The organism is Candidatus Schmidhempelia bombi str. Bimp, from assembly GCF_000471645.3.
Taxonomy (GTDB): domain Bacteria; phylum Pseudomonadota; class Gammaproteobacteria; order Enterobacterales; family Orbaceae; genus Utexia; species Utexia bombi.
Genome location: NZ_AWGA01000033.1, coordinates 1 through 44,861 on the forward strand (window position 1 = coordinate 1; position 44,861 = coordinate 44,861).

Consider the following 44,861-nt stretch of genomic DNA (forward strand, 5'->3'; position numbering starts at 1 on the left):
TACACTGCCTTTAATAGTGTCGGCTTTTTCCTGATTGACTATCCCTGACACAGCCTGCCAATAATGGGGATAGGTAATTTGATTACCACTTTCTTGTGTTTTTTGTTGGTAACAGTACCAATCAAGCTGGTGCATATATAAACTGTATAAGGTTATCGACGGGGGCGCTTGAGTTGAAATGCCTATCTTGGGCATAGCTAAATAGTGCCGAACTAAAGTAAAACCCGTTGAAAAATATGCTACTTTTTGCTGGGCTTGATAGGGGATTTCGAGTTTAATATTGTCGTTGTATACCATCTTTGGATAAACGTCGTTAACGCGATAAGCAATTACTTCGCCATGTGCTATACAGCGCAGTTTATCGTCACATTTTATTTTACTTAGTACCTGTTCATCAACATGGATACCACCATGCCATATGCCATTGCTACCAAAAGGATAAAAACCGCTGTTTGCGTCTGATAGGGCTTTATAATAGGCGTCTTGACTAAGTGGTTGTTCGCCTATTGGAAATGTGAAATCGTCTATTTTTTTGATGGTCATGGTTATTTCTTTCCTTATTCCGAAAAGCCTTTTGAGTGAAACCATATCGTTTTTTTTATAGGATGTCGAATTCTTTATTACATTATTAGTGTTGTGTTTAATAAAATTTAATCTTTATATTTTATATTGTTTTGCTCGCTAAAATAGATTAAATAAATTTTTGTTTAAATTTCTGTCACTTAATATTGTTTTTAATACCTTAATTTTATTTATAGCGCGGCTTATATAAAGGTAAAATAAGGTTAATTATTTTTTATGATTATGTGGGGATATCTTGAGATAAGTTATATAACCTATTTAAATTGGTCTAAAATTTCTTATTTTTGCTAGAAATGCTTTAATTACGTTAATTGAAGGATAGTTTTTTTATCTTTCACGATTTTTTAGACATCATAGATACCATTTGTTTAAAAATTTAAGAAAAAGATTTATTGCCCTAATTAAAGTGTAATAGCCCTTAATTTGCTTTTTATAAAAAGAAAAATATAATTAATTTATATTGTTACTTTCGGTATAAGTTATGTCTAGTTCTCCACCCTTATCACCTACCATATATAAATTTATTCCTTGGATTGCAGCTACCGCTTTTTTCATGCAGTCATTAGATACTTCAATTTTAAATACAGCGCTTCCAGCGATTGCGCAGGATCTCAATGAATCGCCACTTAATATGCAGTCCGCGATTATTAGTTATGTGTTAACTTTGGCGCTATTTATTCCTGTTAGTGGTGTATTGGCCGATAAATTAGGTACGCGTAATGTATTTGTATTGGCGGTATTTTTATTTTTACTTGGATCTATAGCGTGTGCTTTATCCCCGTCATTGATTTGGTTTGATGTGGGGCGCATAATACAGGGAATGGGCGGATCGATGATGGTTCCTGTTTCAAGGTTAGTGATTATAAAATCCTTTAAACGTAATGAACTTTTATCTGCGTTAAATAATGCCACTATTCCTGGGTTGATCGGTCCGATTATTGGTCCGATTTTAGGCGGCTATTTGGTACAAATGATGAGTTGGCATTGGATTTTTTTAATTAATTTACCAATAGGGTTAGTTGGTATTATTACTGCATTAAAATTTATGCCTAATTTATACGGTAAGTCTCATCCCTTTGATATTATTGGTGTATTGTTAGTCTCTTCTGCTGCCATGAGTGTGACATTAGGACTTGAATTAATTAATGATAATCTAACTTATTTAGTTCTTTTATTATTCGTGTTCGCGGGAATAGGCTTATTTTACTATTTACAACATGCTCGCCGTACTCTCTATCCGATATTTCCATTAGCGTTGTTTAATATTCATACTTTCCGTATTGGGATTATGGGCAATTTAATTAGTCGTTTGGGCATTTCAGCCACGCCATTTTTAGTTCCACTGTTATTGCAAATTGCATTTGGCTATTCAGCCATTCAGTCTGGTATTTTATTATTACCCATGGCGGTCGCTGCATTGATTATGAGAACATGGTCACAGCGAATTTTAAATCGTTTCGGTTACCGTCATGTGTTGATCTATAATACGTTATTTGCTGGGTTAGCAATCATAGCCCTTTCTTTATTGCAAAAGGATTCGTCGATAATTGTCTATATCATCTTATTATTTGCTTTAGGTTTTTTTAATTCTCTGCAATTTACGGCGATGAATAGCATTACTTTATCTAATTTAGAGGGCGATTTAACAAGTAGTGGTAATAGTCTTATGGCGGTCAATCAACAATTAGCCGTGAGTTTTGGGGTTGCTCTAGGGGCGGTTTTAGTGCAGTTTTTTAGTCAACATGTTGACTTATTTCATCATGATGTTGATAAAGCGTTTAAAATTAGTTTTATCTTACTGGGTTTGATCACATGTGGTTCTGTGCTAATCTTTAGTCAATTAAAGGCGACAGATGGGCGAAATTTAATTAAACATCGCTAAACTAGCGCGAATATTAGAGGCAATATAGATGCAATATAGAATAATTCCTGTCACCAGCTTTGCTGAAAATTGCACCATAATTTGGTGTGAAAAAACTAAAAAAGCCGCCATTGTCGATCCTGGCGGTGAAAGTGCACAAATAAAAAAACTAATTAGTCAACTTGATGTAATGATAGAAAAAATTTTACTAACACACGGTCATTTGGATCATGTCGGCGCAGCGAGTGAATTAGCACAATATTATAATGTGGCTATTTATGGACCAAACGAGCAAGATCAATTTTTATTGGATAATTTACCGCTTCAAGCGGCGCAATTTGGTTTGCCTTTTGCAAGCGCTTTTACGCCCGATCATTGGCTTAAGGATGGCGATGTATTGGCAATAGGTGAACAAGTGTTACATGTTATTCATTGCCCTGGTCATACGCCAGGACATGTGGTATTTGTTAATCAAACGACTAAATTAGCCTTAGTTGGGGATGTATTATTTAAGGGAAGTATTGGACGCACTGATTTCCCTCGTGGTAATTATCAAGATCTTATGCATTCAATTAAACAAAAATTATGGCCATTAGGCGATGATATTCAGTTTATTTCTGGTCATGGTCCTATGTCAACATTGGGTGATGAGCGAAGAACCAATCCTTTTTTGCGCTAATTAATGTCATATTCTGTTTTTAATGCATATCGTAAATGATAGATTGCGGTGATAACGGTAATATTGCGTTATTTTGCAGCGTCGGTGAGATGTTATGAATGTAAACCCATTTTTATTAAATGGGTTTACAAATAAACTTTTTCGGTTATTATACCTGTCTATTCACTGATAAAGGTCGTGCTATTATGAAACAACAATTTATAACGAGTTATCCTGTATTTATCTCAACCTTGTTTAGATTAACATCTTGGCAACAAAAATTATTAGTTACCACTTGTGCGACATTAGTCTTAGCCGTGTCGGCAAATGTAAGTATTCCTACTGAGCCAGTGCCTTTTACATTTCAATCGTTAGCTGTATTATTGGTTGGGGCATTTCTAGGACGGCGTTTAGGTATGCTCGCCCTCTTACAATATCTTGCGGTTGGTGCGATGGGGTTACCTGTTTTTGCTAATGGCAGTGGGGGGATTGCAGCGTTATTGTCTCCATCTTCAGGCTATTTATATGGCTTCATTGTAAGTGCTTATTTAGCCGGTTTTGCCGCTGAAAAGGGATATGATCGGCAATTAGTATTAGGACTAATTGCATTTGCTTGTGCTCACCAAATAATTTTTGTTTTTGGTGTTACTTATTTAGCTGGGTATTTATCGATTAGTTTGTCGCAAGCAATAAAAATTGGTTATTTGCCTTTTATTGGCTTTGATTCACTCAAATTTATACTTGCAAGCTGTATCATGTTTATATTGTGGCGTTATCGAGCAAAAAGATGAATAAACTTGATGCTGGCGATATTATATTTCAAAGCCAGAAAGCACATACCCCTTTTAATGGCGCCGTTAGTCGTTCGGGGGCGGTGTTAAATATGAAAAAAATACAAACCAACATTAATCATGTTGGTTTGTATATGGGTAATAATACTATCATTGAAGCCACACAAAAAAAGGGCGTAATACAACAATCCTTAGCTAATTTTTTATCTGATGGTGATTATCATATCGTTGGCACTGTTTATGATTCTAAGGCAATAAAAAATGCGCTAATTCGTGCTAAGGCTTGCTTAGGTCTCCCATATAATCATAGCTTCTATCCAGATGCAGAAGGGTTATATTGCAGCCAGCTTATTACATATGCGTTTAAAACTAAACGGGATAGTGACTATTTTGCATTGTATCCAATGAATTTTATTGATTGTACCACACAGCAAATTTTACCTTATTGGATTACATACTATACTCTGCTTAATCAACCTATTCCGCAAGGACGACTTGGCTCGCACCCACAACAATTATTAAGGCAAACGCATTTATTTAAGATGATTCGAATTTTAGTCATAAATTAGATTGAGCAAATTAAAAGCAAAAGAACCAATGAAATCATTTTTACTGTTGACAATATAAAATTAAATCTATACTATACGCGCCATACTTTGATTCCTCCATAGTTCAGTCGGTAGAACGGCGGACTGTTAATCCGTATGTCACTGGTTCGAGTCCAGTTGGAGGAGCCAACTTTTCTAAAGTTAGAAAGCCAGTCTTGTTGTACTGTCTTTTTTATATGTCCTTCACTACAATTTGTGAAGGATTTTTTTTGTCTTTTCAATATTGCTTATAGCCTAACTAAGTGATTAATCCCCGTATGGGTCGACTATTATTTTCACTTTTATGAAAAGATGCCCGCCTCTTTGATCAAATATATTTTTTATATTGCTTGAATAGCCATAGAGATTTTCGCTTTAAAAAAGCAACGAATTATCGTTGCATTTAGCTGGCTTTGCATTATTAACATATAGCTATTTATTTGACATAGACTCAGATTTTTTTACACAACTGGTTACGGCTTCAATAACGGCTGTACGTAACCCATTGTTTTCTAATGTTTTTACTGCTTCAATCGTTGTGCCTCCTGGTGAACAAACCATATCTTTTAATTCGCCAGGATGTTTACCTGTAGCTAACACCATTTTCGCAGCACCTAACACGGCTTGAGCGGCAAATTTATACGCTTGGGAACGTGGCATTCCAGCTAATACTCCCGCATCAGCCATTGCTTCAATAAACATAAACACATAGGCAGGTGAAGAACCACTTACACCTGTTACTGCATGAACAAGATTTTCTGCGACCACTTCCGTTTCGCCTAAGGCGTTGAAGAGGGCGATAACGGTATTTAATTCTGTATCGGTGACTTGTTTATTTGTTGTGATTGATGTCATCCCTGCATTTACCAATGCTGGGGTATTAGGCACAGTGCGAATAATTTTATAGTTTGAGCCTAACACGTTTTCCATTGCTGCAAGTGTAATACCTGCTGCTACAGAAACAATGACCGTATGCGCTGATAATGCATGTTTAATTTTTTCTAAAACGGATAGGATAGCATTAGGCTTGACGGCTAAGAATAGTATATCGGCTTTTACGGCGACCTCAATTTCTGATGTAGCAATAGTCATTGCTTTATCTGTTCCTAACTGTTTTTGCTTATCTGGCGTCATTTTATAAGCAATGATTTGTTCTGCTTTAACGATTTGACTGGCTAGCATACCTTTTATCATAGCCATTCCCATATTGCCTACACCAATAAAACCTATTTTTTGTTCCATATTATCCTCCTAGTTAATTTATCTATTTTTTATCTGTAATAGAATAACTGTATCAAGTAATATGTCTATACTTTACGCACAAAAATAGATTTTCATAGTACAAATTCTTACCATAAATTTTAGTTTTATGGGGCAGATAAATTTCTATAATTTGCTAATTATTTAAATAGCTTAGCCATCTAAATGTTTACAATCGCAAAAAATAAATTTTATTTAAATGAGCGATAAGTCTTCCCCATTTTATGCAAGATTTTTGCTTGAGCGCTACGATTTGAATCTTAACGTTACGTTGTGGTGCTTCATATGGTTTTGTATCAGATATCTATCTTTAAAGCCGAAACAGTGACCACGCTATGTGCTTCTTCACTTTTTGCAATTTATTGGTCTTCTAGCGCCAATAATAATAAAGTGCTAAAATTAATCGCTATTTTTTCTACCCCTATATCGATTAGCTGTTAATGTGCTATGGCTGATACAGGATATAGGCGGGTATTTTTCAGAAGATGATTGAGATATAATTATGATTATTAAACCAAAAATTCGTGGTTTTATTTGTACAACAACCCATCCAGTTGGTTGTGCTGAAAATGTTAACCAACAAATTGCTTATGTAAAATCAAAAGGTAAATTAGCCAACGGTCCAAAAAAAGTATTAGTTATTGGGGCATCGACAGGCTATGGTTTAGCTTCACGGATTAATGCTGCTTTTGGCTCTGATGCGGCAACAATTGGTGTATTTTTTGAGAAGCCAGGTACGGAATCCAAACCAGGAACAGCAGGCTGGTATAATTCGGCCGCCTTTGATAAAGCCGCAAAAGCAGCGGGGTTATATGCTAAAAGCATTAATGGCGATGCATTTTCTAATGCGTGTCGTCAACAAGTGATTGATCTAATTAAACAAGACTTAGGACAAGTTGATTTAGTGGTATACTCATTAGCGTCCCCTGTACGTAAAATGCCAGATACAGGCGACGTGGTGCGTTCTAGTTTAAAACCAATTGGTGAGCCATATAAATCAGTCGCATTGGATACCAATAAAGATGTCTTAGTTGAGGCGACGGTTGAGCCAGCAAATGAACAAGAAATTGCCGATACCATTAAAGTTATGGGCGGTCAAGATTGGGAACTTTGGATAAATGCGTTATCCGACGCGGGAGTATTAGCAGATAATGCCCAAACGGTGGCTTACTCTTATATTGGTACTGAATTAACTTGGCCTATTTACTGGCATGGTACGTTAGGTAAAGCGAAAGAAGATTTAGATCGCGCCGCACAGGCATTAGATGCTAAATTATCCGCTAAAGGCGGTCATGCTTATGTCGCGGTATTGAAATCGGTGGTGACACAAGCTTCATCGGCCATTCCTGTTATGCCACTTTATATTGCGATGTCATTTAAAGTGATGAAAGAGATGGGCATTCACGAAGGTTGTATTGAGCAGATCCAGCGTATGTTTGCGACCAAATTATATGCGCAAGGTGAGCCTGCAACTGATGACAAGCACCGTCTAAGATTAGACGATTGGGAATTACGTCCAGAAGTACAACAAGCATGTCGTGATATCTGGGCAAAAGTGACAGATGACACTATCTATCAAGTAACCGATTATCAAGGTTATAAAGATGAATTTTTACGTCTATTTGGTTTCGGTTTAACTGGTGTTGATTATGATGCGGATGTTAACCCTGATGTGAAATTTGATGTAATTGAATTACATTAATTTTATTTTTAGCCAGAAAAACCTACAACATCAAGCTTGTAGGTTTTTTAATTTTTATCATTTTTGTTATTCATAAAAAATTCCTCGTTAGTTACCCTGATATTTACGTTGAGAATATGCTAAAATGAGGTTGATTTGAGCACTAGGATGAAAAAGATAATAGTGCCGAATATCAGCAGATCAGATGTCACACGTTTACCAATACTTATTCCATCATATAAGACTGAATTATGAATTTATTAAAATCGTTAGCAACAGTCAGCTCAATGACGTTATTTTCTCGTATACTTGGATTTATTCGTGATGCGATTATTGCCCGTTATTTTGGTGCAGGGATGGCAACTGATGCTTTTTTTGTTGCCTTTAAACTTCCTAATTTATTAAGGCGTATTTTTGCTGAAGGCGCATTTTCTCAAGCTTTTGTACCTATATTGGCTGAATATAAAAGCCAGCAAGGCGATGAAGCAACCCAGACCTTTATTGCTTATGTCTCTGGCTTATTAACGTTAATCTTAGCCTTGGTGACGGCGGTAGGTGTTATTGCGGCACCAATCGTTATCTATATCACGGCCCCAGGTTTTACCGAACCCGTAGAAAAATTTGAGCTAGCCGTTACTATGTTACGTATAACGTTTCCCTATATCTTTTTAATTTCATTAGCCTCATTAGCGGGGGCGATACTTAATACGTGGAATCGTTTTTCCGTACCGGCATTTGCACCGACCTTACTCAATATTAGCATGATCGGTTTTACTTTATTGGCATCGCCTTACTTTCATCCACCGGTATTGGCGTTAGCGATATCGGTATTAGTGGGTGGCGTGTTGCAATTACTGTATCAATTACCTTATTTAAAACAAATAGGTATGCTAGTTCTACCCCGTATTAATTTACATGATACAGGGGTTTGGCGTGTGTTAAAGCAGATGGGACCGGCCTTATTAGGGGTTTCGGTTGGTCAAATTTCATTAATTATTAATACTATTTTTGCCTCGTTTCTCATTTCAGGTTCAGTCTCATGGATGTACTACGCGGATCGATTAATGGAGTTTCCGGCGGGGGTGCTTGGTGTGGCATTAGGTACGATTTTATTACCCTCACTGTCTCGCTGTATTTCTACGGGCGATCACCAACAGTACTCGCAGTTACTGGATTGGGGTCTGCGGTTATGTATTTTATTAGCGCTTCCAGCGACCGTTGCTTTAGGTGTTATATCTCGTCCTTTAATTGCAACATTATTTGAATATGGTGAATTTACTTTAACTGATACCTTAATGACACAACAAGCGCTAGTTGCATACTCTTTTGGATTATTAGGGTTAATTTTAATTAAAGTGTTAGCGCCAGCCTTTTACTCAAGGCAAGATATAAAAACCCCCGTTAACATTGCGATTATCACCTTAATTTTAACGCAAGTGATGAATTTAATGTTTATCGGACCATTGAAACATGCCGGTTTATCCTTATCTATTGGACTTGCAGCTTGTTTTAATGCTGCTTTACTATTTTGGCAATTACGTAAAAAAGAGTTATATCAACCACAATCGGGTTGGTGGCTATTTCTAATCAAAGTAACTATAGCAGTAATAAGTATGGCGATAGTCCTTTGGTTTACCATGCATTGGTTGCCTGCGTGGTCAACAGGGAGCATGTTATCAAGGTTAGGACGTTTATTGATTTTAGTCATGGCGGGAATCATAACGTATTTTAGTGCGTTATACCTACTTGGCGTTAAACTTAAGCAATTTGTTAAACGTATTGCTTAATTATATTGATGTTTTATTGGATTTATTATGGAAATTTATTTTCCTTATTCTATCTGACATAATCTATCTATTCTGCTAGGAATGGATAGAATTATTTGGATAACTTTTATTTTTAAAGAAATGACACACAGTTATGGCAACAGAGAAAACCAAACAGACTTATCATCGGAGTAAACAAGATGCGCAGGTACACAATTTAAAAGTACCTCCGCACTCCATTGAAGCCGAGCAAGCCGTATTAGGTAGCCTAATGCTAGATAATTTACGCTGGGATCATGTTGCTGAGCGCATTACTGAGCATGATTTTTATTCGCGTCATCATCAAATTATTTTTCGTGAAATGCAATCGATGGTCACGAAAGGTGTGCCTATAGATTTAATTACGCTATCAGAAAATCTAGAGCAGCGGGATGTATTAACGGATGTTGGCGGTTTTGCTTATTTAGCCGAATTGTCAAAAAATACCCCAAGCACGATCAATGTTAATGCTTATACGGATATTATTCGCCAGCGGGCAATAATGCGTGAATTAATCGCTGTGTCTAACGATATTGCAGATAGCTGTTATTCACCAGAAGGACGTGAAAGTGAAGACTTATTAGATTACGCTGAGACTAAGGTGTTTCAGATTGCTGAAAAGAGGGCGACAAGTGGCGAAGGTCCTAAAAGTATTACAACTGTACTGGAAGAAACCGTTGCTCGTATTGAAGAACTCTTTCAGCGACCACACGATGGCGTAACCGGTGTTTCGACTGGTTTTGTCGATCTTGATAAAAAGACAGCGGGCTTACAGCGTTCAGATTTAATCATTGTTGCCGCCCGTCCTTCTATGGGTAAAACCACATTTGCAATGAACTTATGTGAAAATGCCGCCATGATGCAGGATAAGCCAGTACTGATCTTTAGCCTAGAAATGCCTGCTGAACAAATTATGATGCGTATGCTTGCCTCCTTATCTCGCGTCGATCAAACCCGTATTCGAACAGGGCAGTTAGATGACGAGGATTGGGCCCGCATTTCTAGCACTATGGGTATTTTGCTGGAAAAGAAAAACATGTATATTGACGACTCTTCTGGTTTAACCCCAATGGAATTGCGTTCACGGGCTAGACGTATTTATCGTGAACATGGCGGTCTAAGCATGATTATGGTCGACTATCTACAGTTAATGCGTGTACCGAGTTTATCCGAAAGTCGTACGCTGGAAATAGCCGAAATTTCGCGATCATTAAAAGCCCTTGCTAAAGAATTAGAAGTGCCAGTGGTGGCGTTATCCCAGTTAAATCGTAGTCTTGAGCAGCGAGCTGATAAAAGGCCCGTTAACTCTGATTTACGAGAATCCGGTTCAATTGAGCAAGATGCGGATGTGATTATGTTTATTTATCGTGATGAAGTTTATCATGAAAATTCTGATCATAAAGGTATTGCAGAAATCATACTTGGTAAGCAGCGTAATGGCCCAATTGGTAAAGTAAGATTAAAATTTCAGGGGCAATGGTCTCGTTTTGATAACTATGCTAACGCTGATTATTTTGATGATGAATAAACGTAAATCGAGGATGAGCAATGTCTATTGCGACCATTGAAGTGAATCTTTTAGCGTTGAAGCACAATATCAACTTATGCAAAGCACAGGCGCCAAATTGTCAACTGGCCGCAGTCGTGAAAGCGAATGCTTATGGTCATGGTATGATTGAGGTGGCCCGTTTTTTACAGGGGGATATCGATTATTTGGCGGTGGCTCGCCTGAGTGAAGCATTACAGCTGCGCTGTGCCGGGGTAACTGCGCCGATTATCATCTTAGCAGGCTTCTTTCATCACGATAATCTCTCTTTATTGGAACGCTATGCGTTACAACCAGTGATACATTGTCCTGAACAGATAGCAATGTTACACAAACTAAAAACCACGCGTCCATTAACCGTGTGGTTTAAGCTAGATACGGGTATGCACCGCTTAGGGTTTCGTGCTGAAGATGCCATTAATTATTTTCAACAATTACAACAGTGTGCCTCAGTTGCTAAGCCAATCAATCTAATTTCACATTTTTGTAATGCCGATTTACTGGATCAGCCCGATACAGTATCGCAAATTGCTGTATTTGATGATTTTATTTCTGCCTTGGGTGATAGGTCGTGCATTGGTTTACAATCACTTGCTGCCTCTGGTGGGCAATTGGCGTGGTCAGCTTCTTATCGAGATGTTATACGACCAGGCTTAGCGTTATATGGCGTATCACCGTTTAGTTATCACGAAATAGGTAAAGGCACTGGGGCTCAGTTAGGTTTACAACCTGTCATGACCCTAAAATCTGAATTAATCGCGATACGTAAGCAGCTAAAAGGTGAGGGAATTGGTTATGGACAAATCTGGCATAGTCAGCGAGATACCCAAATTGGGGTGGTAGCAATGGGGTATGGTGATGGTTATCCGCGCAATATTCCTTGTGGTACGCCAGTATTAATTAATGGACAGCGTAAACCAATTGTTGGCCGAGTCGCAATGGATATGATCATGGTTGATTTAGGACCCGATAGTCAATACCGTATAGGTGATGACGTTATTTTCTGGAATCACGATCTACCGGTTGAAGAAATTGCTGATTTAACGGGCATTAGTGCTTATGAATTATTAACACGATTGACAAGTCGAGCGCAAATTGTTTACAAAAAATGCATATAGTAGAGTGGTAAAGTTAATGTTATTTAACATTGCATTAACGTTATTGAATAAAGGTGCACGGTAAGGCGTGATTTAGTACAATAAACATCACCGTAAATAGTAGAAAAGTGATCCAAATAACCGTGAAACGATTGACTAAAATAATTCTCTTTTTAATAGTAATAGCTGCAATAGCTATAGGTACGGCTTTCATCTATATTCAGAGTATGGTAAAACAACCGATTCAACTCGCGACCTCTGAACAATTATTTGTGGTTGAACGGGGCATGGGGATGGCGGCGTTAAGTGATCGCATTGAGCAAGAAAAATTGTTTAAATATTCTTATGGGTTACCGCTGCTGATCCGTTTAGAGCCGGACTTACGTCATATTAAAGCAGGGACTTATCGTTTACGTAATGATATGACGTTGCGTGACTTTTTATTGTTACTTAATAGCGGTAAAGAAGTGCAACTATCGGTTCAGTTTATTGAAGGATCTAAGGCAAAAGATTGGCTAAAAAAATTGCAAACATTGCCTTTACTAGCACTGGAACTTGATCCGCAATTAAGTTTTAATCAATTAGCTGAGAAGTTAGGGATCGAAAGCGGTAATATTGAAGGGTGGTTCTATCCTGATACTTACTACTATACGCCCAATTCAACGGATATTGCTATCTTAAAACGGGCCTATCAACGCATGTCTAATGAACTCCAAGCAGTTTGGCAAGATCGAGAAGCTAATTTACCTTATCGCTCAGCCTATGAATTATTAATTATGGCATCGATTATCGAAAAAGAGACGGCGGTTGATAGCGAACGTAATTTAGTGGCATCTGTATTTATTAATCGACTGAATCGTAATATGAAGTTACAAACCGATCCGACGGTTATTTATGGCATTGGTGATCGTTATGATGGTCGTATTCGCCGGCGTGATCTACAGGATAATAATGCCTATAATACTTATATTATTTCTGGATTACCACCAACCCCCATCGCCATGCCTAGTCGAGCGTCACTATTTGCAGCTGCTCACCCCGCACAGAGCGAATACTTGTATTTTGTTGCAGATGGTCAAGGCGGACATGTATTTAGTAAAAATTTAAACGAGCATAACCAAGCCGTAAAAGCATATTTAGAAAACAAGCGTAAGCAAAGCAGTAATTAAAGGTCAAGCATGATATCATTAGGGAAATTTATTGTTGTTGAGGGGCTGGAAGGCGCTGGAAAAACAACAGCAATCGCGACAGTCGCACAACAATTACAGGCATATCAGATTCATGATTTGGTATTTACTCGTGAGCCTGGAGGGACACCATTGGCCGAAGCGTTGCGTACGTTAGTAAAAGATAGTGTAGATAATGAGCCTTTAACTTATCAAGCAGAATTACTGATGCTGTATGCTGCGCGGATTCAATTGGTTGATAATGTGATAAAACCGGCCTTAAAAGCCGGTAAATGGGTCATAGGGGATCGACATGATCTTTCGACACAGGCTTATCAAGGGGCGGGAAGACAATTAGATTCAGCCCTCATTAAGATGTTAAAAAACAGTGTATTAGGATCATTTAAACCAGATTTAACGCTTTATTTAGATTTATCGCCAGAAATTGGCTTAGAACGTGCTAAACAACGCGGTAAATTGGATCGCATTGAACAGGAATCACTGGAATTTTTTGACCGTGTGCGAACCCGTTATCAACAATTAGCCCAGCAAGATCAAAGTATTGTTGTCATTAATGCCGAGCAATCTCTTGAAAAGGTGACGGCAGCTATTCAAACAGCGTTATCAGACTGGTTAAATGGATGATAAACATGAAATATTATCCATGGCTTGATAAGGCTTATCATCAATTAGTCCAACCATTATTGATAGGGCGAGCACATCATGCTTGGTTAATTCATTATGTGGCGGGGAGCGGGGAGTCGCTATTATTGCAACGTTTTTTTAGTCGCCTGCTCTGTTTAACGCCTAGGGGGGAAGCTGCTTGTGGGCATTGTCATAGTTGTCTACTGTTTAAGGCGGGCAACCATCCCGATTACTATCATATACAGACAGAAAAAGATAAAAAACAGATAGGTGTTGAACAAATACGCCAATTAACAGATAAAGTGTATGAGCATGCTCAGCAGGGCGGTACTAAACTTATCTGGATAGAACAAGCGACGGATTTAACCGAAGCCGCTGCCAATGCCTTATTAAAAACATTGGAAGAGCCGCCTAGCGATACTTATTTCATCTTAACCGAAAGTAATCCTCAGCAATTGATGGCAACCTTACGCAGCCGCTGTTCGTTATTTTATCTGGCTCCACCCAGCTTAGAACAAGCAATGGCATGGTTACAACATTGTCAGCCAAATTATACTGAAAATCAACGAGCAACCGCATTATTATTAAATAATAATGCCCCGCTCGCGGCCAGCGAGTTATTAAATACTGAAAACTGGCAACTTAGAGAACAATTTTGTGAACATTTAAGTGAATGTTTATCTAAAGGTGAATTTTGGTCATTATTAGCACGAATCAATACACCGCAATCTAAAATAAAAATAACGTGGTTTTGTTCTTTATTACTTGATGCTGTCAAAGCTAAAAATCGTGCAGGAAAATTCGTTACTAATCGCGATAAAGTGCCACTGATACGGCTTATTGCGCGTTTTGATATTGAGCAAATCTATTATTGGTATCATCTCTGGCACCAAGTAAAATGGCAGTTACAAACCATTTCTGGTTTAAATCAAGAGCTTATCTTAGCTAATATGCTTGCCCAATCTGAATTAAAATTAAAATCTTATAATAGACCTAATTAATGTATTCATTTTACGTAAAAATAGATAAAATAGTGTAAAATCTATTTTTAGTAATAATCTTTTTACATTAATTCGTGCTTGGTAATAAGTGTAAATAAGAAAAATAACAATATGTTGGCTTATTAGTCGGATTTTAAAAGGGAAACTGTGAGCTATTTATCTATTGAATTTACCATTGTTTTCATGCTTTTTTTTGCCGTTTATTGGGGATTTAAGCAACGTATCGCGGTACAAAATTGGCTAATATTAATAGCTAGTTATAGCTTGGTTGGGTTATTTCAACTCTCTTTTGCATTAGTTTTAGCGGGATACACAATAATAATTTATATCTTATCGCAACTCATTTATCATAGCCAATATAAAAAGCGTTGGTTAACCATCTCTGTTATGGTGGCGGTAGCTAATTTAGCCCTTTTCAAATATTTTGATTTTTTTCGCGAGGTGTTGCAACAACTTTCATATACCTTAAATTGGTCACTATCATTCCCCAATATTGAAATCATTTTACCGATTGGTATCTCTTTTTATACTTTCCACTCTATAAGCTATTTAGTCTCTATTTATCGCCAAGAGATACGTCCTGTCTCTTTTTTTAACTTTGCCTTATTTCTTTCTTTTTTTCCTAGCCTTATTGCTGGACCTATTAATCGCGCAAGTCAATTATTGCCACAAATTTGCACGAAAAAAGAACGCTATATCTTTGCCCCCTACCGTGCTATGACCCTAATTTTACTGGCTATCATAAAGGTGTATTGGCTAAGTTCAGCTCTTTCTAACTACTGTATTGATCCCGTTTTTGCAACACCCATGGAATATCATAGTTTTGATCTATTATTGGTGTTATACCTGTATGCGATTCAAATTTACCTCAATTTTTCTGGATATACCGATTTAGTTACCGCAATAGCCTTATTGCTTGGATTTCAATTACCGATCAATTTTAATTTACCTTATTTAGCTACTAATTTACGGGTTTTTTGGCAACGCTGGCATATCAGTTTATCAACGTGGATTCGTGACTATATTTATATTCCATTAGGTGGAAATCGGGGGCGTTTTAGTCGCACCCAATGTAATGTATTTATCGCAATGTTATTATCTGGCCTTTGGCATGGTGCTGGATTAAATTTTATACTATGGGGCGCTATTCATGGTATAGGAATGGTTATATTAAATATAATGGATCGCTATTTGGGGAGAGACTATATTATCCGATCTTCAACTTTATTAGCAAAATTATTTACATTGCATTATGTCTGTTTTGCTTGGGTGTTTTTTCGTAGTAATAGTGTTAAAGAGGCATTTGAATATCTGTTAGCATTGGTTCACAATTACCATGGTATCAGTATGAAATTCAACTCTATTGGTCTGATTATTTTGCTGTTTATTATATATTGTTTTTACCCTTTTTGGTCACAGCTTCCTCACTATTTTGAAAAATTAATATCTAAATTGCCATGGTTCTGTATTTCATTACTCTTGATCTTCATTATGTGGTTAGTTATTCATTTCGCTCCACCGGGGATCCCTCAATTTATTTATGCGGCTTTTTAAGGAGAAAATAATGGCAATATCGAAAGTTTTTGCGATATTAATCACTATTTTTCTTGGTTTATGTTATCTATATCAACGCCCAATAGAAATATATTGGCAACAAGCTCATCATACGGATATACCATTGTTGGCGTTAAAAAAAACGGCGCTATACCAAAAGTTTGGTTGGTTAACCAGTGGTATTCACATCACCAATATGTTATCTGATAAAGTTACTTATTATGAAAATATTTTATTGCGCTGGAATCATAATATGATAAGTAACTCTAATCTTTTATTGTTCTATACCAATGGTAAATCATCGAGCAAACCCCTGATTGCGACAGAAAAACATAACCAAGTGCCGCAACACTCCGATCTTGAAATCGTACTCACATCGACGCCCGACATTAACGATGTTTCTCAGAGTATAAGCAGTGCTTATCAACAAGCAGGGCAACCCGTTGAGCAGCTAAATAAGGGCGAAGAGATTATAGCATCGCCACCATCTGAAGTGATAACTGAAACAGAGTCAAGGACGATTTTTATACAAGAAGGTGATAAACTCTTCTTCGTCGGTGATTCACTTATGCAAGGCGTTGCTCCTCATGTTAAACGTACCTTATATAAAAAATATAAAATTGAAGGTATTGATCTGAGCAAGCAAAGTACGGGGTTAAGTTACCCGAGTGCTTTTGATTGGCCACAAACGGTGGAAAAAACATTAGAGACCGATCCAACGATTAAAATCATGGTGGTTTTTTTAGGACCTAATGATCCTTGGAGTTTTCCAATAAAAGGACGAAAAAATTATGTTAAATTTAAAACGGTAGAATGGGAGGAAATCTATCGTCGTCGTATCGTTCGCATCTTAGACGCGGCAGAAAAACATCAAGTGCAAGTCATTTGGCTTGGTGTGCCGTGTATGAAAAAAGTTAAATTACATGATGATATGTTATATTTAAACACATTATATCAATCAGAAGTGACTAAATTTGGTGCACGTTATATACCTACTAGCGAACTGCTGGGGTGTAGCGATGAACATTATATGAATTTTATCACCACTTCTCGTGGCAATATAAAAGTACGTATTAATGATGGTATTCATTTTTCAAGAGCGGGACAGCGTATCATCGCAGAAAGAATTATCTCTGAATTAGTTATTCAGCCCAAAGTGAAAGAGGATAAGGATGAATAAATTTTTAACAAAACTATGCACTGTATGGATGATGACCGTTTTTCTAGCAGTGTGCCAAGCACAGGAAAAAAACGTAGTATTTAATGATAATGAATATCGAGGAATTGTTGATTTTGGGGATCCGAATGCCATCGAATTAAAACGACGATTCTTGGCATTAGAGAATAAATCACCTCATAATAATACATTAAATATTATTACGTTTGGCGATTCACATTCTGCTGCCGATTTCTTTACCGGTAAATTGCGAGAATTGCTACAAAATCGCTTTGGGGATGCAGGTATTGGCTGGATTTCCCCGATGTTTGTTTCTGGACAAAATCACACGGCGGTCAGTTGGAAAACGCGAAATTGGCGACTTTTTAATAGCCGCTTTGTCACAGACAAAGATTTTGTTATGGGGGGGTATATTGCTATGCCTATTGATAATGGAAGTTATTTACAAGTTATTCCCAAAAATATTGAGCGTTTTCAGCCTTGGCGAGTCAAAATGATGATCAAGCCATTAAAATATAATACGATTCAGGCTTTTGATGCGAATAATACACCGCTTGATTTGAAGTTAAAAAGTAATTTGTATCAATGGCAAAGTGTCAATATTATTACTACCATGCCGCTACGTATTGAGGCACAACCAGAAAGCGTAGAAATAGGGAGTTTTTGGTTACAGAAAATGAATCGTTCTGGCGTTATTTTGTCATCGATTGCGGGTAATGGTGCTAAATTATCCATATGGCAACGTTGGTCTCCTCAATGGTTATCTGAACTATCTGCAACACAAAGTGATTTAGTGATTTTAGAGTATGGTACCAATGAATCTTTTGACTCGCCGAAGAGTATTGATAGCTTTGAGCGTACATTATTGCTTAACATTCGCCATATTCGAGAAAGGTTACCTAAGGCGGCCATATTATTAATGAGTGCACCTGATACGATGTTATCTAAATCGACCAGCGAGAACTGTCAAGATCGATTACCGCAAAATTATCAAATGATAAGAAAAATACAGCAATCCGTTGCTAAAAAAGAGAAATTACTTTATTGGGATTGGCAAACGGCAATGGGCGGGAATTGTATTATAGAAAAATGGTATATGTTAGGATTAGCGAGAAGCGATTACGTACATTTAACTAAAGACGGTTATTATGCCAGCGCTAACATACTTTACCGTGATCTTATGCAATTTGTCCAATAAGTTGAGTGGTCTACTATCGGTGTTTGCTATAGCCGGCATAATTAAAAGAGCGTTTGGATGTTTATCGTTGAGTATTCTATTTAATCATTTTTATTCTTAATAAAATGAGATAGATTTTTAATGGTGATACAACTCATATTGATCGATTTGATGGCGGTTAAAATCATTTTATAACTTAACCGTATACATTTTTTAGTGTAAGTCACTATGCAATGTGGCTAACAAATAGCTACTGTTTAGCTTAATCTAACACTGATGTAATAGAATAAAAATAGGAATAAATATATGTCTTCACCCGTTATTGTTGCTGTTGATTTCTCAGATACTCGTTCTGCATGGGAATTTATCGATCGTGTATCGCCCTCTGATTGCCGTCTAAAAATTGGCAAAGAGCTATTTACACACGGTGGGCCGGATTTTATCAAGAAAGTACAGCAAAAAGGCTTTGATATTTTTCTTGATCTAAAATTCCATGATATTCCTAATACGGTGGCCCAAGCAGTGGCGGCCGCGGCTGATTTAGGCGTGTGGATGGTGGATGTACATGCTTCAGGGGGCAGTCGAATGCTACATGCAGCTAAACAAGCGCTTTCAACGTTTGGTAAAGATGCCCCGCTACTGATTGCGGTAACGGTGTTAACCAGTATGGAACAAGGCGATCTTAATGAATTAGGCATTAATGCGACCCCATTAGAACAGGCGACACGCTTAGCACTATTGGCCAAAAATAATGGGCTTGATGGCGTGGTGTGTTCGGCACAAGAGGTCAGCCATTTTAGTGCAAATTTAAGTCAAGATTTTAAATTGGTCACACCAGGTATTCGTCCTGAAGGGGCAAAAGCAGATGATCAACGCCGTATTATGACACCAACGCAAGCGATGGCGGCTGGTTCCGATTTTTTAGTCATAGGTCGACCGATTACCCGTGCAAGCGATCCGGCTAATGAACTTAAGAAAATAATGGCTTCATTAGTATTAAATCAATCCCATTAAAGCGAATAAGGATAACGGTAATCATATCTTTAGTAACAACCGGTTATCGATTATTTTCTGAATCGTGATTGTAGTTATCATTGCGAGAGAAAAACGACAATAATCGATTCTTGGAGGGTATCGTTATCCTTAGCTTACCCTATTTATTACGAGTAACATCATTACCTGTGCGGGCTTGTTGATATTTATACCTTTAGGTGCATGTTTATAATTAAGTTGTTTCGGTTGTCATTGCTAATCATATATTTGCTAAATGGATTTATAAAAAGAATCAGAAAAAGCAGAACTTTTCGGGTAGAATAGCGCTTATGTTAATATTATATCGATCATTATCATGTATTGGATAATGATAAAGGAGGCGTTAATCTATGAATGATAATCCTTTAGTTTATGCGACTGATATCGGACGAATTAAACAGGAAAAGGTAGAAAAAATCCGACCACTTGGTGATGGTATTGTACGTATTCAACGTCAAGTCGCGGGTCGTAAAGGTAAAGGTATCTGTTTAATTACCGGCCTAGATTTAACCACTACTGAATTAAATCAGTTAGCGGCAGAATTAAAAAAACGGTGTGGCTGTGGCGGCAGCGTAAAAGACGGACAGATTGAGATCCAAGGCGATAAGCGAGATATGCTAAAAACATTACTAGAGCATAAAGGGTATAAAGTTAAGCTGGCTGGTGGATAAAGTTAATACCATTAAATCCAATAGGTAGCTACGTAGCGATTTAATTAACTTAACTATTTTGATAATCGATAATAATAAGCTGATAAGGCAAAGATAACTAGAATATAAAGCGGCATAAAATAGAATTTATGTCGCTTATAACTATATGGAGGAAAATAGACGTAATATTAGTGGTTACTCATAGCACGCATTTTATTAGATAGATCTCGACGCTCTTTGGAGATCTCAGCGTTTTTAATAATAAAATCATCAACACGATCATCGTAATCATTTTTCATATTTGCGATAATTGCCATGATTTCTTCGTAGCTCATTCCTGGTTTAATGTAATCACTTAAATTTTCAAGTAACATAACTCGTTTCTGATTATCACGAATTTTTTTTTCGTTATCCACAATCTCACGTTTTAATTTGTTACGACGACGTGACAAACGTACATACTCTAGAACATCCTGAAATGATTGTTTAGTCGTTTTTTCCATTGTGAACCTCTTATTAATTTAATTAATTTATCAATACTCGTTAGTATATAAGAAACTCGCATAAATGTTGAGCATTAACTTATTTTAGCATCAAATTTATTTAGTGGTTTACGTGATAGGACTAACTTATGATGAATTAACAAAAGTGAAATAAGCGGGATATAGGGAAAGTCAAAATAGCGTCAAACAGCATGATTTTTTAATCATCAACTAATTGATATAGACTAACGAATACTCAATTTTACTTCAAGCCAATTCGTGATCAATGTTATATTTTTAATTTATCTTAACGTGTATGGTAGAAATCACCAAGCTAGTATTACCCTTAAATAACCACAATAAGTTAATTGGTTAGATAAATCATAATAGCACTAACGTATATTGATATTCTGTTTATTTTTATATGATAAAAGCAGCAAACTACGGCACTAAAAATGCTATAAATAAGTTTTTATTCAATCGTTGATAAGATAAATGTGCATGTTACGGATTATAATATCCTTGCAAGATTATATATCATGAATAAAACGGTTATTCTATAATAAAATCAAATGGTTATTGATTTTATTATAGATATAATTGATTAAGCTAAAAATGGAGGAATATTTTTTTCGTATTCACTGATTGCGTTAGCATGCTGTAAGGTCAAACCGATATTATCTAAGTCATTTAATAAACAGTGACGTTTAAAGGCATCAATTTTAAAGTTATACACTTTACCATCAGCTAAGACGTGTTGTTTTTCTAAATCAACGGTGAACTTGATTCCTTGATGATGATCGGCTAACTGAAATAACTCATCTATTTCTGCTTCAGATAATGTCACTAGCAGTAATTGATTATTAAATGAGTTATTATAAAAAATATCAGCAAAACTACAACCAATGATAACTTTAAAGCCATAATCAATAAGTGCCCAAGGCGCATGCTCTCTAGATGAACCGCAGCCAAAATTTTCGCGGGTTAAAAGAATGCTGGCGCCGCGGTAACAAGGTTGATTTAAAATAAATTGTGGATTAGGTTGTGAACCAGCATCATCAACAAAACGCCATTCATGAAATACATGCTTGCCAAATCCAGAACGCGTGACTTTTTGTAGAAATTGTTTAGGAATAATGGCGTCCGTATCAACATTGGCTACATCAAGCGGTACCACTAAACCAGTGTGTTGGGTAAATTTACTCATTATTATGCTCCTTAAAACGGTTTACGTATATCAGTAAAATGCCCCGTAATTGCCGCTGCCGCTGCCATTGCCGGGCTCAGTAAATGGGTTCTGGCATCGCGTCCTTGTCGTCCTTCAAAATTACGATTACTGGTAGAAGCACATCGATCATTTGCGACTAATTTATCATCATTCATCGCCAAACACATGGAGCAACCAGGTAAACGCCATTCAAACCCCGCATCGATAAAGATCTTATCGAGTCCTTCTGCTTCTGCTTGATCTTTGACTGGTCCTGATCCGGGGACCACGAGTGCTTGTACATTTGGTGCGACATGTCGACCTTTTACGATTTCAGCCGCAGCACGTAAATCTTCGATACGTGAATTGGTACAAGAACCAATAAAAACTTTGTTAATTTCGATATCTTCCATTTTCGTACCCGGAGTTAATCCCATATAGGATAAAGCCCGTGCTGCTGACTGTTTTTCAATAGGATCGAAAAAATCATTGGGATTGGGTATCGCTTGATCAATGGCGATAACTTGTCCAGGATTGGTACCCCACGTCACTTGCGGTGCAATCTCTTCTGCGCGTAAAGTGACCACTTTATCAAAAACGGCATCTTCATCTGTATGTAGTGTTTGCCAGTAATCAATGGCGCGTTCAAAATCTTGACCTTTAGGCGAAAATTGGCGATCACGTAAATAGTCAAAGGTCACCTCATCTGGTGCAATAATCCCGGCTTTAGCGCCCATTTCAATCGCCATATTACATAAAGTCATGCGACCTTCCATGGATAACTGTTTTATTGCATCCCCACAAAATTCAGCCACATAACCCGTACCGCCCGCACTGGTAATTTTGCCAATAATCGCTAAGATGATATCTTTTGCTGTAATTCCTGGTGCTATTTTTCCTGTTACTTCGATTTTCATGGTCTTAGCTCGACCTTGTTTTAAGGTTTGGGTTGCTAATACATGTTCTACTTCCGATGTCCCAATTCCAAAAGCTAATGCACCAAATGCACCATGTGTTGCAGTATGCGAATCACCACAAACAATGGTCATGCCTGGCAACGTCATCCCTTGCTCAGGACCCATCACATGGACAATACCACGTAAAGGACTTTGGATATCATAAAGTAAAATTCCAAATTCCTTGGCATTTTTTGCTAATTCAGTTAATTGAACACGGGCCATTTCACTGCAAGCACTTAACTCGTTACTTTTGGTAGAGGTATTATGATCCATCGTAGCAAAAGTTTTATCTGGACAGCGAACTTGGCGATTTTTCGCTCGTAAACCATCAAACGCTTGTGGTGAAGTGACTTCATGTACTAAGTGGCGATCAATATATAAAATAGGTGTTTCATTCGGTGCCTCATATACAATATGCGCATCATATAATTTTTGATATAGTGTTTTTGGCTGTGTTGTTGACATTGCACTTTTCCTTTCTGTTTTTGTTTATGCAATCATGGATCACTATGAACTCAATATCCTGCGTTAAATCCTCCATTGTTCAAGATCATTGCGCAGGCTAAATACATTAGATAAATTGACAAATGGCATCACCCATCTTATCGGTTGAGACATAGTGATCGCCTCTAGCTAAATCAATAGTACGATAGTTATTAGCTAACGCTTTATTTACTGCATTCTCAATGGCAGAAGCAATATCGTCACGTTTTAAGCTATAACGCATTAATAGTGCTAATGATAAAATTTGGGCAGCTGGATTAGCGATGTTTTTACCCGCAATATCCGGCGCACTACCGCCAGCAGGCTCGTAGAGTCCAAAGCCATGTTCATTTAAACTGGCAGAAGGCAACATCCCCATTGAACCCGTTATCATTGCACATTCATCGGATAAAATATCACCAAATAGATTGGAACATAAAATGACATCAAATTGTGCTGGATCTTTGATTAGTTGCATGGTGGCATTATCAATATACATATGTTCAAGGGTGACATCGGGATACTGTTTAGCTATATCATTGACTACTTCCCGCCATAATAGTGACGTTTGTAAAACATTGGCTTTATCGATAGACGTTACTTTTTTATGACGTAAGCGAGCGGCCTCAAACCCCATTTTTGCAATGCGTTCAATCTCAAAACGATAATAAATTTCAGTATCAAAAGCGCGCTCTTGTGGTCCTTGCCCTTCTCGTCCTTTTGGTAAACCAAAGTAAATGCCACCAGTGAGTTCTCGCATGCATAAAATATCAAATCCACGTTTTGCGATCTCTTCACGGAGTGGGCATAATTCGGCTAAATCTGCATAAAGACGAGCTGGGCGCAGATTAGCAAATAATTTAAAGTGTTTACGTAATGGTAATAAGGCGCCGCGTTCTGGTTGACTGTCTGGTGGTAAATTATGCCATTTTGGTCCGCCCACAGATCCAAATAATATCGCATCGGCTTTCTCACAGCCTTCCAACGTCATCGCTGGCAACGGTGTTCCATGCCTATCAATAGCGATACCACCGACCTCATATTCACTGGTGGTAATAGATAATTGATATTTTTCTCGAATAACGTGTAGTACTTTATATGCTTGTTTCATCACTTCCTGACCAATACCATCACCAGGTAACACGGCAATATGATAAGTGTGTGACATACTCTTCCTCGCTTTATTAAATATAGTTATTGAAATAAAAATTAATGTTATAACGATAAAAATTTTTGCCTAATCATTAATCAGCTATAACTTATCATGAACAATGCAAACGCTGTTTTTGCTGTTCGACTAGCTGTGCTCGATAAATATTATTTAAGGCTTTAATTAATGCATTGGCTGAGGCTTCGACAATATCTGTTGCTATCCCCACCCCGTGAAAACAACGACCATTATATTCGGTAACAATATCAACCTGACCTAAGGCATTCTCACCTTGACCTTTCGACGCTAATTGATATTTAACAATGGTCACTTCCACACCGGTAATGCGATGAATCGCTTGATAGACGGCGTCTACCGGTCCATTACCCGTTGCTGCATCAGATTGTGTCACCCCATCGCAGACTAAACGTACGGAGGCGGTTGATTCCACGGTTGATCCGGACTGCACATTAAAATAATCTAATTGCCAATGGTCTTTTTCATCTTGTAAACAATGAATAAACACTAGGGCTTCTAAGTCGTAATCAAACACTTGACCTTTTTTATCCGCTAAGGTCAAAAACGCACTATAAACTTGATCTAAATCATAGTCTTGTTCCTGATAGCCTAATTCTTGTAGGCGATGTTTAACGGCGGCGCGCCCCGATCGGGACGTAAGATTTAATTGGGTTTGATTTAATCCAATGGATTCTGGCGTCATAATTTCGTAAGTTTCACGATTCTTTAATACCCCATCTTGATGAATACCTGACGAGTGAGCAAAGGCGTTGCTACCAATAATGGCTTTATTGGTTGGAATAGGCGTATTGGTTATTTGACTTACGATCTGACTTGTACGATAAATTTCATGATGTTGAATATTGGTATGAACATTTAATATATTTTGTCTCACTTTAATCGCCATAATCGCTTCTTCTAAAGCACAGTTACCTGCTCGTTCTCCTAATCCATTCATCGCCCCTTCGATTTGACGAGCGCCTTCTTGTAGGGCGGTGATAGAGTTGGCAACCGCCATCCCTAAATCATTATGACAATGGACCGAAATAATGGCTTTATCAATATTAGGCACTCGCTCAAATAGCGTATGAATAATCTGCCCAAACTGATAGGGAACGGTATAACCGACAGTATCAGGAATATTAATTGTGGTTGCACCTGCGGTAATGGCTGCTTCAACAATGCGGCATAAATTGTCAATCGGGGTCCGTCCTGCATCTTCACAAGAAAATTCTACATCATCGGTATAATGACGGGCGCGTTTTACACATCTAGTGGCATGTGCGATCACATCATCAAAACACATACGTAATTTATCGCGTACATGTAATGTTGAGGTTGCCATGAAAGTATGAATTCGAAAGGCTTCGGCAACCTTTAGAGCCTCAGCTGCGACATCAATATCGTTATCAACACAACGCGCTAAAGCGCAAACACGGCTATGTTTAATATGCTGTGCAATGGTTTGCACTGACTCAAAATCACCAGGTGATGAGATAGGAAAGCCCACTTCCATCACGTCAACACGCATGCGCTCAAGTGCTAATGCAATTTGAAGTTTTTCTTTTACTGTTAAGCTGGCCTGTAATGCTTGTTCGCCATCACGTAACGTTGTGTCGAAAATGATAACCCGATCGTTCATATCTATCTTCCTTTTGAGTTTAGTTTACGCATGCATGGGGAAAAAAAAACCCGCATATTCATGCGGGTTTGTTAATGACTAATTAGTGTTGTTACATCTCACTTTTTACCCATAAGCAACCCGCGCAAGTTAATGCGAGGAGTAGGCTAATGAGTAAATAAGCAAAATTAACCATTTAATTATCTCGAAAAAGCGACCTAAAAAATATACTCTATTTCTAACAAATAATCGATTTAGTGTCAATCAATAGTTGATTAAAATTTAGATAAATTGTCTATGTTATTCATATACTATTCGTTTAATTAAGCGATAAAGATAACAATTCAATTTTAGTTATTTATTAAGTTAAATTTAATTATGCTATTTTTACAAACATAATTTAAAAAATATCTTTTATAAATATGAAATCGAGCATGCGAAACAGGAATTCTGACATTGATATTGTTATTAGAGTGAACAAAGATAAATTTGATGAATTAATTAAATAATATTTTTGAACGCCAAATGCGGACTCAGCAAAAGAAACAATAAATATTACATGCTATTGAAACTGGTAAAATTTAGTCGACGAGACAAAATTAAGTGGTATGCGTAAAGAAATACAAAATATGCTAGATATGGATGTGGATATTTCCATTATATTTTATGGAGGTAAATTCGATAATCCTCCCTATATATCAATAAAATAAGCAAATACGTATTATGAACAATTATTATTGTAAAATATTTCTCAATGCTTCAATTATCATTGAAGAACCGTCGCAAAACATTTCATATGATCAACAATATAAACATTTATCCTCTTTCGCGATAGGTATCGTTAAAATAACTTATTCGCTTGAGTTGTGTTATACCGTTTTTCTATAAAGCAGTGCTTCATTCCAGTTAATATCTTGCTTATTGGTTTTTATTTTAGATTTTGATATCGAAACAGACTTAGGTAATAAACTGATTAACATTTTGGTATAAGGGTGGCTTGGTGAATCAAATATCATGTCACGTGTGCCTTGTTCCACAATTTTTCCTTCTTTCATAATAATAACTTGATGACAAAGCGTTTGAATTACCTCTAAATCATGACTAATAACTAAATAAGTAAGTTGATACTTTTGTTGTAATGATTTTAGTAACTCAATGATCTGCTTTTGTACAGTATAATCTAGGGCTGAGGTCGGTTCATCAAGAATTAAGATTTGCGGTCTTAAAATTAAGGCTCGGGCAATCGCAATTCGTTGGCGCTGTCCACCAGAAAATTCATGCGGATAACGATGCCGCATTAGTGGATCTAATCCCACTTCTTGCATCATTTTGGTTACCGCATAGGTTGTTTCACAATGATTTAGTTTTTGATAGGTCAGTAAACCTTCACTAATAATTTGTTCGACGGTGAAACGTGGATCTAACGAGGAAAATGGATCTTGAAAGACAATTTGAATCTGACGTCGAAAGGGTAACCATTTTTTAGCATTTAATTTATTTAATTTACATCCATCAAAAATGATTTCGCCAGTAGAGTCGATGAGCTTGGTCATTGCCAGCGCAGTGGTGGTTTTGCCCGATCCCGATTCGCCAACAACCCCAACCGCTTCGCCTTGGTGTAAGGAAAAACTTACATTATCAAGTAACCGTTTTTTCTCATGGGGTCGTAATAGTCTTTTTTTCGTAATTATATCTACGCTAAGATGATTAATATTCATTAAAATGGCGGAATCCGTCGGTAAGGGGACGGGATCCCCACTCGGTTTACTGTCTAATAACAACTGCGTGTAGTCATGTTGAGGTTTTAAGAAAATACGGTGGCGATTATTTTGTTCAACAATCTTACCTTGTTTCATTACGGCGACATTATCAGCAAGCCGCTTAACTAACTCTAAGTTATGCGTAATAAATAGTAAGCTCATACCAAGTTCATGCTTGAGCGATTTTAGCAGATCGATAATTTGTCTTTGTACCGATGCATCTAGTGCTGTCGTAGGTTCATCCGCAATTAATAACTTAGGTTGGGTTAAAATTGCCATTGCAATCATTACTCGTTGGCGCTCACCCCCTGATAGTTGGTGCGGATAGGCAGAAAGTCTCTTCTGTGCATGGCGAATACCCACCCGTTCTAAATAATTAATTATTTCTGCGCGCGCCGTAGAGTGACGCATACCACGATGAATGGCTAAAACTTCATAAAGTTGTTTTTCAATTGTATGCAATGGATTGAGTGATACCATCGGTTCTTGAAAGATCATACTGATCTGATTACCACGTATTTTACGTAAAGTTTTATCGGTAGCATGCAATAGTGACTGTCCATTAAATTGAATATCGCCACTTGGATACTCCACTAAATGAGGCGGCAAAAGTTTTAATATTGATAATGCGGTAACACTTTTTCCTGATCCTGATTCACCAACAAGCGCTAGCGTTTCTCCCTCATTAATTTGAAAAGAAATATGATCGACAGTGGGAACGATGGTTTTATTTTGTTTAAATACCAGACTGAAATCATTAACCGATAATATGCTCATTAGTTTTTTATTCCTTTAATTGGGTCAAACACATCTCGTACGGCTTCGCCGATAAAAATTAATAGTGATAAAAGCGTTGCAACCATAATAAAAGCACTTATACCAAGCCAAGGTGCTTGTAGGTTATTTTTCCCTTGTAATAGTAAACGACCGAGTGATGGCGTTTCTAATGGCATGCCAAAACCTAAAAAATCTAGGGTGGTTAAGGCCGTAATCGCGCCACATAAAATAAAGGGAAGATAAGTTAAGGTGGCGACCATGGCATTAGGAAAAATATGACGACGCATAATTTTGCTATCACTCACACCTAACGCTTTAGCTGCGCGAATATAGTCAAAATTACGTGTACGGAGAAATTCAGCACGTACCACGCCAACCAGCCCCATCCAACCAAATAAAACGGTGATAGCGAACAGCCACCAAATGTTGGGACGGATCACACTGGAGAGCATAATGATTAAAAATAGTTGTGGCATACCAGACCAAATTTCAATGAAACGTTGTCCAAATAGATCCAATTTTCCCCCATAATAACCTTGTATTGCGCCGATAGTCACACCAATTATGGTTGTACAAAGTGTTACTAGCATAGCAAATAGTATTGAGAGACGAAAGCCATAGAGTAAATTAGCCAGTACATCAAAACCTGCATCGGTGGTACCTAACCAATGTTGGGCGGATGGTGGTGTGGGAAAGGTGGAGTCAGTATTGTAAACCAGCGAATCATAACTATTCCTTACTAAAGGCCAAAGCATCCAACCTTGTTGATTAATCGTTTGTTGAATGATGGGATCAAGATAATTAGTTTGGCTCTCTAGTTCACCTCCAAACGTCGTTTCAGGGTAGGTGTATAATAAAGGGGAATAATAGTTATTTTGATAATAGATCAAAATCGGTTTATCATTTGCAATTAATTCAGAAAATAGACTTAGTAAAAAGCAGAGACCAAATAGCCATAATGACCAGTAGCCGCGACGATGTTGTTTAAATCGCTGCCAGCGCAGTTGATTGATAGATGGATGAACGAATAGCGTCATGTTAGCGTGCCTCGAAATCAATACGTGGATCAATCAGCATGTACAACAGATCACTCAGGATACTGGTGATGAGTCCAATTAATGTAAATAGATAGAGTGTTCCAAAAATAACGGGATAGTCCCGTTGCAAAATTGCTTCATAACCCAATAATCCCAATCCATTTAATGAAAAAATAATTTCGACTAATAGTGCACCGGTAAAGAATAGTTTAACAAACACCGCAGGGAAACCAGAAACAATTAATAAAGTTGCATTGCGAAAAACATGCCGATAAAGGATTTGCTTTTCACTTAAGCCTTTGGCTCTGGCTGTTGTCACATATTGCTTACCTATTTCGTCTAAAAAGGCATTTTTGGTTAACATTGTTAAGGTGGCAAAGCCGCCAATTGACATGGTGATAGTGGGTAGTACCATATGCCAGAAATAATCTTTTACTTTTTCCCAATTGGACAACGTTGCAAAATCATAAGAGACCAATCCGCGTAAGGGAAACCATTCGCCGTAACGTCCTCCAGCAAAAATAATAATTAATAAAATAGCTAGTAAGAACGCGGGAATAGCGTAGCCAACAATAATGATAATACTACTCCATATATCAAAAGTAGTGCCTGCATTAACGGCTTTTTTTATACCAAGTGGAATAGAAATAAGGTAAATAAGTAGCGTACTCCAGAGTCCAAGTGATAAAGAAACAGGCAAACTTTTCCAAATAAGATCAATCACCGAATCACTTTTAAAAAAACTTTGTCCAAAATTAAATTGTAAGTAGTTGACTACAGTATCAACATAACGCTGTGTTATAGGCTTGTCAAATCCATACAATTTTTTAATCTCATTTACAATTTGTGGATCCAGCCCTCTTGCACCACGATACGTCTGTTCTGGCGTCGTCATGCTGCAGTGGGGACCGGCATTAATTTGACTGCCTGGCAATAATTTAGTCGACTCAGTGCCCATTTCCAGTTTAGCAATGGCTTGATCGACAGGTCCTCCTGGCGCAATTTGGATAATAAAAAAATTGATGGTTAAAATCGCCAATAAAGTTGGGATAACATATAACAAACGGCGAAACAGATAATTTAGCATAACGGTTATCCTTCTTATTGCCGATGCGTAGGTAACTGCTTAGCGTGTTGTTGATCATACCACCAGCTATTGATACCTAAGCTATAGGTTGGTTTTTTGTCAGGCATAGCAAATTTATTCCAATAGGCATAATAAGTATAAGCGGGGTACCACATGGGCAGCATAGCATATTCTTGAGTAAGTATCCGATCTAACGCGCGCCCTAGACTGAGTAACGCCGTTTGATTCTGTTGGTGATGTCCAATTTCGGTAATCAAGCTATCGATTGCTTGATTGTGAAGACCAGAGGCATTCCACGTTGAATTGAGATAGTGACTCCCCCAAAGAATGGCCAAAGAGGAAGATGGGTAGAGAGCGGTATAATAGGTAGTAGGTATCATGTCATAATCACGTTTACGCAGGCGATTATTGATTTGAGTGTAATCAACCATATTAATTTTCATGTCAATGCCTAAACGTTTTAAATTTTTCTGATAGGGTAACACATACTGTAAATTAGCGCCCATATAGACTAAGAGTTCAAACGTAAACGGTTTACCTGTTTGTGCATCAATAAGCTGATCATTGTGCATGATAAATCCCGCTTGTCGTAATAACGCTTGAGCTTTTAGTAAATTGGTACGATTAAAGCCATCACCTTGGCTAGGTGGCAATTGATACGCTGAAGTGAATACCTCGTCTGGCAGTATAGATTTAAAGGGGAGTAGCCAATTTAGCTCATCCGTAGAGGGTGCGCCTTGTGCTGCATATTCGGTATTTTCAAAATAACTAAGAGGTCGCCGATAACTTTGGTAATAAAAGGCACGATTTAACCATTCAAAATCGAAGGCTAATGTCATTGCTTGACGTACCCGACGATCACGAAACAGAGGGCGTTCTAAATTAAATGCTAGCCATTGAGTATTTGGCGCCGCTTCAACTGCCTGCTGTTGTTTAATAATATATTGTTTAGTGAAATTAGGTCCTTGATACTGGGTATACCAGAGCTTAGGCTGTGTCTCTTCTCGTATATCATAAGCCCCCGCTTTAAAGGCTTCTAACGCGATATTATCCTCTAAATAATAATCATAACGTAAATGGTCAAAATTATGTTGACCTCGATTAACCGGCAAATCCTTAGCCCAATAATCTTTAACGCGATCATAAATCACATACTGACCTAATTGATACTGACCGACTTTATAAGCACCACTACCTAATGGTGGTGTTGCTAATGGTTCAGATAAAAGATGATGTTGCCAAAAATGTTTAGGTAAAATACGTAAGCTGCAGATAAGATCAAGTAATCTATCACGATCGGCTAAGGGCATAGTAATTTTGACCACTTGTGGGGTAATGGCGTTAACCACAATGTCTTGATAATAGCTGCGGAATTGCGGAGTCCCTTCAGTCATAAATTTTTCAAAAGAAAAGGCGACATCATCAGCGGTAATAGGCTGACCATCATGAAAGGTTGCGGCAGGATTTAACGTCACTTCAGCCCATTGATAATCGGTTGGATGGGCTATTGACAATGCGATAAGCGGATAAAAACTACTTTTTTCATCTTCTGACGCGATATAAAGCGTATCATAAAGTTGTCCTGAACGCCGTTCAGGTGCGCCACGGGTTGCAAAGCGATTAAAATTATCATAATTGCCAATAATCGCAAAGCGCATTTGCCCCCCTTTTGGGGCCTGAGGATTCACATAATCAAAGTGATGAAAGTCTGCGGGGTATTTCGGGCTACCAATCAGCGCGAAGGCTTGTTCATGGATAATCGCCTTGTCAGGTTGATTTACGTCTGATAGAGGAATAGAGTGCCATAAGCTATCCTCGCACACTATCGCTGGTGGCGATAAGGATTGAGCTTGAGCACAATCATAAGTCGCTAATAATAAAAATAAATAAAGACACCTAAAAAAATTATTTTTATTCATGAAAGTAGTATCTTATTGTTAAATTAAATGTCTAATACTTTTGTTTGCCAACTATCACCACTTAACGAGCAGTGTTGAAACTGGGATAATAAATTTAAATAATCATGGCGTGTTATTTCGATAGCGCCCAATGACTCTGTGTGGGAATTAAGCACCTGACAATCAATTAGTTGTCCACCTTGTGCCATAAAATAACGACAAAAAGCGATTAAGGCTACTTTTGACGCATTAGCTTGCTTGCTGAACATCGATTCACCACAAAATAATTGTCCTTGAGCAACACCATAAAGTCCGCCAATTAAGTGTTCATTTTGCCAAACTTCGACCGAATGCGCAAAACCTAATTGATGTAATTTAAGGTAAGCGGTTTGTATTTCATTGGTGATCCACGTGTGATCTATACCGCGCGCTGCGGCACACCCCGCTATTACTGCAGCAAAATCATAATTTAATGTAATTTGATAATTGGTTTTGCGCATAAATTTATGCATTGAGCGGCTGATATGAAGATCATTGGGCCAAAGCACCGCCCGAGGATCGGGAGACCACCATAAAATGGGGTCGCCGCTAGAGTACCATGGAAAAATACCTTGCTGGTAAGCGTTGATAATTCGCTCACAACTTAAATCGCCCCCTACGGCTAATAAGCCATTAGGATCAGTTAAAGCCGTGTTAGGATGGGGAAAGTAATCACTATCATCTAATAAGGTTAATGCCATTTATGCGTACTCTTTATGCTAGCTAAAAAAGCAAAATCAATAACAATTAATCATAACGTAACCTTTACAAAACGTCATCTATTAGTTTGTTTACATTAATCAATAAGCAGATAAATTGGCGGACTAAATTAGGTAAAGTTGACCTGCATTTGGCTGGAGTGAATGAGGCATACAAGAAGAGTTGTAGATAGCCGTTGCTATCTGGATCTAATTTGCAATAATATTGATACTAAATGAAAACCATAACAACCTACTAAAGTAGGTTGTTACAGAGTAAAACGATCAAGATGATGAATCTTGCCATTTTTCCGCTGCTTTTTTTAGGATATCATGAATCTCACCTTTCAATTTCAGCTTCTCTTTTTTGAGGGTATCGACGGCTTTAGACGTATCAACAATGATACCACTTTCAATATTCTTAATTTTTTGATCGAGTTCATTATGTTGCGTAAACAATTTTTGGAAACGTAAATCACTATTTTTTAATTTAGAAATTAAGTCACGATATTCTGGAAACATACTCACTCCTTGTTGCCATTAAGAGATCTAAAAAGCTAAATTGATAGCGGTAATTATATTGGTCTGATTACCTCTGCTAAAACAGACAAATATGGTTTAATTATAAAGCAGATTATCTGTTTTAGCACTTGATGCTCTTAAGAATAGCACTATTTTTGCATAATCTTGCCATTTTCCATCATATAGACTTTGTCAAACATTTGATGTTCAGTCAATCGATGAGTGACCATAATCAAGGTTTTATTGGTATAAATTTGGCGAATTAGGGCAATAATTTGTTGCTCCGTTTCGTTATCGAGACTTTCTGTTGGTTCATCCATTAATACTAAGGGCGCATCGTGGAGTAAAGCACGAGCAATACCTATACGCCGTTTTTCACCGCCTGATAGTGCTCGACCATTTTCACCTAGCCAAAGCGTTAACCCGTTTTCAGACGCTAATAATTTCTCCAATCCGACAAGGGTTAGCACCTCTATAAGCTGTTGATCCGTGGCAGATGGATTGCCGATTAACAAATTATTACGTAAGGTATCATTAAAAATATCAATGCGTTGTGGTATCACTGCCATAAAATTTCGTAGACTGGATTCAGAAAAATCGCGTAAATCGACATCATTGATGGTTATTTGACCTTGATTAGCTTCCCAAGTACGTGTTATCAATTTTAAAATGGTTGACTTACCACAACCGGTTTTACCTATTAAAGCGATATGTTCACCAGCGTTAATCTCCCAACAAAGCTGGTTAATTGTCGCTATTTGCTGCTGAGGATAAGTAAATGTCACATCAGTAAGTTGTAGCTTAGGTGCGGTAGTTATTTCTATCGGGCTTGTTGAGGGATAATCTATATCAGGCTGTTGGTTAAATAATTCACCAATCCGTTTTGCGGAAGCAATAACGTGACCTAAATAAATAAATGCATTAGGGATCGGCGCTAATATTTCTGCGCAAGATAAACAGATAAAAACAAATAGAGCAATTATTGGCGGCTGAGTAAAGGTAATGCCACTGATACTTAAATAAAGAACAAGGCTAGTTAATAAACCTATGATTATAATAATCCAACTTTGTGCCATGCTGGCTAATTTTGCTTGTTGTTGCTGGTTTTGCAACCATCTATTTTCTGCTTGATCTAACTGTTGACGAAACTGTTCACGCGCATCAAAAATGGTCAGTTCAGCTTGTCCTTGTAAATAGCTTACCACATGTTGCCGATAGTCACTTTTTTGCTGGGCTAACTGTTGACCTGTGGTTTTGCCTGCTTGATAAAAATAGATAGGCGTCATAATAAGGGTCAGCAGTAATACCGTGCTAATTAAGATAGCCAATGATAGATTAAAAGGCGATAAGCCTAAAAAAAGCACTATTATCGCAATAAAACCAGTAATAAAGGGCGAAAGTAACTTTAAATAAACGTGATCCAGATGATCGATATCAGCAATAAATCGGTTAAGTAAATCGGCTTTCTGGTAATGTTGTCGTTGCCGACTGCTTAACGGCACTATCTTTTTAAACGCCAAAATGCGTAAAAAAGCCAGAAGTTTAAAGGTGGTATTATGACTAACTAACCGCTCAGCATAACGCGCAGTAGTACGCAAAATTGCGGCGCCTCTTACCCCAGCAGCGGGCAGCATATAATTAAAAGTATAGAGTCCTGCTATACCGGCAAAGGCGGTTGCCGCTAAAAACCAACCCGATAAACTTAGTAGAAAGAGGCTAGACAATAAGGTCACTAAGGCTAGTAGCATGCCTAAAGCCATACGGGTTAAATAGCGTTTATACAAGGCTAAAAAAGGGAGTAGTGCTTTCATAATAATGTCGACCTAACTATCAATTGATCTTCACTTAGTTGCCAAATTTCATCGTAATGCGATAGATCGTCATGATGATGAGTAATGGTGATAACGGTGCGTGTTTGTGCCGCGCTGGCTAAAGCCTGATTGACGATAACAGCACTGGCTTTATCTAAGCTGGCGGTTGGTTCATCAAGGATTAGTAATTGGCTTGGTTTTATCAGTGCTCTGGCGACCGCAATACGTTGAGCTTGGCCTAAAGATAAACGCGTTGCATCATCCCCAATCGGTGTATCTAATCCTTCAGGTAGTTGCGTAATAAACTCATCTAAATGGGTAACGTTGGTCATGTTGGTTAATGTCTGATCGTCACAGTGGGGATTGGCTAATACAATGTTGGTTCGGATGGTTGTCGCTGGAAGATAAGGATTTTGCCCTACCCAACTAATTTGCTTGCGCCATTGCGCCAAATCTAACGAATTTAATTCGATACCATTGATGGTAAGTGAACCGCGATAAGGTAAAAATCCTAATAGTGCATTGATTAAGGTTGTTTTTCCTATACCACTTTTACCTATCAATCCAATATGTTTATTCGCTTGTAACGTAAATGAAATCGGTCCAAGTAACTGTTTGCCATCGTTTGTTAAGATTTCTAGATCTTTGGCCACAATTTGCTTTAGCGGGAGCGGTAGTTGTTTTTGTGGATTATTGGTAATAACAAGCTGATCTTCATATAGAAATTGATAAATACTATCTGCCGCTGCAATCGCTTGTGCTTTTGCGTGATAAAAGGAGCCTAAATCGCGCAGGGGTTGAAAAAATTCAGGGGCTAAAATCAAAGCAAAAAAACCAGCAAATAAGGAAATTCCCATCCCATAATCACCAAAATTAAGTTCGCCTAAGTAGGAAAAACCAAAATAGACGGCAACAATGGCAATCGAAACGGAAGCAAAAAACTCTAATACGGCAGAAGACATAAACGCCATTCTTAATACTTCCATGGTTCGTTGGCGAAAATCTTCCGAAGCTTGTTGGATTAGTCGGGTTTGTTGTGCGCTTTGATTAAATAATTTAATTGTTTCAATACTTTTTAACCGATCAAGAAAATGTCCGCTTAATCGCCCTAATGCAATAAAATGGCGTCGATTGACATCAGCGGCACCCATACCCACTAATACCATAAAAATAGGGATCAAGGGGGCTGTTATCAATAGAATCAAGGCGGCGACCCAGTTGATAGGCAACACAGCGATTAAAATCATCACAGGAATCATCATCGCTAATTTCATTTGGGGTAAATAGCGCGCGTAAAAGTCTTGCAAATCTTCGATTTGCTCAACTAATAAAGTGCTCCAATTACCTGCGGTCGTTTGACTCAGATAAGCGGGACCTAATGCTTCTAATCTATTTAATACCTGCTGGCGAATATGACGGCGTAAGTGCAGACCAACTGAAAAATTAATTTTTTCACGCCAGTAATTATTCAGTGCACGCAATAGCACAATGACAATAAATGCAATTATCAATGATATGACGGTTGTTTTAGGGGGCGATTCAATAATAAGGGCGTGTAATAACGTTGCCAAAATCCAAGCTTGAATAATAATTAGTAATCCGCTTAATAATCCCGCTAATACCGATAAAGGTAAGCCGGTTTTATGACAACCGGCTTGATCTTTTAACCATTTAAATAGTTTTTTTTGTTGAAGTTTATCTAATGACATGATTAAATCATAATCCTTCAAGATAAAGATCGGCATCTAACGCTGCCATACATCCACTAGCAGCTGAAGTAATCGCTTGTCGATAAATATGATCAGCGACATCACCAGCAGCAAAAATACCGTCGACACTGGTCTGTGTTGCGTTACCGTGCGATCCGGAGCGGACTTTAATATAGCCATTATCTAATTCAAGTTGGCCTTGAAAAATAGCTGTATTCGGTTTATGTCCAATTGCAATAAAGATACCCATAATATTTAGTTCTTCGGTTTCATTATCACGTAATGTGCTGCGAAGACGTACCGCATTCACGCCCATGTCATCACCCAAAATCTCATCGACGACTTTATGAGTATGTAAAATAATCTTACCTTCCTGAATTTTTGCCATTAATCGATCCATAAGAATTTTTTCAGCTCGAAAACTATCGCGGCGATGAATAAGATGGACTTCACTGGCAATATTGGCTAAATACAAGGCCTCTTCTACCGCCGTATTTCCGCCACCCACTACAGCCACTTTTTGATTACGATAAAAAAAGCCATCACAAGTGGCGCAGGCGGAAACGCCTTTTCCTTTAAATGTCTGTTCAGAGGGTAAACCTAAATATTGCGCCGAGGCTCCCGTAGCAATAATTAAGGCGTCACAACGGTATTCGGTGCTATCCCCATATAATTTAAATGGACGTTGACTAAAATCGACCCGTTGAATATGGTCAAAAATTATTTCCGTTTGAAATCGTTCTGCATGTTGTTTCATCTGTGCCATAAGAAGCGGACCTGTAAGATCGGGCGCCGCGGCTGGCCAATTTTCAATTTCGGTTGTGGTGGTTAATTGCCCACCTTCTTGGGTACCGGTGATAACAACCGGTTTAAGATTAGCGCGCGCTGCATAAATAGCGGCAGTATAGCCAGCTGGGCCTGAACCCAATATAAGTAGCTGTATATGTCTTGATGTCATAGTGACTCCCTTGAATTTTCAATTCCTGTTAAGGATTAGTTTAACATTATTAGCCTTAACAGAATATGTGACAAATGACCTTTTTATAATGAATCTATTTATCAAATTAATAGGTAACGTAATAGATTAATTAAGATTGCAAACCAGACAGCAACCCATTTTAATCAAGGATTAATGATAGGTTAGTGTAAAGGAAGAAAATAGTCTAATCCTGTAATCAACGTACAATTGGCAATAGTATTAGGCGGTAGCGGCACATCATCTAAACGCTATCAAGGATCACTATATAGTTAGCAATAACTATTTAGTTAGATAGGTTATTGGCTAGTGTTTATAGTTCGGGTCTATTTTAGGTTAACCTTGGTACTGATTAGTAGAGCCTATCCAATAGCTTAAATGATGCAATGGATTATCTCGCACGGTGTTAATTGTATAGCCCAAAAAAGGGCTTTACTATCAAATACACCCATATATCCATTTAATAAATGGGATTATTTTTCTATAAATGGCGCCTATTTCAGGTCGATATTGATTTTTGCATTTTCAGTATCAACGGTTACAATACAACCAACCTCCTATAGGGTTACCATTTTTTAAATGGTTATTGACGGTAAATTGCTTAAAGAAGAGTAATTCATCAAATAAATAATCATTAATTGTACTGTCACTAGCTAATACGATGGGGTTCTCTTGCCCTGATTTATTCTTATAGTAGTAAATAAATTGACAAGGGTTATTTTCTTGGCGATTTCCGCTTTTAAATACACTTTTTTCACATCAGACGGGGATAGGGTAAAGAGACGCTGCCCTATTTTATTACCTATTTCTCTATCGTTCCTTATTACTTTCCGCCTACACTATGTTTAAAAATTTCGCTAACTGGAAAATTAGAATTTGACTGATATACAACTTTAAAACGAGCTGGTCTTATATTTGATCGGCACTACACATATAATATGTGTCCACACTTTTGGAATTAAACAGTGTGGACACTCGAGGAATTAAATAAAAGTAAAAATTTCTTGTGATGACCAACGGATTTTTTCTGGTGCTGGATGAATACGATAACCAAAGGTAACGCCAAGGGCAATACCATAATCCTTATCATTAAACCAAGGAAGTAAATCTTCGAATAGTTTAACGGTAGGATAATAATCAAAGCCACCTATCGCGCAGCTATCGATTTTTTGATAAGCGGCCGCTGTCATCATATTGGTACAAGCAATATAACATTGCATTTCCGCCCAGCGATCAACATTAACATCGTTAGCTAAGTTGTTTTGATAGTAATCAATAAAACGTTGACACGCTTTATCGGTGGCTTGTTTATCCGCATTTGCTGGTAGTTTACGCTGCATGGCTTTACGTAAGTATTCACTATCAAGTTTAAATTGATCTCCACGTCGAAATAAAGCAAAAACTAAATGCGAACAAGTGGTAATTTGTGGCTGATCCCAACAGACTTTCCTAATACGTTGTTTAGCAGAAGGGTCCGTAATGACTAAAAAATGCCAAGGCTCAAGACCAAACGAAGAGGGCGATAAACGACCTGCTTCAAGGATGGTTTGTAAATCATGCTCACTGATTTTTTTATTTTCGTCAAATAATTTACAAGCATGGCGAAATGATAATGCTTGCATAAATTGATTCATATATAAGCTACTCCTTTAACTGCGCCATGGGGCGACTTTAAATAACAATATCATTCCGGGAATCCCTAACAGCGCACACAGCCAAAAGAAGTTTGTCCAACCTAAAATAGCGACTATATGACCAGAGCTCCCGTTAATTAAGGTTCGCGGAATTGAGGCAAAACTGGTGAATAAAGCAAATTGTGTTGCGGTGTAGGCAGGATTAGTGGTACGAGCGATAAATGAGACAAATGCCGCTGTTCCCAATCCAACTCCTAGCGCTTCAAAGGCAATAACGATCGCTAGCTTAATAAGTTCTGGATATTCAATATGATCAAAAGGTCCCTCTATTGATAACCAGACAAAGCCAAAAATAGACGTTAACTGAACTACACCAAATAACCACAATGCTTTATTAATACCAATTTTGAACATGAGTATACCGCCAAGTATGCTACCAATCAAGCTAGGCCAAAATGCAGCATTCTTAGCGACTAGGCCAATATTAAGCTTAGAATATCCCATCTGCAAATAAAATGAAGTGGCGAGTGAGGTCGCCATACTATCGCCTAATTTATAGAAAAAAATAAATGCCAAAATAAGTAAACAACTTTTAAGTCCATGACGATGTAAAAGATCGATTAAGGGTTCAAAAAAAATTGCTTCGATGGTTTTCGGATGAGATGGATTATGCGTTGGTTCAGGAATTATTAAGGTAGTAATGATAGCGGGTAACATAAACAAAGCCGTTATAAAATATACTGATGACCAAGGCAAATATTCGGATAACACCAGTGATAGCGCCCCCGGCACCAACCCTGAAAAACGATAAGCATAAATATGAATACTGTTTCCCAAACCTAATTGACTATCGGTCAATAACTCGCGGCGATAGGCGTCAATAACAATATCTTGTGTCGCAGAAAATAGCGCAATAGCAAAACTCATGACGGCAATGAGCGTAATATTTAATTGAGGTGAAAATAGTCCCATTAATGCAATAAATACGAATAAGACAAGTTGGCTTATTATCATCCAACTACGGCGTCGTCCTAAGCGAGACAAAGCAAAATTATCGATTAGCGGAGACCAAAGAAATTTACAAGTATAAGGAAACTGCGTTAGAGTGAAAGCACTAATTGTCTTAATATTTATGCCTTCAGTTTGTAACCAAGCGGGTAAGAGTTGTAATAAAACAAAAAAGGGAAGACCCGAGGCAAAACCAGTTAAAACACAAATCAGCATATTACGACTAAAAATAGCCGATATATAACTTGCTTTAACCCTGTCTACATTTTTACTGGAATGATTATTATTAAATTTATTTATCATAATGACTCTTTTGTTTCTAACGACGACTGTTTATTATTGGCATAATTTTCACAGATTTCAACAATACTACATGATATCCATATGATATGACTTTTGTTATTTTTTACACAAACTAGGAAATATAGAGATAACGCTTTTCATTATCATCGTCTATGATCAAGATTGAACAACAATATTATCAATACGATCTATTTCAATCTTTATTTCATTAGCAAAAAGCACATAATATGGAGTAAAACTAGATATTGTTAGATACAATAAACGATAGAAAAAATAATTTTCTCATAACGTAATAAGGTGTTAGGACAGCAAGTCCTGAAGGAGTAGTAAAACATGAAAATTGCTATGTATAGCAGTAAGGAATATGACCGTCAACATTTTGAAAAAGCCAATAGTCACTTTGGTTATCAAATCGAATATTTTGAGTTTGGTTTGACCTCAAAAACAGTCAGTACTGCCAAAGGACATGATGCAGTCTGTATTTTTGTTAATGATGAAGCCAATAAAGCGGTACTCACCGAATTAGCTGCGTTAGGTATTAAGATTTTAGCTTTACGCAATGCTGGATTTAATAATGTAGATCTAAACGCGGCAAAAGAATTGGGTATTAAAGTGGTACGTGTCCCTGCTTATTCACCCGAAGCTGTCGCAGAACACGCGGTCGCATTGATGATGACATTAAATAGACATACGCATAAAGCTTATCAGCGTACCCGTGATGCGAATTTCTCTTTAGAGGGACTGACTGGATTTAATATGCACCAACGTACGGTTGGCGTAGTGGGCTCTGGCAAAATCGGTGTGGCTTTAATGCGGATATTAAAAGGATTCGGTATGCAGATCTTAACCTATGATCCTTATCCGAATCAGGAGGCGTTAGATTTAGGTGCTACTTATGTCGATTTAGATACTTTATACTGTAAATCGGATGTTATTTCGTTACATTGTCCTTTAACAGCGGATAATCACCATATGCTTAATCAGCAGACTTTTAACAAAATGAAGAAAGGTGTGATGATTATCAATACTAGCCGTGGCGGGTTATTAGACTCTGCAGCAGCCATTGAAGCCTTAAAAAGTGGACAAATTGGTTCGTTGGGAATGGATGTATATGAAAATGAGCGAGAATTATTTTTTGAAGATAAATCCAATCAGATCATCCAAGATGATATTTTCCGCCGTTTATCAGCTTGTCATAATGTTCTGTTTACGGGACACCAAGCTTTCCTAACGGAAGAAGCATTACTTAATATTTCTGAAACGACCCTTACCAATATTCAACAACTATTAAATGGACAACCTTGTCCTAATGTGGTCACGGTCTAGAAGCATTGAAGCGGCATTGCGCTTTATCGATATTCGTCATTGCGTTTAAATGACGAATATCATCATCAATTTAATAACCACACTTCATCCCACACCCACAATATCGCCTACCATTGTTAGCAACGATAATGATTGATATGGATTAAAAAGACACCCATTAAACGTTTAGCAAACGTTATTGTGTTTATCGCAGGGATAAGCTGATGCGAATCGCGGTTTATAATTACTGTTTTAATATATCGATAGCAGAATGCCCAGACAGGGTGTTTAAGCCAAAGCGCTTCTTTTTATATTAAAAGATCTTAGCCGCGTAGAAACGCTAAAAATGATACAGAATACCCACTTATTTAAGTGCTCACTAGATATTAGCATTAACAAACTTTATAGCAAAAAATAGCTTAATTAAAAAAAGACAGTTTAAAATAAGTGAAGTATATAGAAAAATTAGATGGTGGGTCGTGAAGGATTCGAACCTTCGACCAACGGATTAAAAGTCCGCTGCTCTACCGACTGAGCTAACGACCCATCTTAGAGATGGTGGGTGATACCGGGTTCGAACCAGTGACCCCCTCCTTGTAAGGGAGGTGCTCTCCCAACTGAGCTAATCACCCCTGCTACTAAAGTAACAATATTCACGGTAAAGATTGGTGGGTGATACCGGGTTCGAACCAGTGACCCCCTCCTTGTAAGGGAGGTGCTCTCCCAACTGAGCTAATCACCCTTACCGTGTGGCTGTGCATTATAGAGAACTCATTTTTCCAGTCAACCTTTTTTTATCATTTTATTTAAAATTTAGTGCTTTCGAACTAAATTTAAGCATAAATTGTGTGATTTTCCTCTAACAGTGTGAATTTTATTCATTTTTATTAGCAAATAATCAGTGATGTTATAACTTATATTTGTCGACAGGAAATAAAAATGAGATTAAAAAAATTACAGATTGGTATAGATATTCAAGAAAATGCTCTTTTATTTGTCATTCATCAACCTAAATGGGGGGCTAAAAAAATTAGAACCGTTAAAGTTACTTTACCCAATCCTGTCTTATCTGATGGACAATTAATCGATCCTGAATGTTTACAGTATTACTTAAAAAAATTTGATCGACGCTTATCTATGGATTGTGAATATGCTATTCCACTTGAAACCAAACAAACTTTTACCCAACAAATACCCCTCCCCGTCGGAATAACAATAAAAGATTACGCCGCGGTAATTCCTGCCGCTATACAACAATGGTTTCCTTTACCTATTGAACAGCTGGCGTTCGATTTTATCGTTGAGCATAAACACCTTATTATCACCGCTGCGCATAAGACAACCATAGAACAATGGCAAACCTTATTTAGTCAAGTTGGCTTAACATTAATTCGAATTACTATTAAGTCAAATAACAATTCATCTCAATCAGACCTATTTTATTATGCGAAACAATCAATAACGGTTGATAAGGCACCATTTAATCTATTACCTTGGCGTCAAATTCAAAAACGTCATCGTCAGTGTTATTTATTTATCTTAAGTATTGTATCGGTTATTACGCTAGTATTTATCTTTTACTTATTATGGTGTAACTATACGCATAAATTGCAGAATGCCTCCCAACAATTAGTGCAGTTAGAGCAACAAACACAGATAAAATAGCAGCAAATTAATAATATTCAGCAATTACAGCAAAAAATAGCAGACTTAACCACACAACATCGCCAACAGCTGCAATATCAAACTACGCTTTTTGAATTACGTTTACATTTAATTGAGATTGCCAATTTAGTCCCCAATGGCGTTTGGTTAACTCAATTAATCGTTACCTCGACATTATTTACGTTAAAAGGGCAAAGTTTAACTTATTTATTAGCCGTACAATATATTGAACAGCTATGTCAACGACCAGCAATTGCGACTTGTCAGCTCAAATCTTTACAGCAAAAAAATGCTAATGAATTTAGTTTTACCCTTGAGTTAGATTTTAAATCATTAAACGAGGTCACTTATGAGTGAAGCGATTTTTTCTCATTGGACTATACGTCCACTATGGCAATTACACCTAGTCGTGGGGGTAAGTATCGGCGTGATTTTCTCTCTA

36 protein-coding genes, 4 tRNA genes and 1 pseudogene are annotated in these 44,861 nt (G+C 37.6%); 20 read left to right on the forward strand and 21 right to left on the reverse strand.

Going from position 1 to position 44,861, the window contains the following annotated elements; genetic code table 11:
- Positions 1–543 (reverse strand): annotated as a pseudogene (locus O970_RS03165) (hypothetical protein); the annotation flags it as partial.
- Between the two features lie 520 nt (positions 544–1,063).
- On the opposite strand from O970_RS03165, the gene O970_RS03170 reads away from it, so the two are divergent.
- The 5 genes from O970_RS03170 (at position 1,064) to O970_RS03190 (ending at position 4,629) form a co-directional block, all read left to right on the forward strand.
- Positions 1,064–2,464 (forward strand): DHA2 family efflux MFS transporter permease subunit, encoded by a 1,401-nt coding sequence (locus O970_RS03170; protein ID WP_024495728.1) that lies wholly within the window; start codon positions 1,064–1,066, stop codon positions 2,462–2,464.
- A gap of 28 nt (positions 2,465–2,492) precedes the next feature.
- A complete protein-coding gene (locus O970_RS03175) occupies positions 2,493–3,122 on the forward strand; it encodes an MBL fold metallo-hydrolase (RefSeq protein ID WP_024495729.1) in 630 nt (209 codons plus the stop codon).
- Between the two features lie 185 nt (positions 3,123–3,307).
- Positions 3,308–3,892 (forward strand): biotin transporter BioY, encoded by a 585-nt coding sequence (locus O970_RS03180; RefSeq protein ID WP_166667072.1) that lies wholly within the window; start codon positions 3,308–3,310, stop codon positions 3,890–3,892.
- A complete protein-coding gene (locus O970_RS03185; RefSeq protein ID WP_024495731.1) occupies positions 3,889–4,461 on the forward strand; it encodes a YiiX/YebB-like N1pC/P60 family cysteine hydrolase in 573 nt (190 codons plus the stop codon). Before O970_RS03180 ends, O970_RS03185 begins: the two co-directional genes overlap by 4 nt.
- A gap of 92 nt (positions 4,462–4,553) precedes the next feature.
- Positions 4,554–4,629 (forward strand) — tRNA-Asn (locus tag O970_RS03190).
- 282 nt (positions 4,630–4,911) lie between these two features.
- Here O970_RS03190 and proC read toward each other — a convergent pair.
- Complete coding sequence (gene proC, locus O970_RS03195) at positions 4,912–5,721, reverse strand: pyrroline-5-carboxylate reductase (RefSeq protein WP_024495732.1); 810 nt, start codon at positions 5,719–5,721, stop codon at positions 4,912–4,914.
- A 520-nt stretch (positions 5,722–6,241) separates the two neighbouring features.
- On the opposite strand from proC, the gene fabV reads away from it, so the two are divergent.
- From fabV to yciH, 12 genes are all read left to right on the forward strand, one after another.
- A complete protein-coding gene (fabV, locus tag O970_RS03200; RefSeq protein ID WP_024495733.1) occupies positions 6,242–7,441 on the forward strand; it encodes an enoyl-ACP reductase FabV in 1,200 nt (399 codons plus the stop codon).
- Positions 7,442–7,671: 230 nt separating this feature from the next.
- Positions 7,672–9,207: a murein biosynthesis integral membrane protein MurJ gene (gene murJ, locus O970_RS03205; RefSeq protein ID WP_024495734.1), complete on the forward strand. Its 1,536-nt coding sequence runs from the start codon at positions 7,672–7,674 to the stop codon at positions 9,205–9,207.
- A gap of 133 nt (positions 9,208–9,340) precedes the next feature.
- Positions 9,341–10,753 carry a replicative DNA helicase gene (gene dnaB / locus O970_RS03210; protein WP_024495735.1) on the forward strand — a complete coding sequence of 471 codons (1,413 nt, stop codon included), beginning with the start codon at positions 9,341–9,343 and terminating at the stop codon, positions 10,751–10,753.
- A 20-nt stretch (positions 10,754–10,773) separates the two neighbouring features.
- The gene (gene alr / locus O970_RS03215) at positions 10,774–11,889 is read left to right on the forward strand and encodes an alanine racemase (RefSeq protein ID WP_024495736.1); all 1,116 of its coding nucleotides are present in this window, start codon (positions 10,774–10,776) and stop codon (positions 11,887–11,889) included.
- A 122-nt stretch (positions 11,890–12,011) separates the two neighbouring features.
- Positions 12,012–13,037, forward strand: coding sequence for an endolytic transglycosylase MltG (gene mltG / locus O970_RS03220; protein ID WP_024495737.1), 1,026 nt, complete (start codon positions 12,012–12,014; stop codon positions 13,035–13,037).
- A gap of 9 nt (positions 13,038–13,046) precedes the next feature.
- On the forward strand, positions 13,047–13,679 hold the full coding sequence (gene tmk, locus O970_RS03225; RefSeq protein WP_036562522.1) for a dTMP kinase: 633 nt from the start codon (positions 13,047–13,049) through the stop codon (positions 13,677–13,679).
- A gap of 5 nt (positions 13,680–13,684) precedes the next feature.
- Entirely contained in the window at positions 13,685–14,680 is a 996-nt protein-coding gene (gene holB, locus O970_RS03230; protein ID WP_024495739.1) for a DNA polymerase III subunit delta', read from the forward strand.
- Positions 14,681–14,827: 147 nt separating this feature from the next.
- Positions 14,828–16,234 (forward strand): MBOAT family O-acyltransferase, encoded by a 1,407-nt coding sequence (locus tag O970_RS03235; protein ID WP_024495740.1) that lies wholly within the window; start codon positions 14,828–14,830, stop codon positions 16,232–16,234.
- Positions 16,235–16,244: 10 nt separating this feature from the next.
- Positions 16,245–17,414 (forward strand): SGNH/GDSL hydrolase family protein, encoded by a 1,170-nt coding sequence (locus O970_RS03240; RefSeq protein ID WP_024495741.1) that lies wholly within the window; start codon positions 16,245–16,247, stop codon positions 17,412–17,414.
- Positions 17,407–18,609 (forward strand): GDSL-type esterase/lipase family protein, encoded by a 1,203-nt coding sequence (locus O970_RS03245; protein WP_024495742.1) that lies wholly within the window; start codon positions 17,407–17,409, stop codon positions 18,607–18,609. The genes O970_RS03240 and O970_RS03245 overlap by 8 nt, the downstream gene beginning before the upstream one ends.
- Positions 18,610–18,894: 285 nt before the next feature.
- Entirely contained in the window at positions 18,895–19,602 is a 708-nt protein-coding gene (pyrF, locus tag O970_RS03250; RefSeq protein ID WP_024495743.1) for an orotidine-5'-phosphate decarboxylase, read from the forward strand.
- A gap of 368 nt (positions 19,603–19,970) precedes the next feature.
- Positions 19,971–20,291, forward strand: coding sequence for a stress response translation initiation inhibitor YciH (gene yciH, locus O970_RS03255; RefSeq protein ID WP_024495744.1), 321 nt, complete (start codon positions 19,971–19,973; stop codon positions 20,289–20,291).
- A gap of 167 nt (positions 20,292–20,458) precedes the next feature.
- On the opposite strand, the gene tmaR is transcribed toward yciH, so the two are convergent.
- The 16 genes from tmaR to O970_RS03335 form a co-directional block, all read right to left on the reverse strand.
- The gene (tmaR, locus tag O970_RS03260; RefSeq protein WP_024495745.1) at positions 20,459–20,773 is read right to left on the reverse strand and encodes a PTS system regulator TmaR; all 315 of its coding nucleotides are present in this window, start codon (positions 20,771–20,773) and stop codon (positions 20,459–20,461) included.
- A gap of 583 nt (positions 20,774–21,356) precedes the next feature.
- Positions 21,357–21,962, reverse strand: a complete 606-nt coding sequence (gene leuD / locus O970_RS03265) for a 3-isopropylmalate dehydratase small subunit (RefSeq protein ID WP_024495746.1) — start codon at positions 21,960–21,962, stop codon at positions 21,357–21,359.
- 8 nt (positions 21,963–21,970) lie between these two features.
- Positions 21,971–23,383 (reverse strand): 3-isopropylmalate dehydratase large subunit, encoded by a 1,413-nt coding sequence (gene leuC / locus O970_RS03270; protein ID WP_024495747.1) that lies wholly within the window; start codon positions 23,381–23,383, stop codon positions 21,971–21,973.
- 106 nt (positions 23,384–23,489) lie between these two features.
- The gene (gene leuB, locus O970_RS03275) at positions 23,490–24,569 is read right to left on the reverse strand and encodes a 3-isopropylmalate dehydrogenase (protein WP_024495748.1); all 1,080 of its coding nucleotides are present in this window, start codon (positions 24,567–24,569) and stop codon (positions 23,490–23,492) included.
- 94 nt (positions 24,570–24,663) lie between these two features.
- Complete coding sequence (gene leuA / locus O970_RS03280) at positions 24,664–26,211, reverse strand: 2-isopropylmalate synthase (RefSeq protein WP_024495749.1); 1,548 nt, start codon at positions 26,209–26,211, stop codon at positions 24,664–24,666.
- 848 nt (positions 26,212–27,059) lie between these two features.
- Positions 27,060–28,727 (reverse strand): ABC transporter ATP-binding protein, encoded by a 1,668-nt coding sequence (locus O970_RS03285; protein ID WP_024495750.1) that lies wholly within the window; start codon positions 28,725–28,727, stop codon positions 27,060–27,062.
- A complete protein-coding gene (locus O970_RS03290; protein ID WP_024495751.1) occupies positions 28,727–29,764 on the reverse strand; it encodes an ABC transporter permease in 1,038 nt (345 codons plus the stop codon). The genes O970_RS03285 and O970_RS03290 overlap by 1 nt, the downstream gene beginning before the upstream one ends.
- Position 29,765: 1 nt before the next feature.
- Positions 29,766–30,851, reverse strand: coding sequence for a microcin C ABC transporter permease YejB (locus O970_RS03295; protein WP_024495752.1), 1,086 nt, complete (start codon positions 30,849–30,851; stop codon positions 29,766–29,768).
- A 14-nt stretch (positions 30,852–30,865) separates the two neighbouring features.
- Positions 30,866–32,770 carry an extracellular solute-binding protein gene (locus O970_RS03300; RefSeq protein WP_024495753.1) on the reverse strand — a complete coding sequence of 635 codons (1,905 nt, stop codon included), beginning with the start codon at positions 32,768–32,770 and terminating at the stop codon, positions 30,866–30,868.
- Between the two features lie 23 nt (positions 32,771–32,793).
- Positions 32,794–33,489, reverse strand: a complete 696-nt coding sequence (aat, locus tag O970_RS03305; protein ID WP_024495754.1) for a leucyl/phenylalanyl-tRNA--protein transferase — start codon at positions 33,487–33,489, stop codon at positions 32,794–32,796.
- Positions 33,490–33,771: 282 nt separating this feature from the next.
- Positions 33,772–34,008 (reverse strand): HP1242/YdcH family protein, encoded by a 237-nt coding sequence (locus O970_RS03310; protein ID WP_024495755.1) that lies wholly within the window; start codon positions 34,006–34,008, stop codon positions 33,772–33,774.
- Positions 34,009–34,157: 149 nt separating this feature from the next.
- Positions 34,158–35,819, reverse strand: coding sequence for a heme ABC transporter ATP-binding protein/permease CydC (cydC, locus tag O970_RS03315; RefSeq protein WP_036562528.1), 1,662 nt, complete (start codon positions 35,817–35,819; stop codon positions 34,158–34,160).
- Positions 35,816–37,528, reverse strand: coding sequence for a heme ABC transporter permease/ATP-binding protein CydD (gene cydD, locus O970_RS03320; protein ID WP_024495756.1), 1,713 nt, complete (start codon positions 37,526–37,528; stop codon positions 35,816–35,818). Before cydD ends, cydC begins: the two co-directional genes overlap by 4 nt.
- 7 nt (positions 37,529–37,535) lie before the next feature.
- Positions 37,536–38,486 (reverse strand): thioredoxin-disulfide reductase, encoded by a 951-nt coding sequence (gene trxB / locus O970_RS03325; protein WP_024495757.1) that lies wholly within the window; start codon positions 38,484–38,486, stop codon positions 37,536–37,538.
- A 1,001-nt stretch (positions 38,487–39,487) separates the two neighbouring features.
- Positions 39,488–40,138, reverse strand: coding sequence for an NAD(P)H-dependent oxidoreductase (locus O970_RS03330; protein ID WP_024495758.1), 651 nt, complete (start codon positions 40,136–40,138; stop codon positions 39,488–39,490).
- Positions 40,139–40,153: 15 nt separating this feature from the next.
- On the reverse strand, positions 40,154–41,449 hold the full coding sequence (locus tag O970_RS03335; protein WP_051318585.1) for an AmpG family muropeptide MFS transporter: 1,296 nt from the start codon (positions 41,447–41,449) through the stop codon (positions 40,154–40,156).
- Between the two features lie 333 nt (positions 41,450–41,782).
- Between O970_RS03335 and O970_RS03340 the strand changes: the two genes are divergently transcribed.
- Entirely contained in the window at positions 41,783–42,775 is a 993-nt protein-coding gene (locus O970_RS03340) for a 2-hydroxyacid dehydrogenase (RefSeq protein WP_024495759.1), read from the forward strand.
- A gap of 449 nt (positions 42,776–43,224) precedes the next feature.
- Here O970_RS03340 and O970_RS03345 read toward each other — a convergent pair.
- The 3 genes from O970_RS03345 to O970_RS03355 all read right to left on the reverse strand — a co-directional run bounded on the left by O970_RS03345 (position 43,225) and on the right by O970_RS03355 (position 43,496).
- Positions 43,225–43,300, reverse strand: a tRNA-Lys gene (locus tag O970_RS03345).
- Positions 43,301–43,310: 10 nt separating this feature from the next.
- Positions 43,311–43,386, reverse strand: a tRNA-Val gene (locus O970_RS03350).
- A gap of 34 nt (positions 43,387–43,420) precedes the next feature.
- A tRNA-Val gene (locus tag O970_RS03355) sits at positions 43,421–43,496 on the reverse strand.
- Positions 43,497–43,693: 197 nt separating this feature from the next.
- On the opposite strand from O970_RS03355, the gene O970_RS03360 reads away from it, so the two are divergent.
- Together O970_RS03360 and O970_RS10275 are read left to right on the forward strand one after the other, a co-directional pair.
- The gene (locus O970_RS03360) at positions 43,694–44,419 is read left to right on the forward strand and encodes a type IV pilus biogenesis protein PilM (protein WP_024495760.1); all 726 of its coding nucleotides are present in this window, start codon (positions 43,694–43,696) and stop codon (positions 44,417–44,419) included.
- Positions 44,420–44,536: 117 nt separating this feature from the next.
- Complete coding sequence (locus O970_RS10275) at positions 44,537–44,776, forward strand: PilN domain-containing protein (RefSeq protein WP_420885467.1); 240 nt, start codon at positions 44,537–44,539, stop codon at positions 44,774–44,776.
- The last annotated feature ends 85 nt before the right edge of the window (positions 44,777–44,861 follow it).

Bases quoted from the DNA above. Each gene is read 5' to 3' on its own strand.
- O970_RS03330 (WP_024495758.1), bottom strand. From the start codon at position 40,138: ATGAATCAATTTATGCAAGCATTATCATTTCGCCATGCTTGTAAATTA.
- O970_RS03185 (WP_024495731.1), top strand. From the start codon at position 3,889: ATGAATAAACTTGATGCTGGCGATATTATATTTCAAAGCCAGAAAGCA.
- O970_RS03335 (WP_051318585.1), bottom strand. From the start codon at position 41,449: ATGATAAATAAATTTAATAATAATCATTCCAGTAAAAATGTAGACAGG.
- murJ (WP_024495734.1), top strand. From the start codon at position 7,672: ATGAATTTATTAAAATCGTTAGCAACAGTCAGCTCAATGACGTTATTT.
- tmaR (WP_024495745.1), bottom strand. From the start codon at position 20,773: ATGGAAAAAACGACTAAACAATCATTTCAGGATGTTCTAGAGTATGTA.
- O970_RS03295 (WP_024495752.1), bottom strand. From the start codon at position 30,851: ATGCTAAATTATCTGTTTCGCCGTTTGTTATATGTTATCCCAACTTTA.
- O970_RS03285 (WP_024495750.1), bottom strand. From the start codon at position 28,727: ATGAGCATATTATCGGTTAATGATTTCAGTCTGGTATTTAAACAAAAT.
- leuC (WP_024495747.1), bottom strand. From the start codon at position 23,383: ATGTCAACAACACAGCCAAAAACACTATATCAAAAATTATATGATGCG.
- dnaB (WP_024495735.1), top strand. From the start codon at position 9,341: ATGGCAACAGAGAAAACCAAACAGACTTATCATCGGAGTAAACAAGAT.
- O970_RS03170 (WP_024495728.1), top strand. From the start codon at position 1,064: ATGTCTAGTTCTCCACCCTTATCACCTACCATATATAAATTTATTCCT.
- O970_RS03240 (WP_024495741.1), top strand. From the start codon at position 16,245: ATGGCAATATCGAAAGTTTTTGCGATATTAATCACTATTTTTCTTGGT.
- leuA (WP_024495749.1), bottom strand. From the start codon at position 26,211: ATGAACGATCGGGTTATCATTTTCGACACAACGTTACGTGATGGCGAA.
- cydC (WP_036562528.1), bottom strand. From the start codon at position 35,819: ATGAAAGCACTACTCCCTTTTTTAGCCTTGTATAAACGCTATTTAACC.
- O970_RS03290 (WP_024495751.1), bottom strand. From the start codon at position 29,764: ATGACGCTATTCGTTCATCCATCTATCAATCAACTGCGCTGGCAGCGA.
- pyrF (WP_024495743.1), top strand. From the start codon at position 18,895: ATGTCTTCACCCGTTATTGTTGCTGTTGATTTCTCAGATACTCGTTCT.
- aat (WP_024495754.1), bottom strand. From the start codon at position 33,489: ATGGCATTAACCTTATTAGATGATAGTGATTACTTTCCCCATCCTAAC.
- alr (WP_024495736.1), top strand. From the start codon at position 10,774: ATGTCTATTGCGACCATTGAAGTGAATCTTTTAGCGTTGAAGCACAAT.
- fabV (WP_024495733.1), top strand. From the start codon at position 6,242: ATGATTATTAAACCAAAAATTCGTGGTTTTATTTGTACAACAACCCAT.
- leuB (WP_024495748.1), bottom strand. From the start codon at position 24,569: ATGTCACACACTTATCATATTGCCGTGTTACCTGGTGATGGTATTGGT.
- O970_RS03360 (WP_024495760.1), top strand. From the start codon at position 43,694: ATGAGATTAAAAAAATTACAGATTGGTATAGATATTCAAGAAAATGCT.
- O970_RS03245 (WP_024495742.1), top strand. From the start codon at position 17,407: ATGAATAAATTTTTAACAAAACTATGCACTGTATGGATGATGACCGTT.
- O970_RS03300 (WP_024495753.1), bottom strand. From the start codon at position 32,770: ATGAATAAAAATAATTTTTTTAGGTGTCTTTATTTATTTTTATTATTA.
- trxB (WP_024495757.1), bottom strand. From the start codon at position 38,486: ATGACATCAAGACATATACAGCTACTTATATTGGGTTCAGGCCCAGCT.
- holB (WP_024495739.1), top strand. From the start codon at position 13,685: ATGAAATATTATCCATGGCTTGATAAGGCTTATCATCAATTAGTCCAA.
- O970_RS03180 (WP_166667072.1), top strand. From the start codon at position 3,308: ATGAAACAACAATTTATAACGAGTTATCCTGTATTTATCTCAACCTTG.
- yciH (WP_024495744.1), top strand. From the start codon at position 19,971: ATGAATGATAATCCTTTAGTTTATGCGACTGATATCGGACGAATTAAA.
- O970_RS03340 (WP_024495759.1), top strand. From the start codon at position 41,783: ATGAAAATTGCTATGTATAGCAGTAAGGAATATGACCGTCAACATTTT.
- O970_RS03175 (WP_024495729.1), top strand. From the start codon at position 2,493: ATGCAATATAGAATAATTCCTGTCACCAGCTTTGCTGAAAATTGCACC.
- O970_RS03310 (WP_024495755.1), bottom strand. From the start codon at position 34,008: ATGTTTCCAGAATATCGTGACTTAATTTCTAAATTAAAAAATAGTGAT.
- tmk (WP_036562522.1), top strand. From the start codon at position 13,047: ATGATATCATTAGGGAAATTTATTGTTGTTGAGGGGCTGGAAGGCGCT.
- cydD (WP_024495756.1), bottom strand. From the start codon at position 37,528: ATGTCATTAGATAAACTTCAACAAAAAAAACTATTTAAATGGTTAAAA.
- proC (WP_024495732.1), bottom strand. From the start codon at position 5,721: ATGGAACAAAAAATAGGTTTTATTGGTGTAGGCAATATGGGAATGGCT.